This window comes from Calothrix anomala FACHB-343 (genome assembly GCF_014696435.1).
GTDB classification, from domain to species: Bacteria; Cyanobacteriota; Cyanobacteriia; order Cyanobacteriales; family Nostocaceae; genus Aulosira; species Aulosira anomala_A.
Map to the genome: position 1 here is coordinate 1 of NZ_JACJQG010000076.1, position 47,600 is coordinate 47,600.

Sequence of the window (47,600 nt, forward strand, 5' to 3'; positions counted from 1 at the left end):
CAGTCAACAGTCAACAGTCAACAGTCAACAGTCAACAGTCAACAGTCAACAGTCAACAGTCAACAGTCAACAGTCAACAGTCAACAGTCAACAGTCAACAGTCAACATTCAACAGTCAACAGTCAACAGTCAACATTCAACAGTCAACAGTCAACAGTCAACAGTCAAAAATGACTACTCTTCTAACATCGCCAAAAACTGTGCTTCTGTTAATTGGGGAATTCCCAAGGATTCGGCTTTGGCTAATTTGGAACCCGCATCTTCACCTACAAGTAAGTAATCTGTTTTTTTACTGACTGAATCTGTTACCTTACCGCCGGCTTTTTGAATTAAAGTTTTGGCTTCATCACGCTTTAAAGTGGGTAATGTTCCTGTGACAACAAAGGTTTTACCGGCTAATGTTTGCTTACCTTCAGTTATTGTAGTTTCTTGAGTAGTTTCTAACTGTAATCCTGCGGTTTGTAAGCGAGAAATTAATGTTTGATTGGCTGCAATTTGAAACCATTGATGTACAGATTCGGCAATTTCGTCGCCAATTCCGTAAATAAGCGCAATATCTGACTGTTTAGCTTGAGCTAATTTATCTACAGAGTTAAATTTTTCTGTTAATAATTGGGCGTTGACGCTACCAACATGACGGATACCTAAACCATATAATACTCGCGACCAAGGTTGATTTTTTGATTGCGCGATCGCATCAATTAATTTCTGTGCCGATTTTTGTCCCATTCGTTCTAAACTACATAACTGGGCTTCGGTGAGGTTGTATAAATCAGCGACGGAATGCACTAAACCTTTATCTACGAGTTGATGTACTAGTTTTTCCCCCATTCCTTTAATATCTAAAGCATCGCGGCTTACCCAATGTTCGATTGCACCTTTGAGAATCGCCGCACAGGAAGCGTTAACACACCTAGTAACAGCTTCACCCAATTCTCGCACCACCGGTTGTCCGCAAACGGGACAATTACTGGGCATAATAAATGGTTGTGTATTATCAGGGCGCAGTTCTTTCAGTACTCGCACTACCTCTGGAATAATCTCGCCGGCTTTGCGAACAATTACTGTATCGCCAATGCGGATATCTAATTGGGCAATGCGATCGCTATTATGCAATGTAGCTCTAGATACTGTTGTCCCGGCTAATTGTACGGGGCGCATTTCTGCCAAGGGTGTTAACGCGCCGGTTCTCCCCACATTTACAGCAATATTTTCCACGCGGGTGGGTGCTTCTTCGGCGGGATATTTCAACGCCACCGCCCAACGGGGAAATTTTTGGGTAAATCCTAGCTGTTCTTGCAGTTTAAAGGAATTGAGTTTGACGACGACTCCATCGGTCATGTAAGGTAAATTTAGCCTTTCTGTATCCCAATATTTGTAGTAATCACCTACATCCGCTAGGGAAGGACATAATTTATGGTTGGGGTTGACGCGAAAACCCATTTTTTGCAACAATTCCAAAGCCTGCCATTGAGTATTAGCAATACTGGCATCATCTCTACCAGGAATGTGCAAGGTATAAGCGAAGAAATCTAAGCGTCTGCGGGCGACAATCCGCGAATCTAATTGTCTCAGGGTACCAGCCGCAGCATTGCGGGGATTAGCGAATAATTGCTCCGAGGTTTTTTGTCTTTCTTCGTTAATTTGTTTAAATACTTCTAAGGGTAGAAACGCCTCACCTCTGACTTCTACCTTTTCTAAAGGTTCTAACCCGTCGAAATTTAAGCGCAGGGGAATGGAACGAATTGTGCGCACATTCTGGGTGATATCTTCACCTGTTACCCCATCACCCCTAGTGGCACCTCTAGTTAGTATGCCATTTTGATAGGTAAGAGCGATCGCCGAACCATCAATTTTTAGTTCTGCAACATAGTCTACTGCATCAGTTTTCGGTACTTGTCTTTGCCAACGCTGATCCCATGTTTGCAACTCGTCTAAATTAAAGGCATTTTCCAGACTATATAAGGGAATATTATGCCGCACAGATGTAAACTGGGTTGCAGGTCTTTCACCCACACGCTGAGTCGGGCTATCTGGTGTTATTAGTTCTGGATACTGGGTTTCTAGTTGTTGCAATTCTCGATATAACTGGTCATAGACTGCATCCTCCATAATCGGCGCATCTAGGACATAATAAGCATAGCTAGCTTGCTGCAATAACTGGCGTAGTTCTGCTACACGCTTGGTTTCTGGCTGACTCTGTATCATTGCCTGTTTACAAAATACTTAGCAAATAAATTTAACGATGTTTTGCTAGTATAGCGACTGACTTTGAGGTTTTGAGTATTCCTCAAAATAGAGAATTTCGTTACAAGAGTAATTTATATTATCTAAAATCAGGGCAATAAAGACAATGGAGCAATTTACCGCCTCAATTATTATTGCACACAGAGGCGCTAGTGGTTACCGTCCAGAACATACATTAGCGGCTTATGAACTAGCAATTGATTTAGGGGCTGATTATATTGAACCCGATTTAGTGGCAACTAAAGATGGTGTATTAGTTGCGCGTCACGAAAATGAAATTTCGGAAACTACCGATATAACCCAGCATCCAGAATTTGCTGAACGTCGAACTACTAAAATTATTGATGGGGAAAGTAAGACAGGCTGGTTTACAGAAGATTTTACCCTAGCAGAACTGAAAACCCTGCGGGCAAAAGAGCGTATTCCCCAAGTGCGATCGCAGAATACAATTTATGATGGATTGTTGGCAATTCCTACATTCCAAGAAATTATCGATTTAGCTAAAACTAAAAGTATTGCTGTTGGGCGGACTATTGGTATTTATCCAGAAACTAAACACCCGACTTATTTTCAATCTATCGGGTTAGCTTTAGAAGCACCTTTACTAGCAATTTTACAAGCTAACGGTTATCAAGGCGCAAATGCACCGATTTTTATTCAATCTTTTGAAGTTAGCAACCTCAAATATTTAGCGAGTAAAACTGATTTACCTTTAGTGCAATTGTTGAATAATACAGGTAAACCTTATGATTTTGTCGTTAATGCTGATGAGCGTACCTATTCAGATTTAGTCACAAAATCAGGTTTACAAGAAATTGCTGAATATGCACAAGCGATAGGAATTCATAAAAATTTGATCGTTCCTATAGATAGTAATAAAAAATTGCTGTCTTCGACATCATTAGTTAGTGATGCTCATGCAGCATCTTTACTAGTCCATGCTTGGACATTCCGCAATGAAAATTTATTTTTACCTCTCGATTTTCAAGATAATCCGCAAAAAGAGTATGAGTTATTTTTCAGTTTAGGAGTTGATGGAGTATTTAGCGATTTTCCTGATACTGCAAATTTATTGAAGTGAGAGAGTTTTTCAGAAACATTACTGATCTCTATATAAATTAATATAGTTAAAATTTTTACTTGAAGCCAACCTCTGTGATGTCAATTTATAGTAGATAGCATAATTATTAATTAATATGGAACATACAAATAAAGACTTAGTTAATCAAGTGCTAATAAAAATAGGAAGAAATGTATTGGTATTTCAGCAAATTGAAAAAGGACTGAAGCTTCTTCTCCCATATATACAACCAGATGATGCTAGACAGAGTATCAACATCTTTAGTAATTATAGAAAAGCCAACGAAAAGTCAACGCTTGGAAATCTAATCAACAATTTTATAGAGTGTTGCGATTATGATTCTGATTATTTTGTAGAAAATTTAAAAACAGTTGTTGCTAACCGTAATCAACTCATTCATCACTTTGGAGGCTTACAAGGTATGAATATCTTAGCCACTAAAGAAGGGTGTTTAAGTTGTATCAGTGAATTAGAAGTGCAATATAAAGAAGCACTATTTTTTTATAAAGACATAAATCTGTTTGTCATAGCTCTGCTTTACCATCTGCGGGAAATTTATGGCGAATCTCATTCACAACTAGATTTATTATACAAGCAACGTAGGGCGGAAGTTATCTCTGAGGTTGAATATATCAATCTCTTAGATCCATCAGATACAGGATGGGATAATACAAAAATTGTTAAATTACTACGTTTAGCTGAAATAAACACAGAAAAAATAGGTGATATGACTTTACTGTCAAGAGCGGGAGATTTTATTAAAAGTCAAGATCCTGAATGTACGCCAAAAAAGTACGGCATTAAAACCCTAAAAGGTATTTTGAAAGTTTCTGGTTTATTTGAAATTGTAGAAAGCCAAAATGAGCAGCAAAAGAGTGAATGCATTTTATATAAAAGCAAAGTTACACAAAATCCTTAAATCTAGGATATTATGCCTTAATTAATATAAAAAATAGAGCATAAGATTTTTGTGCTGTTCATAAGAATTGATGTTTACCCAATATTATCAATTAACTCCAAGCTCGATAAAATGTACTTTCTTGCCAAATATTATGAGTACGCTGTTCAATTTCTGCTAATTGCTGAATATTCAAAGGTTGATAAGAAATTGCTGCTTGCACATTCTCTTCTAACTGTTGCACGCTATCAGCCGGAATGATACAACAATGAACCCCAGACTGAGATAAAGTATAACCTAAAGCCTGCTGTATATTATTTAAACCACCTGCTTGTAATAACTTTCCATAAGCCGGAACTTTCATGGCAATTACGCCTAAATTTTGCTGCTTGGCTAATGGTAAAACTCCCTGAATAAATGAGTCTGGATGATGATTTTCTACAGCATTAATCGGGATCAGTGTTGTATGAAATGGAAAGCGGCGAATTCCTTCAGCTATGACTTTAGTATCGCGATGTCCGGTAATTCCAGCAAATCGGACAATTTTTTGCTGGATTGCTTCTTCTAAAGCTTTGATTGCACCAGATTGACTAAATATTGTCTCAATTTCTTCATGAAAAGAAACATGATGTAATTGCCATAAATCTAAATAATTTGTATTAAGACGTTTCAATGAACTTTCGAGTTCTCGCCATGCGCTGTCTCTATCTCTTTTGGCTGTTTTACTTGTTAAGAAAATCTGGCTGCGATAGGTTGGGAGTACTTTACCAAAATGAATTTCACTTGCGCCATAACTGCGCGCTGTGTCAAAATAACGAATACCAAGGGCGATCGCTTTTTCAATAATCGCTACAGCTTCACGTTCTTTATCTGATTTATCTAATGGTGTGTTTGTCCCTGCACCTCCTAACCCCAAAATCGGGACTTTTACGCCTGTAAGTCCTAAAATTCGTTCTGGCATTATTGCTGATGGTGTTCCAGAAGTATGATTTGCTAAGGTATCAGCGCCGACAATACCGCTAGCCATAGCAACAGTCGTTAGCAAGAAATTCCGCCTGGTTTTGCTGTTTTTCATATATTCTCTAGAAAAAGTATAATTAATTACATTGAGATAGATATTCTCGACTGAAATATTATGGTGAGTTCTGGCTGGATTGAGCCGCAATATACAGTTATAAGGACGGAAAATCGTTCTCAATTCATCTATCAAAGGGTGTAACCCCTCATCCCAAATCACGTTGAAAATGCTACAAGTACAACCTTGGTAGGCGAATTTATGTCGTCTATAATGAGCCTTTATTCACATCTTGCATTCTAGACAAGAAGAGACATGCTTTATGTAACTTAAGGTGTAACTTCCTATTGTTCTGGCTGACTGTGAAATTGACTATCTATATAAATTTTATGAATGCTGAAGATTTTTTGACTCAGGGTTTAAACAAAAACTTTCAAGGGGATTATCAAGGAGCGATCGCGGATTACAATCAAGCTATAGAACTGAAACCTCAGTTTGCAGAAGCTTACTATAATCGCGGGATGCTCGTTAGCAGCGAACTTCAAGATTATCACAGTGCGATCGCCGATTTTAATCGAGCTGTAGAAATTCATCCTGATTTTGCGGAAGCTTACTGCAATCGGGGAAATGTACGTTTTTTGTTACAAGATTACGAAGGCGCGATCGCCGATCATCAGCAAGCGTTAAAAATCAACGCCAATCTTGCTGAATCTTATCACAGTTTGGGTAAGGCTTATTTTGCCTTGGCAGACTACGATACAGCCTTAGAAAATTTTCATCAAGCTGTAGAAATTAATCCTGTGTTATCTACTTATATTAATGTTGATATTGCCAATGCTTTCCACAATCGCGGTGTTGCACGTTGCGATCGCGGCGATAATCAAGGAGCGATCGCCGATTTTAACCAAGCGTTACAGTTAAATTCTCACTTCGCTGCCGCTTACACCAATCGCGGTAATGTATATCATATCCTGGGTGAGTATTTGCAAGCAATCAACGACCATAACCAAGCATTGCAAATCGATGGCAATTTAGCCGAAGCTTACCACAATCGCGGCAATGCCCGTTATGCCTTAACAGATTGTCAAAGAGCAATTAAAGATTACAATCGCGCTTTAGAAATTAATCCTAATTTTGCTGGTGCTTATTATAATCGCGGATTGGTGTACGCTCACCTGGAAGATTATCAGCAAGCGATCGCGGATTTCAATCGCGCTATCGAACTCAATCCTGATGATGTCCAAGCATATTACGAACGGGGTTTGGTACGCAGTGCTTTAGGCGATTATCAAGGAGCGATTAGCGACTATAACCACGCATTGCAAGAGAATCCCACCTTAGATTTAGTATACGGCTTAAGAGCTAATGTGCGTCGTCAATTAGGAGAATATCAAGAAGCAATTAAAGATAGTACAAAACTGTTGCAACTTAATCCTCTCATGGCTGAGGGATATTGCGATCGCGCTGCGGCGAGACGCAGTTTAGGCGATTATCAAGGGGCAATCAAAGATTATGATTGGGCGTTGATGTTTAATGCCAACTTAGCTACAGCTTACTATGGGCGGGGGATAGTTCGGGAAGCTTTGCAAGATTACCAAGGCGCAATTAACGATAATACCCAAGCCATCGAAATTGCTCCAGACTTTTCCCAAGCTTATTGTAACCGGGGTAACGTCCGCCGCCAAATTGGGGATGAACAAGGAGCGATCGCAGATTATGACCAAGCTATTGCACTAAATCCCCAATTAGTGGAAGCTTATTATAATCGCGGTTCTTTGCTTTATGCGATGGAAGATTATGAAGGCGCGATTGACGATTATACCCAAGCCTTAAAGCTAAATCCTCATTCAGCTGCATTTTATAGCGATCGCGGTAATGCGCGTTATGCTTTAGAAGATTATGAAGGGGCAATTGCAGATTATAATCAAGCGATCGCTATTGAGCCTAGTTTTGCTGAAGATTGGTTTAATCGTGGGCGTAGTCATTCATGGCTAGGCGATTTAGAAACTGCACTTAAAGATTTAAATCAAGCCTTACAATTGCAACCCCATTGGACAGAAGCTTATTTAGTACGTGCTGATGTTTACCGTAATTTAGGGGATTATGAAAAAGCGATAGCCGACTTCCAAGAATCTGCTGATTTATTCCATAAAGATGGTAATTTACAGTACTACCGCGAAATTCTCAATTTAATTGCTGAATTAGAATAAGAAGTTGATGGGTTGCTAGATACCCCTTCCAGAAATCTACGGTGTACACATAAGTATTAACGCCTGAGCCAGTATCGTTTTGATCCCCCCTAACCCCCCTTAAAAAAGGGGGGAACTAGAATTAAAGTCCCCCTTTTTAAGGGGAGCCACTGCATTGGGGGGGTTTCCCGACTTGTAGCAAGTGGCGTGGATTTAGGGGGATCTAACCATCCCTGTGGTACATTCCCTGGCGATATATTCACACTTCATTCTTCAGCAGCGCCGATTTTGCCTTTGCTTTTTTGATTCTAGTAGCTCTAGCTTTACGAATGCGATCGCTTTTCCGCACCCCACCTGCTATTTTATATTCGGAACTGTCGTTACCGTATCTACAAGCCACACCTAACAGTATTCTCTGAGACAGCTGATTTAAAGATTTTTCCATCACATTAAGTTCAGTTGTGCTGGTATCAACTACTTCCAAAGCTTGATTATGAGCATCTAATTTCTGGCTTAATGTCTCAATTAGCTGCATCATCTTTTGTAAATCGCAAGCATCGCCAAAACTTATATTTGGATCGATAGCTTGTAATCCCATAGCTCGCGCTTTCGCTTTTTCGAGAATCCGCGATGTTAATTTTTGACGCGCCATAGATACAATCCTGTATAAAGTTCTACAGCTAGCTTGCCTTAATCAATCTTTATTTTGGTTCAGCATAATTCCCAGAATATTGTATGGTTAGCAACTAAATATGGGGAATATTACGTAAATCAACGTAAGTACAGCACATTTTCCGAAATCCCGCCGTCACCCTCAAGGGTGCGGCTAATTGAACATAGAGGCGGAGCGCCTACCCTGCGGGCGTTATTTCGGGTAAAGGCGAGAATTGTGATAAAATCAGAAATTAACTGTAAACTTGTGGATTCACACAATGAGGAAGACGATCGCCTTTTAACCCAGCAATCAAATTTGCGATCGCCATTTCTGCCATTTTTTTTCTTGTTTGCTGACTAGCGCTGCCAATGTGCGGTGTAATTATTAAGTTATCTAAACTCAACAACAGACTATCCATTGGTAGGGGTTCGATTTCCGTCACATCCAAAGCGGCTGCGGCTATTTGTTTTTGCGACAATGCCCGATACAATGCATTTTCATCGATAATCGTACCTCTAGCGGTATTAATTAAGATAGCTGAAGGTTTCATTAATGCAAATTCGCGATCGCTCAACAAATGATAGGTGTCTTCACTGCCTGGTGTATGAATTGAGATAAAATCAGATTCTTGCAGCAATTTTTCCAAACTAACAAATTCTGCATTCAGTAATTTCTCGACTTCTGGCGCGCATCTTTGTCTATTTGTATACAAAATTTTCATTTCAAAACCTTGGGCACGACGAGCAACAGCTTGTCCAATGCGCCCTAATCCGATAATCCCTAAAGTAGCGCCTGCTACATCCGGGCCTAATAATAAATCTGGTTCCCAAGTCTTCCACAAACCCGCGCGAGTAAACTTATCTGCTTCCACCACTCGCCTAGCTGCGCTCATAATTAGCGCCCAGGTTAAATCTGCGGTAGCATTGGTTAAAATACCAGGCGTATGACCAACAGGAATTTTTTTAGCTGTAGCTGCGGCAATATCGATGTTATCGTAACCCACCGCCATCTGACTAATAACTTTGAGAGAAGAAGCGGCGATTAATTCACAGTCAATTTTGTCAGTCAACAGACACAATAATCCATCAACCGCCTGAGCTTTAGCCAGCAGAATATCATATGGTGGTGGTTGACGTTCCATCCATACTTCCACATTTGCGATTGTTTGTAGTTGTTCTAAACTAGCAGGTAAGCGGCGCGTGATAAAGACATGAGGTAAAGACATATATATTTAATATGCGAACACAACGGAAGGGGGCAAGGGAGACAAGGAGGACAGGTATTTGTGAATAATTGAGGATTGCTATAGTAGTTAATTTATCTGTTGAGGAAAATTCTGCATAAAGCGATCGCAATCCACCTATATGAAATCATAAAAGTAAAGAACATTCTTGAAGTTGACCGTTGACTGTTGACCGTTGACTGTTGACCGTTGACTGTTGACCATTGACTCTTGACCAATGCCCAATGCCCCATGCCCCATGCCCCATAACTTATGTGCCCACGCGGAGTAACAACCAGTAGCTCGACTCAAGCAAAGCAAACAATTGTCCCGAAATTGTGGTTATTACTGGTGGGTGTGAATCAATATCAAGATGCGGAACTTCCTTCTCTACGTTACTCTGCAGTTGATTGTCAGGTACTTGCTGAAGCTTTAGCAGTTGCAACCAAGGAGCAATTTCCCCAAAAAGAGGTAAAGATTTATCACGACTTTGCCCAAAAATTGCCACTATTATCCACAGTGAGAACAAGTTTACAGGAAATTGCGGCTAATGTGCAAGCAATTGACACAGTTTTATTTTATTTTTCTGGTCATGGGATATTACAACCAAATACTCAAGAAGCATTTTTGTGTTTGGCAGATACCCAAAAAGATAATCTAGAACAAACTGGTTTACCTGTTAAAGAACTTTTGGCACAGTTAAGCAAAAGCGGCGCACAAAATCAATTAGTTTGGTTAGATGCTTGTCATAGTGGCGGAATGACACTCCGGGGAGTTGGCGAAACTTTATTAAATCCTACGCCGCAATTAGTAGAGGTTTTGCAACGCAATGCGGGTAAAAGTCAGGGTTTTTATGCTTTACTTTCCTGTGATGTGAATCAACTATCTTGGGAATTTCCTGAATTAGGACATGGCGTATTTACTTATTTTTTAACGCGGGGTTTATATGGAGATGCTGCTGATGCTCAAGGCGTAATTTTTGCGGATGGGCTGTATCGCTATGTTTATCACCAGACTTTACAATATATAGATAAAACCAATCAACAATTACGCTTAATTAACCAGCAAAAACGCGGCAAGGGAGACACAGAACTGAAGCGCGAATATCCCTTGCAAACGCCTAAGCGGATTGTCGAAGGAGTGGGAGAATTAATACTAGGTAAAATTCCCGTGATCGCTGAATCGAATTCTGTCAGACTAGCATTAGTAATTGAGGGATTCATCGGTTCTCAAGGCACGCGTGATTTTAGTAAGATATTAGTTGATACTGGCGATTTTGAATTGGAATATTTGCTGCGTTCAGGAGAAACAACTGGTAAAGATATTCGCCATGCAATTCAACAAGCTTTAGGTGTCTATTATCGCCAAGTAGAAAATGATGGCAAGACAAGGGGAGATGGAGAAAAGCCTGTATTCGCTCATCATCATGATGATGCATTTCCTCAACCTGTCTTGGATTTGCGGGAAACCTCACAGCTAAATTCAGAAGTTTATTTGCATAATTCCCCGCATCCTCTACCAGAAGCTGCAACTATATTATTATATCTAAGGGGAAGATTAGAAGAAACTCCCACCGGAGAAGCTGCATTATTAATAGCAGATGATATTTGGCTGAGTCGTTCTTGGTTAAAACAACAATTACGCCGTTCTCAAATAAACCAACAGATTATAATTTTAGATTTTCCTGTAGTAGCGACTAATGTATCTTCCCTGCAAGAATGGGTAGAGGATTTGCGCCTAGAATCGGAGAAAGGACAATGTATTATTGCGGGTACTTCGCCAAAAGACAATCCTGAATTTTTCGCCCAAACATTAATTGCAACTTTAAAAGCTGCTAATCAACAAGCTGGTTTATCTGTAGCAGGTTGGATTACCCAATTACAAGTGCAATTAGCAGCACAAACACAACGCCATCCATTTTTACCCTTGCATTTTTGGTTATCAGGAACTCAAGGCGTAATTGAAATTATCCCCGCAACAACTGGCGCACGCAGTCAGAAAAAATCGGCTTTAGATTTAAGAATTTGTCCTTACCGAGGATTAAAAGCTTTTGCGGCAGAAGATGCACAATATTTTTTCGGACGAGAATCTTTAACTCAGCATTTAATTAGTCAAATTGCTCATAAATCTTTCTTAGCTGTAGTCGGTGCTTCTGGTAGTGGTAAATCTTCCGTCGTGCAAGCAGGATTAATTGCTCAATTACGTCCGGGAAAACAATTACCTGGAAGTGATTCTTGGTTAATTAAAAGTATGCGTCCCGGTGCGCGTCCTTTGGCAGAGTTGGCGAGGCGGTTGGGAGAAGGGAGACAGGGGGGACAAGGGGGACAAGGAGGACAAGGAGGACAAGGGGGTTTGTCTTCATCGTCGCAGCTGGTGTTGGAGGGAATGCTTTATCAGGGGGTGGAAGGCTTTGTTTATTGGTTGCGGAGTCGTCCTGAGTCTGTGGTAGTGTTGGTGGTGGATCAGTTTGAGGAGTTGTTTACCCTTGCGCCTGGTGAAGATAGACAGCGATTTTTAGAGTTGCTGCTGGGTGCAATGGAATATGCGGCTGATAAGTTTAAATTAGTAATTACTTTACGCGCTGATTTTATCGCTGCTTGTTTAGAAGTTCCAGCGCTGGCGAGTTTATTACAAGAATCTAGTATATTGGTTCCGCCGAATTTGAGCGATCGCGATTATCGTCGTGTCATTATTAATCCAGCAGAACAAGTCAGCTTAAAAGTAGAGTCAGAACTAGTGGAAGTTCTGTTACAGGAATTAAACCACTCCGCTGGCGATTTACCACTGTTAGAATTTGTTCTAGAACAGTTGTGGGAATTCCGCCAAGATGGAAAACTGACTCTCGCAGCTTATCAGCAACAGGTAGGTGGAATTAAAGGTGCGTTAGAAAGAAAGGCGCAAGCTGTTTACGAAAGTTTAGATTCTCCAGCGCAAGATTGTGCTAGATGGATTTTCCTCTCTCTCACCCAATTAGGGGAAGGTACAGAAGATACCCGACGCAGAATATGGAAATCAGAGTTAGTGGTGCAAAAATACCCCGTCGCTTTGGTGGAAAGAACTCTGCAAGTATTAACTGCGGCTAAGTTAGTCGTGGTGAATGTGGATGATGAGGTTGTGAGTCGAGGAAATAAGGGAGATAAAGGCGAAGCTGTAATTGCTTCTCTACCTGCCTCATCTGTCACAATAGAAGTAGCTCATGAAATTTTGATTCGTCATTGGTCAACTTTGCGCTGGTGGTTAGAGGAAAATCGTAGTAGATTGCGATCGCAGCGTCAAATTGAACAAGCTGCAGCTTTATGGAAACATAATCAGGAGCAAACTGATTTTTTGTTGCAAGGTATCCGGTTAGCTGAGGCGGAAGAAATTTATATTAAATATACCGATGAATTATCTGAAGATGTACAAAGTTTTATTGCAGCTTGTTTAGCCGAAAGAAAACGCCAGCAATTTGCGCAAAAAAAGCGTCTGCGTCAAGCGCAAAGAGCAATTATTGTGATTAGTGTGTTGGGTATTGCGGCTAGTGGGTTTGGGGTTTTCGCTTATTTGCAAAAACAAGCAGCACAATTAAGGGAAATTTCTGCTTTAAATGCTTCGTCGGAAGCTTTACTATTATCCAATCAGCAATTAGAAGCTTTAATTGCTGGTGTAAAATCTGGGAGAGAAGTTAAACAAGTATCTACAGCAAATAAAGAAATTCAATTAACAACCATTGCGACGCTTGAGCAAGCTGTCAGCCAATCTCAAGAAATCAACCGTTTACAAGAACACAGCCAACAAGTTAACGCCGTAAGTTTCAGTCATGATGGTAAAATAATCGCCTCTGCTAGCGATGACGGGACAATTAAACTTTGGCGCGCAGATGGTAAAATTCTCAAGACGATTACAGATAATCAAAGAGTTACATCTTTAGTTTTCAGTCACGACAATAAATTAATTGCTGCCAGTACGGGTAAATCTATCAAACTATATAATATAGATGGAAAAATCATCAAAGCTTTCACAGAACATACTGATATTATCAACAGCGTTGATTTTAGTCCCGATGGTAAAACGCTTGTATCTGCTAGCCGAGATAAAACTATAAAACTTTGGCGAACTGACGGAACTTTACTGAATACATGGACTGCTCATAATGGTTGGGTGAATACTATTAGCTTTAGTCCAGACGCTCAAATTATTGTTTCTGGTGGCGAAGATAATTTAGTCAAGCTGTGGCGCTTTAATGATGGGAAACTGCTGCAAACGCTGTCAGGACATAAAGAACGCATTACCTCTGTAAAATTTAGCCCAGATGGAAAAATTATCGCTTCCGCTAGTGGCGATAAAACTATCAATTTATGGAATCGTCAAGGCAAAATTTTACAAACCCTTGAAGGACACACAAACCAAATCAATAGTATCAGCTTTAGCCCAAATAGTAAAATGCTAGCTACTGCCGATGATGACGCAGTAATTAAAATTTGGCAGAATCAAAATCCATCCCAAATTGAATATATCCTCAGCCAAACTTTAAAAGGACATGGTGGTGTAATTAATAGTCTTAGTTTCAGCCAAGATGGAAAAATGATTGCTTCTGCTAGCGCTGATAAAACTGTCAGACTTTGGGAAGTAAATAATGTAGGAAATACTTTAGATAAAGGTAAGTTTTACAGTGCCAATTTTAGCCATGATAACCAAATGTTTGCGTCTGCTGGATGGGATGGAATCATCAAAATCTGGAATAAAGATGGAAAATTAATTAAATCTATATCTGGAAATAAACAGCCAATTTATGCTGTAGACTTTAGCCCAGATAATAAAATTATCGCTGCTGCCAGTGACGATAAAACAATTAAATTATGGAATATAGCCAATAATTCTCTACTTCATACCCTCACAGGAAATCTTGAGCGAGTAACCAGCATCAGTTTTAGCCCAAATGGTAAAATGTTTGCTGCTGGTAGCGCCGATAAAACTATTAAGATATGGCAACTTGCAGATAAAAAATTACTTCACACATTAACAGGACATACAGACGCAATTAGCAGTATCACTTTTAGTAATGATGGTAAACTGCTAGCTTCTGGTAGTTACGATCATACGGTAAAACTTTGGCGCATTGATGGTAGCTTTGTCACAACTTTACAGGGAAATGGACTAGCGATCGCATCTGTGAAATTCAGTCCCGATAACACCATCCTCGCTGCTGCTAGTTTAGACAATAGCATCAAACTGTGGAACGTCGCCAACGGAACTTTAATCCACACCCTCACCGGACATTCCAGTGGTGTCACCAGCTTGAGTTTTCTCCCCCATAGTCAAATAATCGCCTCTGGTAGCGTTGATGGTACGATTAAGCTGTGGAATATCCGCGATGCCTACGGCGGTAAACTACGCACTTTACTCAAAACTCTAGTCGGTCACCCTGGTAAAATTAATAGCATCAGCTTTAGTCCCGATGGTAATACCCTAATTAGCGCAGGTGAGGATAGCGGGTTAAAACTGTGGAATTTGAATTTAGCTGACTTACGCCAATACAGTTGCTTGCGTATCAAAAATTACCTAAAAAATAATCCCAATGTCAACGAGAGCGATCGCCATCTCTGCGATAATTAAAATAACTCGTAATGACTAATGACTAATGACCAATGACTAATGACTAATGACTAATTCTTAAAGCATCTAACTGTTTCAATTGCTGTGACTGTTCTTCCAAACGAATCGAAAGACGCGCACACACTAATTCGCATATCTCAAAAATTAACGAATCGGTAATTTCATAAAACACACTCACCCCTTGCGGTTGACGCTTAATCATCCCCGCTTTGGTGAGAATTTGCAGATGCTTGGAAACATTAGCTTGTCCCAATCCCGTAATTTTCATGATTTCTGTGACATTTTTGCTACCTGACCGCAAAGAACATAAAACTTGCAATCTGCTAATTTCCGATAACACTTTAAAATAATCAGCAATTTGCCCTAGAGCAGCAGGTGAATTTTCTAACATAAACATTCGCTAATTTATATATATATTTATTATATTACTATATGGTAGTATAATCTATTTTCTGCAACAGAGGCGTTGCATAATTGGGGAATGTAATTCATTTACCTGAAAATCGCGCTCAAATTGTTCCACTATTAGTCTTTGGTTCTGGGAAAACAGAAGAAATTACAGCAAACAGGACGCGGAGATAAAAAAGTGCAAATTACTAAGCGCAATATCGAATTAAGAGTAAATGACAGTTTAATGCGTGTTTATGTAGCAGCACCTAAACCAGCAGGACATTATCCAGGTATTGTATTTTACAGTGATATTTATCAACTAGGTAGTCCCATCGTTCGCTTGGCGAACTACTTAGCAGGATTTGGCTATGTAGTAGCAGCACCGGAAATTTTTCATCGCCTAGAGTTAATTGGTACGGTGATAGAACCCGATGATTTAGGAAGAATGCGGGGAAATGATGATGCACGCCGAACTGCGATCGCGGATTATGATGCTGATTGTCGAGCAGTAATTGAATGGCTCAAAACCGATAGTGCTGTTGCTCCTGGTAAAATAGGTACCCTTGGCTTTTGTATTGGCGGACATTTAGCTTTTCGTGCTGCATTTCAACCGGAAATTACAGCTGCTGTCTGCTGCTATCCTACAGGCATTCCCAGTGGTAAATTAGGTCAGGGCGTAGCCGATACAATCCAGCGTTTTAGTGAAATTAACGGCGAAATGCTTTTGGTATTTGGGACTCTCGATCCGCATATCCCAGAACCAGATAGACATAGGATAATTACAACCCTAGAAAATGCCAAAATCCCCCACAAAGTTCTAAATTATGAAGCAGAACATACATTTATGCGCGATGATGGTTATCGCTACGATGCGGTAGCTGCTACCTCAGCTTGGGCGGAAATTATCGCGTTTTTAGGCAATATGTTTGCCAAGTGAGGAAAATTCACCGAATTTAAGATTTTCTCAAGGTAATAGCAACTCACAGAAAACAACCAAAATAACCGAGAATAATTGATACCAATTTCAAAAGACAATGCGATAAATACACAAGCCTAAACCCTTGTCTTGTCCGCATTCTTAATTTTGAATTTTGAATTTTGAATTGGTATGAGTGCTATTCCACCCTTGAGGAGTAAATTTATCATGTCCGGTCTACTAAGAGCGTTTGTTCCCAAACTTTTGTTCAGTATAACTTTGGCAATATTTTTAACTCTGACTACTAATCCAGCTTTTGCTGCTAGCTTGGGATTAAATAATGGTTATCTTAGCTCCTGTCCGGCTTCAGATAACTGTGTTGTCAGTCAAGATGCTGATGCTAAACACGCCATTAAACCGATTCCTTACCATGTAGATCGCAATGTAGCTAAAGAGACTTTACTTAAAGTACTCACCGTAGTTCCCCGTACAGAAGTTATAGAACAAACAGAGAATTACATTCATGCTCTATCTAAAAGCCGCATCTTCAAATTTGTTGATGATGTGGAGTTTTATTTTCCTGCTGATGAATCTGTAATTCACGTGCGCTCGGCTTCACGGGTGGGAGAGTCGGATCTTGGCGTTAATCGCAGACGGATAGAGCAAATTCGCCTCGCTTTGCAAGATTTAAAAATTTAGATTATTCTCCAAGGAACTTCCGTGTAAAACCATCGCGCACAATGGATTGTGCAACTTAAAAGCAGAATAGCTTAGTGCTTCGTTTCATTAGTTGTGAGACGTTGGTGCTAGCTCAGATCCCCGACTTCTTATAGAAGTCGGGGATCTAGCAAACCAGGATAATTAATGACATAAACCACTAGTACAACACGGCGTAAATCAAGCTACCATTTCATACAGTCATAAGCCTTGATGTATTAACCTTTTGACTTTTGACTTCCGCGTAGCGGTACTAGTTTCTGCTTTATACATTCTGGTAAAGAAAAATGTCTGAATATCTAGCCAATCGTCAGCCAACCACAGAACAACTTCATGAATGGATTGATTATTTTCATACTAATGGCTTTCTGGTAATTAACAATGTGTTAACACCAGAACAATGTCAGCTATTAAGAAACGATTTAGACGAAGCTCTCAAGCAAACTGAAGGTGAAAATTATCAGAAATCCAAAAGAATTATGAAAAGAATGTTTGAGCATTCTCAGCATAATTTAAATCTTTTTGCTTTAGAGCCAATCGTCACCTTTGCCGAACATTTAATTGGAGGAGCGAATGGGGAAGGCTATTCAATAAATGATGGTATTCCTAATGCTAATGCAATTCATGTTATTCATAATAACTCATTTAAAATTCCTCCAGAAACTGACGGATTGGCTAAAAACACATGGCATCAAGACGATACACCACATGTTATCTCACTTGATGGTAAACCTTTAACTAACATTCGCTTAAATGTTTTAGCATTTACAGTGAATTACTATTTAACGGATGTATTGTTTGTCGAAAATGGCCCTACTCAGGTAATTCCCGGTTCTCATTTATTTGGTAAGTTATGCAATGGCGATATTTCCGGAAATGAAGACAAAATTTATAGCTGCTTGGGTGCAATGGGTACTGCGGTTTGCTTTAATAATCAGGTATGGCATAGAGGCTCTAGAAACTCTTCTTCTATCACTCGTTACATTACCCAAATTACCTATGCTAAGAGACTAGTTGGTCATAAATACGCACCATTTATGAATTATCAAATGCCTAGTCACTGTTATGAAGGAGCAGACCAGAGATTGAAGCAACTTTTAGGATTTTTACCCAACGGTGCTTATGGTTAAAAATAGGGGTTAGGATATAGGGGCTAGGGACTAGAGAAAAGGGATTTTTAGCAAAATTATTTAACAGCAAAAAGGCTCACAAGCTCACCGGATAGGCTCTGGATATGAATTGTGTGTGAGGCTTCTGTTAAGCTTTAGTGAAAGCATTGGCGAGATTTATGACTAGTCCCTCAAGATGGATATATTGAATCAGAGAATGGGAAGCATAACGAGAGTCAATCAGTTTTGGATTTTGGATTTACGATTTTGGATTAACCTCTCCTTATAAAGAATAGGCTTAAATATTGAAAAATTTTTGTTTTTCTTCTGGGTTAACCCAGAGGCTTGAGACCAAATATTTTAGATTTCAAATTTTCATTTAATCCAAAATCTAAAATCTAAAATCTAAAATTGCTTCGGTCAGGTAAAGAAAGCGATCGCTGATGAAAGTAGTACCGTTGCTATTGATATTAATAAGTGTGTTATTCAATCCAGAGAATATCCGAGTGGCGATCGCGCAGGTGACATCAGACGGTACTACTAACACTTTAGTTCAGCAAAGTGGTAACAATTTCACAATCATCAATGGTAGTGAAAAAGGTAATAATTTATTTCACAGCTTCAGTAATTTTTCGATTCTTCAGAATGGTTCAGCAACTTTTGACTTAATTAATACACCAAATATTAAAACTATATTTAGTCGAGTTACAGGTGGCAAAATCTCCGATATTAATGGGTTTGGGTTCAATGCAGCTAGTTGCTTGACAAATTAAATGACTATAAATTATTTTCCCAACCTAAAGTTTCCGCTACTTGATTAGAGATCGTCATCGGATTGAAAGGTTTAGCAATCACGCCAGCGACACCCATTTGGGCAAAACGACGGCGATCGCTTGGTTGTACTTTGGCAGTTAACAGCACTACAGGAATAGATTGTGTATGGGGATCGGATTGCAGCCTTTTAAACACCTCAAATCCATCCATATCCGGCATAGAAACATCTAAAATAATTGCATCCCACTTGCCAGATTGGACTACGATCAATGCTTCACTACCAGACTCAGCTGTACTGACTTCCCAGCCGGCAATTTCTTCTAAAGATACCTGAATAATCCGCCGAATATCCGGTTCATCATCAATTATTAACAGGCGTTTACTCATAATTTCCCCTGGTTCACTGGCAACGTAAAATAAAAAGTGCTTCCTGTGCCAACAACGCTTTCTACCCAAATTTGTCCGCCATGCTGCTGGACGATACTTTTACAAATTGCGAGTCCTAGTCCTGTTCCGCCTTTTTGGCGTGCATCAGAGACATCAACCTGTTGAAACCGATTAAAGATAGTTTCTAATTTATCGCTGGGAATCCCCCTACCTTGGTCTTGCACACAAAAGAGAATATAAGAATTATTATGAGCATTTTCTAACTCTGCGGTTAAGCAAACAGTGCTATTCACAGGAGAAAATTTAATGGCGTTGCTTAATAGATTAATCAGCGTTTGCACGATCGCATCTGGTGCAGCTGTCATCGTGACATTGAGGGGTTGGAATTCCAGAGTAATTACCGCTTGAGTAGCGATCGCTTCTACTGCTTCTATCGCCTGTTGCATTAAATCTGCTACTTCACAGCTTTCCATCACTAGCTGAGTTTTCCCAGATTCTAGGCGTTCTAAGTCGAGAATATCATTAACCAAACGTACTAGGCGATCGCAGTTATTCGCCGCAATTGTCAGCATTTCTTTGGCGCGTTCGGGACGCTTGTCAAAAATTCCAGTAGTTAGCATTCCCAACGCGCCATTAATCGCTGTTAACGGCGTGCGTAGTTCGTGGCTGACGACAGAGATAAACTCGTCTTTCATTTGCTCAATTTGATGGCGATCGCTAATATCTTGCACTATTCCATGCCAAGCAATCTCGCCATTTTCCCACCTTTCTGGTCGAGAATTCGCCTCAATCCATTTAATCTTACCTGAAGGGGTAATAATCCGCCATTCATGCTTGAACTGCTGCATATTTTCTATACTGTATGCCACTGCCTGCTGATAAGCCAAACGATCCTCAGGATGAATCTGGTTATAGATAATGGAAGCATCTTCCAGCGCTGATGCTACTGAGATTTCATGAATTTCCTCAAAAGCCGGACTGAGGTATTCATAACGTACCGGGCCGCTGGGATATTCGACAACTGTATAAATTATTCCTGGGGAAGCGGCTGCTAAGTGCTGGAATCTTTCTTCGCTTTGCTGTAGAGCCGTAGCAATACGCTTACTGTTTGTGATATCTGTTATCCGTACAAGATACATTGATTGTCCTGCCACTTCAATCATCTTGACTGCTAAATTGCCCCAAAAAGAATTTCCCTTTTTTGTGAGATATTCAATTTCTAGGCTCCAAAATCCCTGCTGTTCGATTTCCCTAGCAATTTCCGCTAATTCTTCCTCTGTAAATTGCCGTTTTTGCAGGATATTTCCTTGAAGTCCAATTAATTCTGCCTTACTATCTAGCTCAAACAAAGTCACAGCTCGTTGATTGCAATCGAGAATGCGTCTAGTTGGGGGTAGTTCTACCAAAAAGATAGCATCAGTGGATTCATTAAAAATGGCTTCTCGCAAGTCGCGGGCTGTTTTCAGTTCCAGTTCTACTTGTTTGCGTTCCGTGTAGTCTTTAAATACAGAGAGAATGTAACGCTTACCTTCCAAATCAATCCATTCCGAAGAAATTAAGCCTATTTTCCGTTCCCCTGATTTAGTGTGCAATTCCAACTCAAAATCCTGCACCCGTTGCTGAGTTTGTAATATATGACACATTTGTGAGATTGTCTCAGGTTTGGCAATTATTCCCAGTTCTAAAGGGGTATGGCCAATTACCTCTGCACGAGAATAGCCAGTCATTTCTAAAAAGCGATCGTTCACCTCTACATAGCAGCCTGTCTCGAAACTAATAATATGGGCAAAATCAGGCCCGTTACGGAAGATTTTGGCAAATTTATCTTCCGATTCATTCAGAGCAAGTTTAGCGCGGTCAAAAGCTTGTTTTAGGTCTTTGGCTGTCTGGTTGAATGATTGAGTAAGTAGCTTGAGTTCTGCGATCGCCATTTCTTCTGATAAAGGTTTTTGCCATTCCCCTTGGGCTAAAGCCTGACTAGCTTGACTCAAACGCACAATCGGCTTAGTAATTCTGCTCGCCGTAAATATACCAATAAATACAGTAGTAAATAATGTCAGCAAGCATAAGATATATGTATGAGCCTTACTAGCCTCCAATTCTCGCATAAAGTCAGATGCGGGAATGGCTGTCACCACTAGCCAATCCAATCCATAGCGATCGCGATAAGGAGCGATTTGTACAAACTGCTTGTGCCCATTGAGTTCTACACTCAGTTGAGTAGTGTTTTCTAGCTGACGCAAGTTACCGTATTTTTGCAGTATTTGTTGAGCGAGCGATCGCGTTTGTGCATCTTGGCTTTGGATAGCTGGTAATCTTTGCGGTTCCCCTTGATTTTTTGGTATATAAGGCAATTCTAAAGTAGAACTAGCTACCAAATTTCCAGCGCGATCGATAATTAAAGCCTTTCCCGCAGGTGCAAAATTTAACTGATTTAAAAAAGTACCAATCTCCGATAAACCAATATTGGAAACAAATAATCCTTGAAATTCGCCAACATTGTTATATACAGGAGCCATTGCTTGAATTACTAAGGTTGGTGCAATATCAGACACATAAATTGGCGACCAAACTTGTTTTTTTGCAGCTTTGCCATAACGATACCAAGCCAGCTGACGGTTATCAGAGTCTAGAGTATAAATTAACTTTTTAGGCTGTCCTTGAAAATCGACCAGATAATGTTTTCGTTTACCTAAATCAGTAGTTTTAATTTCCGCCAAAAAGACAGTACCAATTGCTAATTTCTCCCCGGTTAGACGATTGGCTATATCCACTACCTCTTGACTTTGAAGTCGTCCGTAACCAATTTCTTCTCCCCGCTCATTGACATAAGTACTGCTACCTAACAAAGGAGATAGAGTTATTTGTTGCCACAAGTAACTTTGCAATTGCGTAAAATTTCGGATATTTAATGCACCCTGCTTAACTGCTTGGGCGTTAATCGCCATTGCTCGCTGCTGAGTTTGTAAATAATTATCGAGGCGATCGCTAATTCGGTGGCTAACTTCATCCATCAACTGATTAGCCAAATTCTCCACCGCTTGCTCGCCACTACGATAAGACAGATAGCCTACTAGCCCAACTGCCCCAATAGTTTGTAATACAAAAGGAATCACCAATACCCAACGTAGGGTAATTTTCGTCAACGGCAGACGGAGAAACAGCATAGGGGCAGGGAGCAGGGAGCAGGGGGCAGGGTGCAGGGGGGATAAGGAGGACTAATGACCAATGACCAATGACTATTGACTATTGACTATTGACCAATGACTAAGTATCCAAGAAAGTTGAGGCAAATGTCAAAATTGGGACTAAAGCCTCGTACAATTGATATCACTTATATTTAGCTCAGGAGAATCTAGCCATGCCAATGGCGGTTGGCGTAATAGAAACCTTAGGTTTTCCTTCGGTGTTGGCAGCAGCAGATGCAATGGTAAAATCTGCAGCAGTTACACTGGTGTATTATGGCCAAGCAGAAAGCGCTCGTTTGCTAGTTGCAGTTCGGGGACAGGTTGCTGAAGTCAGAACAGCTGTGGAAGCAGGAATTGCCGCAGGTGAACAAGTAAAGGAGGGTACAGTAATTACCCATTACATTGTCCCCAATCCCCCAGAAAATGTGGAAACTATACTTCCTATCCACTTCACGGAAGACTCTGAACCCTTCCGTATGTTCTAAACAAGTTTGCCATTAAAATTGGTAGCGAAGCTTCGTACAATTAACTTGTAACACCACCTAAGTTTATTCCTACAGGAGATTTTTAATGTCATTACAGGCAGTTGGAGCGCTAGAAACTAAAGGTTTTCCTGCTGTGTTAGCCGCAGCAGATGCGATGGTCAAAGCGGGTCGTGTTACCCTGGTTGGTTATATCCGGGTTGGTAGCGCTCGTTTTACAGTCAATATTCGTGGCGATGTCTCAGAAGTTAAAACCGCTATGGCAGCTGGTGTAGAAGCTGCAGAAAATGTTTATGGTGGTACCCTGGAATCTTGGGTGATTATTCCCAGACCCCATGAAAACGTTGAAGCTGTTCTACCTATTGGCTACACCGATGCCGTACAACAGTACAGAGAATCTGTGGAAAATCCAATTATCAGATCGTCCAACGGTCGCTAGATTGAGATTTATCGTCTTTAGCTCCAACTAGAAACAAAATATTACCAGCTGCGCCTTGACAATTCACTCTTGCCAAGACGCAATTAAGCATGTCTTGACATATTTATTACCAATGTTTTTCATCTAAGCATAACTACTAATAAGACCTGTCAACAGTCAACAGTCAACAGTCAACAGTCAACAACTTGAACGGAATAATTTATTTTTTGGAGTTCCCTTAGTATAAGTTTTGTCATCGTATGTGAGATACACATAGTAACTCAATGTAATATTGATGGGGTACAAAATTAGGAAAACCTCAAGAAAAACTTTATTTATGAGAAAATTCTCGTCATAGATCCAGATATTACCCTCATGGGTACTATTAAATAGTCAGTAATCCTATTAGATAATGGTTGTATATCTTGCCGAAAAATAAAATTAGGTTGCCAAAATGATAGAAGAAAGTTAAAAAATGCTGAGATTCTCACACAGATGTGCTGGAAATCTGAAACTTATATGTATCAAACTACGTCTGGATTTGAGGTGAATTTTATTTGCTCTGGCGATCGCGTCCACCATGTCAGCTTTTCTTAACCCCGCTGAAAAAGGTGTATCTTAATTTACATACACTGCGCAGGTTGCTTTTCTCGAATGTGAATTTATTAAATTTACAAAAATTTATAATTTGCAAATCAGAGAAAAATTCCTTGAATAGTTGGGTTTTCAGTAGTTGGCAATCAAAAGTGAAAACTAGCAAAGGATATTTTCTGCATAAGTTTAGTCCTTTGAGACGTAATAAAAATGGAATCACTAAAAAATCTTCAACCAGAAGATTCAATTAGGGGCAGCTGCCAGTTAATAAGTTAAGTGCGAAAAATGGGGGTTGTAATGCAAACTTTAAAACAGGGTTTTGAGGAGTACAATCTCACTATGGCAACAGAAGCCAACAAACTGGCACAATATTGGCGACAACGTCTTGTGAGTGATTGTCCACAACAAAGTCAAACAGCCAGAGAAAGCATTGTCTTGTGGTTGTTGGGGCGCGATAACCAGCGCTTTGATATGCTTAATCCCAAGGAGCTTGAGATTGCCAAGCAAGCAATGGAATATCGTTACCGGATTTTGTTGCAACGTTACTTGGGTACAGGTAGGGAACGTGCCTATCGTAACCTCATCTCCAGATTAGCCAGCTTAATGACCTTAAGGAACAAAATTCAAACTTGGGTATCGTTAAGCCGCGATCGCCAACGTAGTGTCATTGATGTACTACAAGAAATCATTCAAGAATTATTACAAAGCGATTCCTACATTCAAGACCAAATGTCCTGTATCGCGGAAATTACCACCGATCGCAGGTTAAGAGATACTTTATTATTTGCCAGCATCGAGGAATATTGCTTGCGTCCAGTGCGCAATCAACCCTTGCTAGTTTATCGCTTTGTCAATTACCTGCGCCGGACTCAACGGGGAGGCTTAACTCAAGTACCCAGCAGTGACTTGATTCGCCTAGTTTCCGAAGAAATCCTCACAGATGACAGCGATAATCGGATTAACTTGGTTGACAGTCAAGCGATCGCGGAATATGAAGAAGCACAAGAACTAGAACAGCAACAAATCCTGCGTCAGTCCGTACAACAAGAATTTGAAGTATATTTACAAGAAAATCTCGGCACCGAAGCAGTAGAATGGCTGCGGCTGTATCTCCAAGGTAAGTCTCAAGACGAAATCGCCAAAGTCCTCAACAAGCAAATTAAAGAAGTCTACAGATTGCGGGAAAAAATCAGCTACCATGCTGTGCGCGTGTTTGCCCTCAAAGGTAAACCAGAACTGGTAGATAATTGGTTAGCAATTTCCTTGGAAGAACACAACCTGGGGTTAACACCTAATCAATGGCAGCAACTTTATGAGAAATTGTCTCATCAGGGACAGCAGATTTTAGATTTGCGTAAAGCTGGTAACTCCATTGAAGCCACCGCTCAACAATTAAAACTTAAAACCCATCAGGTGATGGGAGAATGGGCCAAAGTCTATCTCGCTGCTCAAGCCTTAAGAACTCAGGAGTCATCATGATATCTCAGATGAAATACTGAAATAATACTGATATTAAAAGTTATCTATTTAACATATGGAGACACTTAATATTCAGTATTACCAAACCTAACAGTGTTGAGTGGTAGATTTTGGATTTGGGATTTATCCCCAATCCACAATCCCAGATTTAACTAAGACGACATCCCTATCTACTTTACAAAAAATTAATTTGTATATTCTCATTTTCACTAAAAATTTGTCGTTAATTTAACTAGTGCTAACATTTATAAAGCATCTTTATTTACTAAAACCTAACTAAGACGCACAATAGAAGGATAAGCAAATAAAAAAGTATTAAATACATCTTATGTTGTCTTCAGAAGGCAATTTTACTGATAACAAAGCGAACACGCCAATTACAGGCGAAATAAAATTCACTAATATTGACCAGTTACTGAGCGATCGCGATCGGATATTTTCGTTAATAGATAATTTATTGTCCTTAGAAGTTTGCCTATATCACCAAATTTTACCCTTAGAGTTAAAAGGCAATCAACTCATACTGGGTATGGTGAATGTAGAAGACACAGAAGCATTAGATTACGTTAACCGAATTTTTTCTTATATGAAGTTGACAATGGTGAGTCTGACAATTCCTAAGGAGATTCACCAATCTACCCTTTCAAACTACCTCAGCTACAAAAATACATCTTCCCTAAATCCTCAACCACAGCAGCCACAAGCTAACTCCAATGCTAATAACAACGCTGTTCCCCCAATAGAGCCAACAGAGCAAATTAATACCTATGCCACTACCTACATTGAGACAGAAGTAGAAATTCCCCCTGCTTCTTTGCACAAAGTAGATTTACCTGTAAAAGAAAATCGCCCTCCTGTGTCTCAACCTAGCACAACTAAGCCACAAGAGAGTGAATATAAAAAGACTACAGAGATGATCGCGCCAAATCACCTCAGTATCTCACCATTACAAACCTCAGAGATATCCAGACCCCTAGAACTACTCACTCACCTACCACCAAGAAAATTACTAGAACAATTATTAGCCAGAGTCTTGCGCGGGGGAATTGGTCGCTTGTATTTGGAAAGACAGTACGATCAAGGGAGAATACTCTGGAGCGATAACGGAATTTTACAATCAGTAGTCGAAAATCTGTCTCTTGATGTTTTCCAGAGCATTATTAATGAGTTCAAGAAATTTGCTGGTGTACCCTTGATCGCGCTTTCAGAAGCAAAACAGGTAGAGAAGGAATGTAAATATAGAAATGACAATTTATTGTTACGCTTACGACTGATGCCGGGAATTTATGGTGAAGAAGCAACATTACAAGTATTGCGGGGAGCAGCGTTAAAATTTTATCAACAGCAACAGTTAAGTCGCCTCAGCCGCGATACCTTGGTCATGGCGCAAAAACTCAGCTTTAAGTTACACGAACTAGAAAAACGCTTGCTAATTAACAATACCAGTCAATCTGAGCAATTAAAAGCTATAGCTGCCATTACTAAAATAGTAGAAAATTTAGATAAACAACTCAATATTCTAGCAGCAGATACTCATCTGCCTAGAAAATAGTTAAAAAGAGTAATTAACATTTTAATTTGTCAGTAAAAACGCTGATTTCGATTGCCTGCATAATTGTTATGTTGTACTAGAATATTAGACCTAAATACTAATTTTTCATGCCTCAATTTTTCATCAAGAATCCTCAGATTAAAACTGAGATTTTAAGTTTCCATGTCTTGTTGGATTAAAAAAATAGGATAAACACCTAATTATTTTCAATAAATTTCTCATCGTATTTTTACCGTATTCAGTAGCTGATTGCTGTGTGAAAAATTATCATATCCGCTCTAATGTTCTCCTCCTAAATCTATTTTTTACAGATATTTCATGCATACTGAGGTTTTTAGTGAACTTTTCCCCTTACTAAGTACAGCCAATCCCCAAACTTTAGAATGGCTGTTAAACGTTGCAATTGAACACGAATACCCAGCAGAAAGAGCCGTTTTAATGGAAGATGCTTGGGGAAACGCGGTTTACTTCGTGGTTTCTGGTTGGGTAAAAGTCCGGCGCACATCCGGAGATAATTCCGTCGCTCTAGCTATTTTAGGTCGCGGTGATTTTTTTGGAGAAATGGCAGTTTTAGATGAATCTCCGCGTTCAACTGATGTAATTGCTCTTTCGCCTGTAAAATTGCTGAGTGTTTCTCGCGAACGTTTTATTCAAATCTTATTTAAAGACCCGCATTTGCATCATCGCATGTTACAACTCATGGTGCGACGAGTGCGACAAATCAACCTCCGCTTGCAAATGCGCTCTTCACCACCAGCAGTTAAACTAGCCCAAACTTTAGTAAGTTTAGGTGAAAACTATGGACAAAAATCTGAAAAAGGACGAGAAATTTTTAATATTCCCGTTAAAGATTTAGCAGAAGTCACAGAAATTAGTGTTGAGGAAACCAGCAAAATTATGGACAAGCTGGATGAAAAAGGCTGGATAGAAATTGACGATATTAATAATATTATTTATTTAGTCAATTTTAAACAGTTGATTAATTTGGCGGGGAAAGTTTGATAGTGGGGCATTGGGCATTGGGCGTTGGGCATTGGGCATTGGGCATTGGGCATTGGGCAGAGACGCGATTAATCGCGTCTCTACAATTTTCATCTCATCTCCCTTGTCCCCCAATACCCTGTTGCTCCTGCTTGCAAATTCCACCTGTGAGAGTATAGTTATCTACCTGAACCCAGCTATCTTGACTTAAAGCCCAGAATCCGGTGACGATGTTGTAATCAGATTCACTACCGGTGACGAATCGGAGGGTTAAGGGTAGATATTGAGGTAATCTGCCAAATTTGATTTCTACAAATTGTTTCTGATGGGCATCTCGCAGGCCAAAGGAACCATCTGTGATATTTTCGGATGTGCGCACGTAGGCTTTTAATTCATATTCAGTATTCGGCTGTAATTTAATGCGCTGACTAATACTATTCCAGCCAGTAAAATTGCGCATGGAAATATTATTTTTGCCGGAATTGCTATTTCCTGCTGCTAAATCAACAGTTATGTTACCTTCAGCAACCCAAGGACTGCTGACTGTGGGGCTAATTTGTTCTTCAAAGTCGCCATCTAATAGGGGACTGGGACAGGCGGCTGTTACTTTAGCAGAGCCAAGATAATGGATAATGCCAATAGTAATAAATAATGCAACTGTGCCGATCGCGAACTGTTTGCTAGTCATTATATATTGACCTCTTGACTCAGGGGTATTACCCAAGCCAATGAGTATATAATATGTCTCGCAAATCTGGCTGAGGGAAATTACGGAAGGCTATAATTTGATTTATGAAAGCGATCGCACTAGCTTCACAATCAAAGATAGTTGAAAGTGCGATCGCTAATTAGCAAAATTCTCTAGAATTATCCTCAATTATCGACCATTAGCAATTTTTCTTTCAATCACCGAAATCCGTTCTTGGGTTGCTGGATGGCTACTCAAAAATGATGGTGCAGAAGATTGACGAACTAATTTGCGCAAAAATGCAGGCATAGCCTTGGGATTATACCCAGCCCGGCGCATATACTGCAATCCCTTATCATCTGCATTAAATTCTGCTTCGCGGCTATTAGGTAAGTCTACAGCTAGCTGATAAGCTATAGCGGTGACAGCACTTTGATCTAAACCTGCTAGGGAAGCAGCACCTTGCGCCAGTTGTGTTTGTTTTAACTTATTAATTAAGTCATTGTTGCAAATATGGGCTATTTCGTGACCGATAACAGATGCTAGTTGGTCTTCATTATCCACCGCATTTAATAGCCCAGTGTGAACGTAGACATAGCCACCTGTAGTTGCAAAAGCATTAATACTAGAGTCGCGAACTACATAAAAGCGAAAAGGAATTTGAGAGCAATTACTAGCTTTAGCTAAACGTTGACCAACGCGATTAACATAAGCGTTGGTTTTAGAATTAGAATCCAGTCGGTAATTTTGTTTTACCTGTTGATGAATATTTTGTCCCAGGGCGACTGTTTGCTGTGGAGAAATGTTGGACAGTTGTAACAACTGCACGCCATTAAATATTAGCTGTTGCCAAGGAAGTGCACTGGCTGGTTCAAGAGAACTCAAGCCAATAGTACAAGCAGTACCTAAACCAAGGATTAAAGAAACACCTTTATGCATTCTCGATTTCATAATCAAAAATCAAACGTATACGAGTAATAAACAGCAAAATTGATTTTTACCTTTGCGGCTAAATTAAGTTTTTTGATAATGAGAAAAAATCAAAATGATCCAGTTTTATAAAGGTGTATTAATTGCTCAATTCGATGAGTTATGTACGTTTAATATATATAAGACTTAAGCAAAATCATGAAAAAACGAACCGCGTAGACGCGGAGCGGCTTCCCGCAGGGTAGTACGCAAAGAACACGAAGTAAAGAGGGTTTGGAAGAGTTATTGCGTAAGTCCTATATATATTTATTTTAACGAAAAGTGTTGTAAATAAAGCCAGCATAAAGGAATAATTTTACTGCTGAACTAACCCTGTCAGTATCAGTCTCTAGCATTACTAGTACTGAGTCTCATTGGTTGTGAGACGTTGATGGTGGTCAGATTCCCTAGCAACCCATGATAGTTAATCCCAGTGTGAGATTATTTTTTTACCAGTTTGAAATCCAAATAGGGAAAGACAACGTATTCCTATTTAGATGATTTAAATATTAATCAATTATGTCAGTGCAAGTTACTCTTTCTCCAGAAACTATCCAAGCTGTGATTCAGCAATACTTTGCGGCTAGTCGTTCTGATGATAAAGCTGAGGGTATGGTTGTCTGTTTTGCCGAAGATACTGTCAGCTACGATCCTGTAGGTGCGCCAGCATTACAAGGCCATAGTCAACTACGGGAATTTTTTCAAGGGGTAGCAGCTTTGTTTACCAAGGTGGAACTCTATGAAGATTTTATTTCTATCAATGGTAATGAAGCGGCTGTTAAATGGATTGGTCGAGGTATCGGTCAAAATGGTCAGGCTGTGACTTTTGAGGGAATTGATTTATTTGAGTTCAACAGTGAGGGTAAAATTCAATCAATGCGGGCTTATTGGAATCCGGCGGCGATGCTGGCACAATTGCAGAGTTAAGGCTGATACTTGATTTGACCAAGAAAGCAGGCGAGAATATGCGATCGCGTTTAGGGCTAATTCTCAGTTTACTCGGACTATTTTTAAGTAGCTGGATTATCGTTCCAGCTCCTAACTTTACCTTGCTACCTCTAGCTGTGGGTAGTCCAGAAATCAGCCCTATATTGTTAATTGGCAACTTAATTGCTTTATTGCTCTCATTTACTGCTAAAAAACAGCTTTTACTCGCTCGGATTGCAATTGGCTTTAGTTTAAGCGGAATTTTACTCAGTAGTCTGCCTTTATTACAGCTACCTAGCACAATTCAACAAGCAGAGGCGCAAATGCAACCTTTATTGAGTAATCTGCAAATTCCGGCTGATTTACAAGCCAAAATGCGCCGCCATCCCTTTGTGCTAGCTGATTTATTTACAGGATTAGCAAAACCCAAAGTTCGCCATCATCAACAAAATTTTGCTGCTGCTGATGGAACTCCCCTAAATATAGAAATTTATCAGCCTCTAACTACTGGTAAGCATCCAGCGATTGTCACTATTTATGGTGGCGCATGGCGTAGCGGTGAACCAGCGCAAAAAGCCACATTCAACCAATATATGGCAGCACAAGGGTATACAGTGGTGGCTATTGACTATCGCCACGCACCCCAATATCGCTACCCCGCACAAATTCAAGATGTACAAGCTGCATTGAATTTTATATTGCAACAGGCAGCTAATTACGAAATAGATTCTAGCCGCATTGCAGTTATTGGCTGGTCTGCAGGAGCGCATTTAGCATTATTAGCCGCATATCAGCCAAATACTACCCCAATTCGCGCAGTAATTAATTACTATGGCCCGACAAATTTGTTACAAGGCTATAAAGAACCACCATCACCTGACCCTATTAATACCAAAGCTGTTTTAACAGCCTTTTTAGGTGGTTCTCCTGAGGAGGTAGAAACCCAGTATAAATTAGCATCCCCTATAAACTATGTAAAATCTAACTTACCGCCAACATTATTAATATATGGCGATCGCGATCATCTCGTAAAGCCAATTTTCGGTCAGCAACTATACCAGCGTCTGCAAAGTCACCAACGACTTTCTCAACGCATTTAATAGTATTCCTCCCTCAGCAGATTTAAGTTCTGCCGCTAAACCCGTAGGTGCAGAAGCTAAAAAGACACTCAAAGCCCTCGGTAATAATGACCAACGCGCTAATGCTCTCATTGGTGCCTTCCTTCCCGATGTCATGCGTATAGATACCACCGTCCCTAGCGGTTACGGTAACGCCCTCAATGCTAAAGGTAGCCCCATCACCGGGTAAAATCACCGACGATGTCATTGATATTACCCTCAGCGTTCTCACCAACGGAGCCGTAACTACAGATAACGTCTCCTACGAAGGTACTCCAGGTAACCCATCTCAAGGACACAAACCATTAGAACAGCAATTTCCCTATCTAGCTTTACCTAATTAAGACAGTACTCCAAAACTCCCCAAATTTAACCATTACCTCCCTCAATCAACAGCACAGAGGACGCAAATAAAAACCCTTTGCGCCCCTCTGCGTTTCCCTTCCCGTACCTCTGCGTTAAACCCATGAACCAAATACAACTTTTTCACTAGATATCAAATTTATCTCATCTCCTTTATCGGAGCATTATTACTAACAATTGGTTTTTCTACTCCAAGTCAAGCACATTGGGCAGATTTAGCGGTGGCTGAGATAACAGTAGAACCGACAAAAACCGGAATTATTTTGACATTTCCTACAGGCTTAGTAGCAGACTCTGACGATAACCAGGATGGAAAACTCTCCACTAATGAAGTTACCAACCATCAAACAAAACTAGAGAAATTTTTAGGCGATCGCATTCGGCTGATCGATAATCAAGGCGGATCTGGTAAAATCGCTGTTACACCCACCAATAACTTACCAGCGAATATCCAGAGTAATACTAATACTCACACTACCCTAGAACTAACTTACACTTGGTCACAACCAGTTAGCGCACTCACTATCAACTACGATTTATTTTTACCCAATGTCCCCACCGCCCGGTGTTTAGCTACTGTAATTCAAAGTGGAAAAACTCGCAATTTGGTATTTACTCCCGAACAGCAGGAATTTGCGTTAATTGACGCTTCTATATGGCAACAAATCGGCAGTTTTATCTTGCTAGGTATAGAACATATTATCACAGGATATGACCATGTTTTATTTTTGATAAGTTTATTAATGTTAGGCGGTGGTTGGCGTTACCTGCTAAAAGTAGTCACAGCTTTTACTATTTCTCATTCCGTTACTTTGTCGTTAGCAGTATTGAATATTGTCAGTTTACCAGTGCGCTTTGTTGAAAGTGCGATCGCACTCACAATAGTCTATGTAGCCGCAGAAAATTTTTGGCGTAAAGATATACGTGGACGTTGGTTGCTGACATTTATCTTTAGACTCATTCACGGGCTGGGTTTTGCTGGAGTTCTCAAAGAAATTCATCTGAGTCAGTCTAATTTGGCTGTATCCCTGGCTAGTTTTAATATTGGCGTAGAATTGGGACAAATTGCGATCGTTTCTCTCGCATTTTTGGTGTTGCGTACTATCCAAAAATATCCTTGGGAATTAAATCTGCGACGCTTGTTATCTGGTTGTGTTGTCGCTATGGGCTTATTTTGGTTTATCCAACGAGCTTTTTATTAACCCTGCGTATATTTCAAAAATTATGCGATCGCATTTGTAAGGGTGGGGTTACCTTGCCCTTACAAGTTACTTACTATAACATTTTTATAAGTTATATGATGCCTTAATTCAGGAAATATTGATATTGAATTAAATAAATTTACGGTGAAATAAGAGATTTTTATTTATTTACAAAATAAGTATTTTTATACGGCTAATAACTGCATAGTATTCTACATAACAGCTTAATACTTAAATTTAAATTAGCGAATCCTGATAATTCTAATCCTTTAACCTTACGCTAGCGATTTCTTAACGTTACCACGATAACTTGAACTACTGAAATAGATATTAATTATATAGATATGACTGAGGATGAGGATAAAATCAAGCCTCTAATTCTCTGCGCCTCTGCGTGAGACTAATTCATATATTTACTCAGCCAATAACAAACTTAAAAATTGATAATTTATCGCTTTAAATAACCTCTCCTATTCTCTCAATCTATAATTCACCTCAGTACTAACATATGGTAACCACAAAAACAATTCGCTTTTCGCAATTCAATGCTTCCCTAAACCGGAATGCTGATGGTCAGTTAATTACTGATTTATCTACACCTAATAATAATCAGGCGAAAGCTGTTGCCGAAATTATCCAGCGTAGCAATCCTGATATATTATTAATCAATGAGTTCGATTACTTTTCAGCAAATCCTCAACAGGCGGTTAAATTATTCCAGCAAAATTACCTGGCTGTGAGTCAAAACGGTGCAAATACTGTTAATTATCCCTACTTTTATATCGCACCTTCAAATACAGGAATTGCTTCGGGATTTGATTTAAATAATGACGGTAAAATTGTCACTACCCCAGGCGCATCTGGATACGGCGATGATGCTTTTGGATTTGGTAATTTTCCTGGTCAGTTTGGGATGTTGTTACTTTCCAAACATCCTATTGATACTGCTAATATTCGCACCTTCCAAAATTTTCTGTGGAAGGATATGCCAGATTCTTTACTTTCTACAATTTCAATTCCTAATTCTAATACTCCTTGGTATTCTTCAGAAGAACAAAACGCTTTACGCCTTTCTTCTAAAAGTCATTGGGATGTACCAATTAAAATTAACGGTGAGACAATTCATGTTCTTTTGAGTCATCCCACACCACCAACCTTTGATGGAAGCGAAGACCGCAACGGTAAACGCAATCATGATGAGATTCGCTTTTGGGCAGATTATATCACACCTGGTAAAGGTGATTACATCTATGATGATGCAGGTAAAAAAGGCGGGATTGCTGCTGGTTCTAGCTTTGTGATTATGGGTGACCAAAATGCCGACCCTGTAGACGGTGATAGTTACGACAATGCTATTCGCCAATTATTACAAAATCCTGGCATAAATACTAATGTCATTCCTAGCAGTCTGGGCGCATCGCAACAAGCGACTTTACAAGGTGGTGCAAACCTAAATCAACGGGGTAATGCTAATTTTGATACCGCAGACTTTGCGGATACTGCACCCGGTAATCTACGGACTGACTATGTATTACCTTCGGCTGATTTGACTGTAAGCAATTCCGCAGTATTCTGGCCTGTAAATACTGACCCAAATTTTCCTTTGGTAGGTACTTTTCCCTTCCCCAGTTCCGACCATCGTTTAGTATATGCAGATGTGGAAGTGGGCGCAACCACAGCAGGGAAAACGATTCCCGATGTCGGATTTTTGGGACAAACTATATTACCTACAGGCTTTATTCCTCCTGGTGTAGCGGGGATAGTAAATGGTGTACAAGCGCCTTTGGGTGGGTTGTCTGGTGTCGCCTATGATGCAGCTAAAAACCAGTTTTATGCGATCGCTGACGATCGCTCTCAATTTGCACCCGCCCGGTTTTATACTTTTACTACCGACCCTGAGAAAATCGCCACAGATGGGGTAATTTTTACCGATGTTACACCCCTCAAAGATGCTAACGGCAATTTCTTCTCTATTAATAGTCTTGACCCTGAAGGGATTGCGTTAACTAACAATGGTACAGTTTTCATCTCTTCCGAGGGTGAGGTAAATCCTGGTGCGGGTAGGGTGACTAATCCCTTTATTAAAGAATTTTCTCTCACTACGGGGCAAGAAGTCCGCAGTTTACCTGTCCCCACTAAATTTTTACCAGTAGTTGAGGACACTAACGGTAACAGTGTAGTAGATGCTGGCGATACCCAAAAAGCAGGTGTATATAATAATTTGGCGTTTGAAAGTCTGACAATTACACCTGATCAAAAAACCCTATTTACCGCCACAGAAAACGCTTTATTTCAAGATGGATCAAGGGTTACCACTACAACCGGTAGCCGATCGCGGATTTTGCAATACAATTTGGTAACGGGACAGCCTGAAAAAGAATATCTTTATATTACAGATGCATCTGTCACCCCCAACCCAGCAACAGGATTTAGTGATAACGGCTTGGTGGATTTATTAGCGATTGATAATCGCGGGACATTACTAGCTGTAGAACGTTCTTTTGCGCAGGGTGTCGGGAATACGATTAAAATTTACGAAATTACTCTGCAAGGTGCAACTGATATTAGCAGTATCGACTCACTCAAAGATTTCAGCGAAACTCAATTAGCGGCTATTCAACCAGCGCAAAAACGGCTAGTCTTGAATTTAAATGACCTAGATTTGCCGAATGGTACAGATAATATCGAGGGTATAGCTTTCGGTGCGAAATTAGCGGATGGGCGGCAATCTATCGTCTTGGTGAGTGATAATAACTTTAATCCAGCCCAATTTACGCAAATTTTGACTTTAGATGCAGATTTAGTACCTACCGCAGCGCCAAAAGTCGAAACTCGTCCGGATTTATTTGACGATGAGACATTACCAACAGACCAGCGTGCGGATGCTGATGACCCTGCTATCTATATTAATGCTAATAACGCGGCTGATAGCTTAGTTCTTACCTCGGTGAAAAATGCCGGACTGCGGGTGTATGACTTGTCTGGTAAACTATTGCAAGAAGTGAATCCGGGGGGAATTCGCTACAACAACATTGATTTGCAATATGGTTTTAAATTAGGTAATGAAAAAATAGATATTGCTGTGGCGAGCGATCGCGGTAACGATAAACTAGCAATATTCAAGATAAATCCCAATCCCACGACTCCCGGTAAGTACCTGGAAAATATCACTGATAGCAGCATTGGAACAATTTTCCAAGCACCACCTTTTCTTGCGCCTTATTCCTCATCTTCTCGCAGTTCCTACGGATTAGCTTTATATCGCAGTCCGATTACCAATGATTACTACGTCTTTACCAGTCGTCGGGAAACTGGAGATATCGCCCAGTTTAAACTAATTGACAAAGGTAATGGTAAAATTGGCGCGGAACGAGTACGAGAGTTTACCATTCCTTCACCCTCCGACTCTGAACGTTCAGCACAGACAGAGGGAATGGTTGTAGACCAAGAAACTGGTTTTCTCTACATCGGTCAAGAAGATGTCGGTATTTGGAAATTCTCAGCTGAACCTAACGGCGGTACAACCGGTAAGTTAATTGATAAAGTTAAAGGCTTGGGTGGTAGTCACCTCACCGATGATGTGGAAGGATTGACTATTTACTACGGTAAAAATGGTACAGGCTATTTATTAGCATCTAGCCAAGGTGATAATACTTTTGTTGCTTACACCCGTGAAGGCAATAATGATTATTTGGGTAACTTTGCAATTGGTAGCAATGGCGCAATTGATAGCGTTCAAGAATCAGATGGTGCGGATGTTGTTAACGTACCCCTTGGCCCTAATTTTCCTTATGGTTTATTTGTAACTCAAGATGGTTCTAATGAACCAGCTAAATTAGTCGAAGATGATGGGGAGTTTGAAAATATCAATTCTAACTTTAAGTTAGTACCTTGGGAAAATATCGCTAACGCTTTACCCACACCTTTAAAAATTGACACCACTAGTTACAATCCCCGTAATCCTGTTGCACAACCTAAACTCACTATATATGACTTTAAAAACCTACCCAAATTAGGCACAACTTCCAAAGGTGAAGATATTTTCTTGGGTGGTTTTTCGGGGTTGTATTTCCAAGGAATTGCACCTAATGGTAATCTGCGATTTGTTACCCATACAGATAGAGGCCCTAATGGCGATTCTGTTGGTGCAAATCGACCATTTTATTTACCCAGCTTCCAACCAGAAATCGTTAATTTTGAACTCAACCGCACCACAGGCGAAATTACAATTACCAAACGCACCGGGTTATTCCGTCAAGATGGTAAAACTCCATTAACCGGATTACCAAATCTACAAGCTGGGGCGAATGGTACAGCTTATACCGATGAAATTGGCGTTGATTTAGATAATAAACCTCTACCTAACGATCCATTAGGTGCAGATTTAGAAGGAATTGTCGTGGCGGAAAATGGTGATTATTGGATGGTGGATGAATACCGCCCAGCAATTTATCATTTTGATAGTAAAGGTAAATTACTTGATAGATTTATCCCCAAAGGTACTGCAATTGCACCTAATCCCGATCAAAGTGCAGGTACTTTTGGAACTGAAATATTACCAGCAGTTTACGCCCAACGTCGCAACAATCGCGGATTTGAAGCCGTGGCTTTAGAAGGTTCTAAACTCTACGCCTTTATTCAAAGTCCAATTGATAACCCTGATGTCGCCAATGACGGAACTTCTAAAGCCTCTCGCAACCTGAGAATTTTAGAATTTGATATCATCAGCAAACAGGTGACAGGCGAATATTTATATCTTCTCGAAGGTTTACCCGCGACTGATAAAATTGGCGATGCAGTTTCTCTAGGTAAAGGTAAATTCGCAGTTGTCGAACGTGATGATAATGGAACGTCGGCGGGGAATAAATTAATCTTCCAAATTGATTTAAAAGGCGCGACCAATATCAATAATCCTGCTAAATTTAGCTTACCATCTGGTAAAACTATTGAACAACTAACTCCGGCGGAATTAGCTACAGCAAAAATTACCCCTGTCAGCAAAAACTTAATAGCTAATGCTGCACAGTTGGGTTACACCGGGGTGGAAAAATTAGAGGGTTTAGCATTAGTCGCACCCAACACTCTGGCATTAATTAATGATAACGATTTCAACGTTACCGGGAAAACTCCTGCGGAAAGATTGGGAATTTTAGAATTACCAAATAACATCGCAGTTACTAAACCCAAAACATCCCTAAACATCCTCTTAGTAAATGATGATGGTTATCAGGCGAAGGGTATCAATGTTCTCTACAATAAATTAGTTGCAGCTGGTCATAAAGTCACATTAGTTGCACCAAAGCAACAACAAAGCGGTCAAGGTACAGCCCTGGATACTGATAAATTTGGTAGACCTTTGGAGGTTGTCAATTATGAACCAAATAAATGGTATGTGGATGGTAAACCTGTTGTTACTACCTGGGCAGGAATCGATTATATCTTAAGAGATAATCCCCCAGATTTAGTGATTTCTGGAATTAATGAAGGAGAAAATCTCGGTTTAGAAGGGATTATTTCCGGGACACTGAGTGCTGCTGTATCTGCATTAAATCGCGGTGTACCTGCGATCGCAGTCAGTGCGGGTGTTAAACTAGCAGAACGTAGCAAAGGTTACCCCAGTACTGATAAAGCCTACGATGTTGGCGCTAATTATGTTGTCGATTTAATTGCCCAATTACAAGCAAAACAAGGCAATAATTCAGCTATCTTACCAAAAGGCATCGGTTTAAATGTCAATATCCCCGCAACTGACAAAATTAAAGGTATAGCCTTTACAGAGTTTGATAGTGCAGGTAGTTTTGATTTCAAATTTGGGGAATTACCATCTAACTTTGGGACAGGTCAAGGTATACTTTATACCCAAAATTCTTTACCCAAGGGAACTAAGCCAAAGCCATTCTCAGAAGGCGAACAATTCTTAGCAGGTAAGGTGACAGTCACTCCTTTTGATGGCGATTGGGGTACAACTCCAGATAAACGCCAAGCACTGAGTTCTCTTGTTAACTTAGAAGTCCCTGGTTTAACGGATGAAATCAAACCTGCTAGCAAGGCGTTAAATATTTTGCTGGTGAATGATGATGGTTATCAAGCAAAAGGTATTGATGTCATCTACAAAGCTTTAACTGCTGCTGGTCACAATGTTATCTTAGTCGCACCCAAAGACCAACAAAGCGGGAAAGGTACTTCCATCAACACCAACAAAATCTTTCAGAATACCGAAGTTGCAGAATTTGATACCAGCAAAAACAAATGGTATGTCGATGGTACTCCGGTTGTTACCACTTGGGCGGGATTAGATTACATTCTACCCAACAAAGAGAAAATTGCTAAACCAGATTTGGTCATTTCCGGGATTAACGAAGGTGAAAACATCGGTTTAGATGCCATTTCTTCTGGTACAATCAGTGCGGCGGTGACTGCATTACAAAATGGTATTCCCGCGATCGCAGTTAGCGCCGGAATTGACCTTGCTGGATTACAAACAGGCGACAAATCCAGCACCGAAAAAGCCTATGAAATCGGTGCGAGGCTGGTTGTTGAAGCAATTAACCAACTCCAAGCCACTCAAGGTAGTAACGCAGATTTACTTCCCAAAGGTGTGGGTTTAAATATCAATATCCCCGCTTATAACCCGGATATACCCAAATTCAGCACAATTACGGGGGTAGCAGTTACCAAATTTGACCAAGCTAGCAGCCTCGGTTTAAAGGTTGGTGAAATTCAGCCGGGAGTTCCTGGCTTAACTTTAGGCGCTTCCAGCAATACAGGCACAGGGGATTTATCATCGGAAGGGGGTAGATTCTTAGAGCGAAATATTACAATTACCCCCATCGATGGTAATTGGAGTGCAACCCCAACCAGCCGTGAACAAGTCGCCAACGCTGCTACACCCATCTCGGTAAATGGAATCGCTAGCGGTGACACCACCCACAACTCTACAGTTCTGTGGGCGCGGAGTATCTTCCCCGGAAAAGTAAAATTTGAATATTCCACTGATGCCAACTTTAGCGCGATCACCGGCACAAAAACCATCAATGTTACCAATATCAACCAGCCAGTGAAAGTTAATGTTGGTGGTTTGCAAGCGGGAACCCAGTATTATTACAGAGTCACCGATGCAGCAGGCGCAACCGCCACAGGTAAATTTAGTACGGCTGCAAATCTTGGTACAAAAGCAGGGTTAAAATTCGGTGTCTCTGGCGACTGGCGCGGCGAATTAGCACCCTATCCAGCTATTAGCAATGCAGATGAGGCGAATCTGAAATTCTTCTTTGAATTTGGCGATACCATCTATGCAGACTATCCTTCACCGGGACTGAGAAACCCAGACGGGACAGAAAAAGCCCAAGCTACAACTTTAGAAGATTACCGCGCCAAACAAGCAGAAGTCTACAGCGATCGCTATGGTAAAAATACTTGGCAAGATTTACGGGCTTCCACCTCTATTTTGGCAACCATTGACGACCATGAAGTAGTCAACGACTTCCCCGGCGGTAAGAATTTAGCAACCGCCTCCGCCGCCGAACAAGCCTTATTCGGTGCGACTTCCGGCTTAGTCAACGACTCGCCCCTCTACGAAAACGGTCTGCAAGCCTTCCAAGAATACAACCCCATCCGCGATCGCTTCTACGGTCAAACAGGTGATGCCCGCACTGATGGAGAACGCAAACTTTACCGTTATAATACATACGGCAGTGATGCTGCCACCTTCGTTCTCGATGCCCGTTCTTTCCGAGATCCAGAATTACCAGATGTTACTAATCCCAACGATCCGGCGCAAGTTGCTGATTTTCTGAGTAAGTCTTTTCAAGGCGATCGCACTTTATTAGGAAAGCAACAACTAAAAGACCTCAAACACGACCTCAAACAAGCTCAGAAAAATGGCATCACCTGGAAGTTTATCATGGTGCCAGAGCCAATTCAGAATTTAGGGGTGCTGGCAGCAAGCGATCGCTTTGAAGGTTACGCCGCCGAACGCACGGAAATTCTTAAATTCATCAACGATAACAACATCAGTAATGTTGTTTTTGTCACGGCTGATATTCACGGTACAGTAGTCAACAACCTCACTTACCAATTAGCGCCAGGTCAACCACAAATTGCTACCAGTGCCTTTGAAATCAGCACCGGTTCCGTAGCTTTCGATGCACCGTTAGGCCCCACATTAGCAGACTTTCTCACCCCTGCCCAAAAAGCCTTATACAATTCTCTGCCTGTCGCCAATGATGCCGATAGTCTAGTCAATGACAAAGACGATTTCATCAAACAGGCGATCAACGCTGGTTTAACTCCTCTGGGTTACGATCCTGTAGGCTTAAATAACAATCTCCTCCAAGCCAACGGCTTAATTAACGCCAAACTATTACAAGGAGATTACATCGCCACTCAAACTTACGGCTGGACTGAGTTTAATATTGACCCCCAAACTCAAAAGCTAACTGTTACCACCTATGGTATAGAACCATACACCCGTGAGGAATTAGCCGCTAACCCCAGCGCAGTTACCAACCGTCAACCGCAAATTGTCAGCCAGTTTGAAGTAGATCCCGCCAAAACATCAGAGATTCCAGGTTCTACCTACAATCTCCAGCCTGGTCAAACTATATCCACAAGTAACGGTGCGGATACTATCGAGGGTAGCCAAGACAATAATATTAAAACCGGTAACGGTGATGACACAGTATTTGCTGGTAGCGACTCTTTAGTCTCCACAGGTAATGGAAGCGATCGCGTTTTTGTGGGTGTGAATAGCCCTGCTAAAAATACTACTGTTAATGGTGATGCAGGTAACGATGAACTCACCGTAGTTGAAGCTAGTGGTAGCAATCGTCTATCTGGGGGTGCTGGTTCTGATACCCTGAAAGTAATTGAAGGTTCTCATCAATTCCTCTTCGGTGGTTCTGGTAACGACATCCTCACCAGTAACGGTAACAATAACCGACTTAATGGTGGTTCCGATGATGACACACTTTTCGCTAACACCAATGACACCTTACTAGGTGGTAATGGCGATGATATCTTATTTGCTGGACAAGGCGGTGGTAATCGCCTAACTGGTGGTGCTGGTAGCGATCAATTTTGGATTGCTAATGCTAGTATTCCAATTAGTAAAAACATTGTTACTGATTTTACTCCAGGAATTGACATCATTGGCCTTGGTGGTCTTGGATTAACTCAATTCAATGACCTAAATTTAATACAACAGTGTAGTGATACTTTAGTGAAAATTGGAAATTCGGAGTTAGCTTCCTTACGCGGAATTACCGCAAATACCCTCACTGCTAGTAACTTTACTTTCATGGCGTGAAAATACAGCCAATTGCAGATAATTAGTAGGGACACAACAATATTGTGTCCTGATATCTTTTTTGTCAGCTGGTAAGATCTATCCCCAATGGAGAGAGAATAACCCCCGAAGGGCGATCGGTTTTGTTACACAACTTAGCAAAACATCACCTACAAGCTGAATGAAGGGTGTTATATTCGGTTTGGTACGAAATGGGTACGGTTCGCGTTAAGGTTCAAATGGGAAAGCCTGCCGAATCCTGAAAAGGAAGGCAGGCTAGGGATTTTAATAATCGGAGCGGCGGGATTCGAACCCACGACCTCCACTACCCCAAAGTGGCTCTATGCAAGCCTTTTAGCCCCATCCAGCAGCGATCCTAGCCAAGAATTTAAAAGCTTATTTCAATTCCGTACCAATTTCATACCACTCTAGCACTTAAATCGGCTGAAGGTCTAGGTATTTAAAGAAATAGCTACAATCACTAGGCAATCAATCGAAGTTATCTGTGCGCCTGATTTAAGCAGCATTAGTCCTTTTAATTTATTTAGCAGCTACAAGTTCTTTACTCTCTTCATTGGAATGTTGATTATTCTCCTGTTCTAACCTTTCAATGATTCGCTTAGATATTTCAGATACTTTTCGATATATCATGGTCTCAGCCTTAGTCTCCTCTAAGAATATCTTCCATGCTCTATCCAATGTTTTATCTAATTCTTCAATTCCTTTTACTTTAGGTTGGAGATTTTTCTTTAATGTTTCACCTGGTTTAACTCCAAAGATAATCCATTTACCTATGTACTCTCCATATCTCTGGCGTGTTTCCCTTGTGGTATAATGTTCTCTCCTAGCAAAATTCTGAGCAACAATTCTAATAGTTTTATTATAATCCTCAGCATTCAGTGATGCTTTAGATATAGAAGTTATACCTTCCGAATTAGCACCAAATTTCTGTGCTTCTAGGTGGGCTATCTCTGCTCCTCTCATACGCCTAGAATCATTATATTGAATCAACAATGGTAGTAGATAATCATCCCTTTTTATATCTATATAAATGGTTCTTACTGACTGCTCCAAATAATTATCAAATAATTTTTGTATTTGCGCTTCATCCTTGGATTTACTTTTAGCTAAGAGGGCGAATACATGAGCAATAGCAAATATTCTATGTCTACCGCCAATCAAATAAATTTCTTTTTCTAAAACTCCCACTACAATATCAATGATTAACCATTGGTGTTCTATAAAAATTGAACGGGCAAGTTCTTTAACCCGTTCTGTTTTAATCTCATATTGCTTAAACTTTCCCTCACTATTAGGTAAGGCTTTTGTCAGAATTTCTCTCAATGTATAAGACTTTGATCCCGGTATTGAAGTATAAAGCTCTTGATAATTTTTAGTAAAACTCTCTTTATCGTCTCCTTCAATATTTAAATCTACATCTGGCAATTCTTTAGATTTAATGAAACAAGAAGACTTTTTGTCTGAGGAGAGTTGTATAAACTTTCTGTAATTTAAATCACTTGAACTTTGAGGCGTTTGATTAGTATTCATGATCAAATATCTAAATAATACAAATTTCAGTAAGTAATCAGAGGATTCTCTAACTAATTGCACTCGATTATCTACTGATAGATCTTCTATGAGCAATCTGGAACTGAGTATGTGCATTGAGGCTAATCAGTTAGCAGATTTCTCATAATATATACTCTACCCATCAGTAATTCAGGTACGGTATTCACCCATTTGTATTAGTGTTTACCGAAGGGTTATACCCCTCATGCTGCTGCTTATGTAGCCATGCTGATATATAAAGGTTCGTAATCTAGAATTTAGGGATAATTTATTAAGTTTCATTTATATCAGCCTACTGAGATACCTAAGCTTAAATTACCCAGATTCGAGCTTAGTCTAACAAAATAATTTATAAGATTCGCCTAAGAGAAAGCATAGTAATACTCATTTAATTAAATGGCTAAGTAGGTAAATACGCGGTTAACATAATTTCTTAGTCTAGGTTAGGACAGATATAGCCTATTATTCCCTACTTATACTGTTATATGTCTAACTCTAAAAATCCCCAAGATTGGTTCTATTGGCCTATTCTTATCTTTGTATGGGTAGGTGGGTATCTTTTAATTAGACAAATCCCACTAGATAATTATGGACTTAAACATTTAATACTATTTTGTATGATTTGCTTTACTATGGTCTTTTGTAAATAATTATTTATTTAGGTAATTTGAGTAGCTATTTAACCTCAATAAACTCAGAACATTTAATATAAGTCAATCTTATTATTTATTTTTTAAAGGATGTAGCTCTTGCAGATTTGCCTCATAACTAGACAGAGCTATCTATAGCCTAATCAGATTATTCTGATATCAATAATCCAATAATAACCGTAATTTTTAGGATGACATCGACAAAATTGATTATTTAGGATTAATATAAACGTTAAATAACTACTTTTAAGCGCTTATGGAGACTTTATTGGCTGGTTTAATAGGAAGGGTAGTTATAATTTTATTTGTAGTTGGTTTGTGTCTTTTAGCTTGGTTAGGAGAGAAAATTTTATTAATAATACCCAAGCCAGTTAGATTGTCAATCTACTTATTTCTGGTTACTTTTTGGGGGTCAGTTTGTTGGGAGTTGATAAGTAAAGGACAATGGGGAGGAGCTATCTTTGCCTGTTCAATTGAATTACTGTTCTTCTGGGGTTACCACATGATTGTAGAAGATCCTACAGCCTAAAGTTATAAATTAAATAAACCTTTAGAACCAAGCGCCCACTATTTGCTATTTATATTTCTCTATATTTGAGTAAATAGACTTATTCAAGTCTTATAAACTGTAAATCTCATATAGAGAAATATAATGTTAAACATTAAAGAATCAATCTTATCTAGAGAACCAGAAGCAAATCTATCAACTCTTTCTGAGTTAATGCACCTGGTTGATAAATATAATCTGAAGTGGGTTCCATCTAACCAAGGTAATGGGGCTTATTTTATTATGAGCCAACTTAGTGAAGCTAAGGGATTGGATAAAGAAGATTATTTAAAGAATTGGGCTAATTTGACGGGTAGTGTAGAAAACAACTCGTCAGAATCCACGACCTCTCTTTTACAGAGGTCGTCAGAATCCTTAGCTGGTAAGGCTTTCAAACTGGAAGGTGAAGAGCTAAGAAATTTCAAGGATAATTACTTCCAGGTTACTGGTGAATCATTAGGGAGAATTAATTCCCTTTGGGTAGGTGATTGGCTTCACGGTTATGCATATCTAGTACAAGGTAATAGTGAGGCCGCTAAAGATTTCCAATCTCTAGGAGCTGAAGCTATTAAGAAAGGAGTAGATAGAGAGTTACCACCTATTGATAATGTAGATAGAAAATTACTATATAATTCTGGATGGAAGAAAGAAGCTGACCTACAAATAGCATTAAGTTATTTAGCCTCATACACTCCATTTAAACTAACCTCTGAATTCCCCGTTGAAGATTATTCTGATAGCAAAACAGAAGTTAGACGCTTTGATTTATTTAGAGTGCAGCCACATAAAACTAAAAGAAGTATTATATACTGCTTTGAATTAAAGAAAGATATTATTGATTACTATGATTTAATAGACGCTATAGAAGCCAAGAGATATGTTCAATTATTAAAAGATAGATTCACAACTAAAGAGATTAAGATGTACCTTGTAGCCCCATTTGGAGGCACTGGAGCAGCTTTAGAGAAAGCTCAAGAGTACCCTGAAGTAGAAATATGGACTGTACAAAAGATGGCTTTATTCTTGAAAGAGAAAGTTAAAGCATACCATCCTAAAGATAAATATTTCGTGGACAATATTCTCTGTGAGATGGATATAATTAAGAAATTATTAACCCTACCGTCTCTACCATCTAAGAATATAATTCCTCTAAACGGTAAAAAGGTCGCTTAATCAATTAAATAGACAAAATAAAAGTCCCCCACTCTAACAAGAGATGGGGGATATTTCATTATATAGAATTTCTTATAAAGTTTAATAATCTATTCTTCTCTCGCTTACTAATCTTAGTAGTAGACTCAACTACTAGCTCAACCTGAGGATACGTTAGATAATCTTCTGTTAATATAATTGACTGATTGCCGTCAATAATTTCTCCTGTCAAGGTACATTCGATTACCCCTAATCGCTTTCCTAAGATAGTTTTAATTACTTCCCATTGCCTATCAGGGTAAACATAACCTAAGCAGGTAATAACGTCTAGAGCATTAATATATTTATATTCAATATAATATTCTCCGTAAAGATAGAATGAAATTGGAATCAGGTAGTTCTTTTTATCTAAATAGAACTCTGTATATTGAGAAGCTGTAAATAAACTAAGCATATAAAGATGCTACCTCACTTGGTTCTTGCAAACTAAGGTGAGTGAGAACTAACGTGCCCACTAATTAAGTTAATTTATTAATTAAGCTGTAGGGTGTAAATATCAAATATTGATTAGATATGGTAATTAGTCTGCCCTACCACTTAAAGAAAATTTTCTATAAAATAGACGCTTATACTTCAGATGATTTAGCACCTAAAGATAAGATAGAACTGAAAGCTATGCATGATGCTCTAAGGGATATTTATCTATCAGTAAATTCCTGAGATTCATCTAGCTTATTCCTAATAGGTCTGGTATGAATATTCTCTAGGTGTCTCGAACTATTGCTAGGGGGAGTACTTCTATCCCTGAAGTCTCTAGCTAAGAATCTAATATCTTCTCTCAGCCCATCAACTTTATTATCAACAGATCCAAGAGTGCTAATAATTTTAGCGTTCTCTTCAGTACATCTATTATTATGTAACTGATTATCTTTTAATAATTCAGCCAAGGTATCTGAGATAGTCTTTAATGTTTCTGATTCTATCTTTTGTTTATTAACCCATTCTTGAATGGCGGGCTTTACACCCATCCAATTAGCTAATAAAAGTGCCCCTACTATGGAGATTATAACGCCTAAACCAACACCACCAGCCTGAAGTAAAACTTGGTCAACTATCTTATCTTGAAGATTAGAGGGTGTTTGAAAAGTTTTTAGGGGTCAAATTTTATGCTAGCCGCCTCACCATAATACGGATCATAGCAAGGTAGATAAAGGTTTCTGAAGTTTCGGGTAATAAC

General features: G+C 39.7%; 31 protein-coding genes, 1 tRNA gene and 1 pseudogene. 20 read left to right on the forward strand and 13 right to left on the reverse strand.

Annotated elements, in window-relative coordinates:
• Positions 1 to 174: 174 nt before the first annotated feature.
• A complete protein-coding gene (ligA, locus tag H6G08_RS30775) occupies positions 175 to 2,208 on the reverse strand; it encodes an NAD-dependent DNA ligase LigA (RefSeq protein WP_190550101.1) in 2,034 nt (677 codons plus the stop codon).
• A gap of 145 nt (positions 2,209 to 2,353) precedes the next feature.
• On the opposite strand from ligA, the gene H6G08_RS30780 reads away from it, so the two are divergent.
• Together H6G08_RS30780 and H6G08_RS30785 are read left to right on the forward strand one after the other, a co-directional pair.
• Positions 2,354 to 3,328, forward strand: a complete 975-nt coding sequence (locus H6G08_RS30780) for a glycerophosphodiester phosphodiesterase (RefSeq protein WP_190550103.1) — start codon at positions 2,354 to 2,356, stop codon at positions 3,326 to 3,328.
• A 115-nt stretch (positions 3,329 to 3,443) separates the two neighbouring features.
• Positions 3,444 to 4,247, forward strand: coding sequence for an OST-HTH/LOTUS domain-containing protein (locus tag H6G08_RS30785; RefSeq protein ID WP_190550105.1), 804 nt, complete (start codon positions 3,444 to 3,446; stop codon positions 4,245 to 4,247).
• 91 nt (positions 4,248 to 4,338) lie between these two features.
• Here the strand turns inward: H6G08_RS30785 and H6G08_RS30790 are convergent, their stop codons facing one another.
• Positions 4,339 to 5,301 carry an aldo/keto reductase gene (locus H6G08_RS30790; protein WP_190550107.1) on the reverse strand — a complete coding sequence of 321 codons (963 nt, stop codon included), beginning with the start codon at positions 5,299 to 5,301 and terminating at the stop codon, positions 4,339 to 4,341.
• A gap of 329 nt (positions 5,302 to 5,630) precedes the next feature.
• Between H6G08_RS30790 and H6G08_RS30795 the strand changes: the two genes are divergently transcribed.
• Positions 5,631 to 7,451 (forward strand): tetratricopeptide repeat protein, encoded by a 1,821-nt coding sequence (locus tag H6G08_RS30795; RefSeq protein WP_190550109.1) that lies wholly within the window; start codon positions 5,631 to 5,633, stop codon positions 7,449 to 7,451.
• A gap of 238 nt (positions 7,452 to 7,689) precedes the next feature.
• Here the strand turns inward: H6G08_RS30795 and H6G08_RS30800 are convergent, their stop codons facing one another.
• Both H6G08_RS30800 and H6G08_RS30805 read right to left on the reverse strand, forming a co-directional pair.
• Entirely contained in the window at positions 7,690 to 8,082 is a 393-nt protein-coding gene (locus H6G08_RS30800) for a hypothetical protein (RefSeq protein ID WP_190550111.1), read from the reverse strand.
• A 253-nt stretch (positions 8,083 to 8,335) separates the two neighbouring features.
• Entirely contained in the window at positions 8,336 to 9,310 is a 975-nt protein-coding gene (locus H6G08_RS30805; protein ID WP_190550113.1) for a 2-hydroxyacid dehydrogenase, read from the reverse strand.
• 270 nt (positions 9,311 to 9,580) lie between these two features.
• Here H6G08_RS30805 and H6G08_RS30810 point away from each other — a divergent pair, with 270 nt between their 5' ends.
• On the forward strand, positions 9,581 to 14,902 hold the full coding sequence (locus H6G08_RS30810; protein ID WP_242046343.1) for an nSTAND1 domain-containing NTPase: 5,322 nt from the start codon (positions 9,581 to 9,583) through the stop codon (positions 14,900 to 14,902).
• Between the two features lie 43 nt (positions 14,903 to 14,945).
• Here the strand turns inward: H6G08_RS30810 and H6G08_RS30815 are convergent, their stop codons facing one another.
• The gene (locus H6G08_RS30815; protein ID WP_190550115.1) at positions 14,946 to 15,293 is read right to left on the reverse strand and encodes an ArsR/SmtB family transcription factor; all 348 of its coding nucleotides are present in this window, start codon (positions 15,291 to 15,293) and stop codon (positions 14,946 to 14,948) included.
• A gap of 195 nt (positions 15,294 to 15,488) precedes the next feature.
• On the opposite strand from H6G08_RS30815, the gene H6G08_RS30820 reads away from it, so the two are divergent.
• The 4 genes and pseudogenes from H6G08_RS30820 to H6G08_RS30835 form a co-directional block, all read left to right on the forward strand.
• The gene (locus H6G08_RS30820) at positions 15,489 to 16,229 is read left to right on the forward strand and encodes a dienelactone hydrolase family protein (protein ID WP_190550117.1); all 741 of its coding nucleotides are present in this window, start codon (positions 15,489 to 15,491) and stop codon (positions 16,227 to 16,229) included.
• 207 nt (positions 16,230 to 16,436) lie between these two features.
• Positions 16,437 to 16,907 carry a DUF1499 domain-containing protein gene (locus H6G08_RS30825; protein ID WP_190550119.1) on the forward strand — a complete coding sequence of 157 codons (471 nt, stop codon included), beginning with the start codon at positions 16,437 to 16,439 and terminating at the stop codon, positions 16,905 to 16,907.
• A gap of 305 nt (positions 16,908 to 17,212) precedes the next feature.
• Positions 17,213 to 18,055, forward strand: a complete 843-nt coding sequence (locus tag H6G08_RS30830) for a phytanoyl-CoA dioxygenase family protein (RefSeq protein WP_190550121.1) — start codon at positions 17,213 to 17,215, stop codon at positions 18,053 to 18,055.
• Positions 18,056 to 18,477: 422 nt separating this feature from the next.
• Positions 18,478 to 18,771 (forward strand): annotated as a pseudogene (locus H6G08_RS30835) (two-partner secretion domain-containing protein); the annotation flags it as partial.
• Between the two features lie 40 nt (positions 18,772 to 18,811).
• On the opposite strand, the gene H6G08_RS30840 reads toward H6G08_RS30835, so the two are convergent.
• Both H6G08_RS30840 and H6G08_RS30845 read right to left on the reverse strand, forming a co-directional pair.
• Entirely contained in the window at positions 18,812 to 19,195 is a 384-nt protein-coding gene (locus H6G08_RS30840; RefSeq protein WP_190550123.1) for a response regulator, read from the reverse strand.
• Positions 19,192 to 22,362 carry a PAS domain S-box protein gene (locus H6G08_RS30845; RefSeq protein ID WP_190550125.1) on the reverse strand — a complete coding sequence of 1,057 codons (3,171 nt, stop codon included), beginning with the start codon at positions 22,360 to 22,362 and terminating at the stop codon, positions 19,192 to 19,194. The genes H6G08_RS30840 and H6G08_RS30845 overlap by 4 nt, the downstream gene beginning before the upstream one ends.
• 194 nt (positions 22,363 to 22,556) lie before the next feature.
• Between H6G08_RS30845 and H6G08_RS30850 the strand changes: the two genes are divergently transcribed.
• The 5 genes from H6G08_RS30850 to H6G08_RS30870 all read left to right on the forward strand — a co-directional run bounded on the left by H6G08_RS30850 (position 22,557) and on the right by H6G08_RS30870 (position 27,910).
• Positions 22,557 to 22,868 carry a carbon dioxide-concentrating mechanism protein CcmK gene (locus H6G08_RS30850; protein WP_190550127.1) on the forward strand — a complete coding sequence of 104 codons (312 nt, stop codon included), beginning with the start codon at positions 22,557 to 22,559 and terminating at the stop codon, positions 22,866 to 22,868.
• A gap of 85 nt (positions 22,869 to 22,953) precedes the next feature.
• A complete protein-coding gene (locus H6G08_RS30855) occupies positions 22,954 to 23,304 on the forward strand; it encodes a carbon dioxide-concentrating mechanism protein CcmK (protein ID WP_190550128.1) in 351 nt (116 codons plus the stop codon).
• A gap of 858 nt (positions 23,305 to 24,162) precedes the next feature.
• Positions 24,163 to 25,356: a HetZ-related protein 2 gene (locus H6G08_RS30860; RefSeq protein WP_190550130.1), complete on the forward strand. Its 1,194-nt coding sequence runs from the start codon at positions 24,163 to 24,165 to the stop codon at positions 25,354 to 25,356.
• A 328-nt stretch (positions 25,357 to 25,684) separates the two neighbouring features.
• Positions 25,685 to 26,908: a GspE/PulE/PilB domain-containing protein gene (locus H6G08_RS30865; RefSeq protein ID WP_190550132.1), complete on the forward strand. Its 1,224-nt coding sequence runs from the start codon at positions 25,685 to 25,687 to the stop codon at positions 26,906 to 26,908.
• 318 nt (positions 26,909 to 27,226) lie between these two features.
• Complete coding sequence (locus H6G08_RS30870; RefSeq protein WP_190550135.1) at positions 27,227 to 27,910, forward strand: Crp/Fnr family transcriptional regulator; 684 nt, start codon at positions 27,227 to 27,229, stop codon at positions 27,908 to 27,910.
• Between the two features lie 94 nt (positions 27,911 to 28,004).
• Here H6G08_RS30870 and H6G08_RS30875 read toward each other — a convergent pair whose 3' ends face one another.
• Positions 28,005 to 28,577: a carbohydrate binding domain-containing protein gene (locus H6G08_RS30875; RefSeq protein WP_190550137.1), complete on the reverse strand. Its 573-nt coding sequence runs from the start codon at positions 28,575 to 28,577 to the stop codon at positions 28,005 to 28,007.
• Positions 28,578 to 28,766: 189 nt separating this feature from the next.
• Positions 28,767 to 29,528, reverse strand: coding sequence for a M48 family metallopeptidase (locus H6G08_RS30880; RefSeq protein WP_190550139.1), 762 nt, complete (start codon positions 29,526 to 29,528; stop codon positions 28,767 to 28,769).
• A 537-nt stretch (positions 29,529 to 30,065) separates the two neighbouring features.
• On the opposite strand from H6G08_RS30880, the gene H6G08_RS30885 reads away from it, so the two are divergent.
• From H6G08_RS30885 to surE, 5 genes are all read left to right on the forward strand, one after another.
• Positions 30,066 to 30,473, forward strand: coding sequence for a nuclear transport factor 2 family protein (locus H6G08_RS30885; RefSeq protein WP_190550141.1), 408 nt, complete (start codon positions 30,066 to 30,068; stop codon positions 30,471 to 30,473).
• Positions 30,474 to 30,487: 14 nt separating this feature from the next.
• Entirely contained in the window at positions 30,488 to 31,573 is a 1,086-nt protein-coding gene (locus H6G08_RS30890; RefSeq protein WP_190550143.1) for an alpha/beta hydrolase, read from the forward strand.
• Between the two features lie 179 nt (positions 31,574 to 31,752).
• Positions 31,753 to 31,935 carry a DUF4331 family protein gene (locus H6G08_RS37090; protein ID WP_199322807.1) on the forward strand — a complete coding sequence of 61 codons (183 nt, stop codon included), beginning with the start codon at positions 31,753 to 31,755 and terminating at the stop codon, positions 31,933 to 31,935.
• Between the two features lie 240 nt (positions 31,936 to 32,175).
• A complete protein-coding gene (locus H6G08_RS38585; RefSeq protein ID WP_190550145.1) occupies positions 32,176 to 33,156 on the forward strand; it encodes a HupE/UreJ family protein in 981 nt (326 codons plus the stop codon).
• Positions 33,157 to 33,664: 508 nt separating this feature from the next.
• Positions 33,665 to 42,463 (forward strand): 5'/3'-nucleotidase SurE, encoded by an 8,799-nt coding sequence (surE, locus tag H6G08_RS37810; RefSeq protein WP_190550152.1) that lies wholly within the window; start codon positions 33,665 to 33,667, stop codon positions 42,461 to 42,463.
• Between the two features lie 272 nt (positions 42,464 to 42,735).
• On the opposite strand, the gene H6G08_RS30910 is transcribed toward surE, so the two are convergent.
• Both H6G08_RS30910 and H6G08_RS30915 read right to left on the reverse strand, forming a co-directional pair.
• Positions 42,736 to 42,804, reverse strand: a tRNA-Ser gene (locus H6G08_RS30910).
• A gap of 178 nt (positions 42,805 to 42,982) precedes the next feature.
• Positions 42,983 to 43,993, reverse strand: coding sequence for a hypothetical protein (locus H6G08_RS30915; RefSeq protein ID WP_190550154.1), 1,011 nt, complete (start codon positions 43,991 to 43,993; stop codon positions 42,983 to 42,985).
• Positions 43,994 to 44,920: 927 nt separating this feature from the next.
• Between H6G08_RS30915 and H6G08_RS30920 the strand changes: the two genes are divergently transcribed.
• Positions 44,921 to 45,193, forward strand: a complete 273-nt coding sequence (locus H6G08_RS30920; protein WP_190550156.1) for a hypothetical protein — start codon at positions 44,921 to 44,923, stop codon at positions 45,191 to 45,193.
• Between the two features lie 123 nt (positions 45,194 to 45,316).
• Positions 45,317 to 46,384, forward strand: coding sequence for a hypothetical protein (locus tag H6G08_RS30925; protein WP_190550158.1), 1,068 nt, complete (start codon positions 45,317 to 45,319; stop codon positions 46,382 to 46,384).
• Positions 46,385 to 46,442: 58 nt separating this feature from the next.
• Here H6G08_RS30925 and H6G08_RS30930 read toward each other — a convergent pair whose 3' ends face one another.
• Positions 46,443 to 46,817, reverse strand: a complete 375-nt coding sequence (locus H6G08_RS30930) for a hypothetical protein (RefSeq protein WP_190550161.1) — start codon at positions 46,815 to 46,817, stop codon at positions 46,443 to 46,445.
• 244 nt (positions 46,818 to 47,061) lie between these two features.
• The gene (locus H6G08_RS30935; RefSeq protein WP_190550163.1) at positions 47,062 to 47,391 is read right to left on the reverse strand and encodes a hypothetical protein; all 330 of its coding nucleotides are present in this window, start codon (positions 47,389 to 47,391) and stop codon (positions 47,062 to 47,064) included.
• Positions 47,392 to 47,600 lie beyond the last annotated feature (209 nt).

Excerpts from the sequence above, each read along its gene's own strand:
- H6G08_RS30860 (WP_190550130.1), top strand. The coding sequence starts at position 24,163 with ATGGGGGTTGTAATGCAAACTTTAAAACAGGGTTTTGAGGAGTACAAT.
- H6G08_RS30800 (WP_190550111.1), bottom strand. The coding sequence starts at position 8,082 with ATGGCGCGTCAAAAATTAACATCGCGGATTCTCGAAAAAGCGAAAGCG.
- H6G08_RS30845 (WP_190550125.1), bottom strand. The coding sequence starts at position 22,362 with ATGCTGTTTCTCCGTCTGCCGTTGACGAAAATTACCCTACGTTGGGTA.
- H6G08_RS30855 (WP_190550128.1), top strand. The coding sequence starts at position 22,954 with ATGTCATTACAGGCAGTTGGAGCGCTAGAAACTAAAGGTTTTCCTGCT.
- H6G08_RS37090 (WP_199322807.1), top strand. The coding sequence starts at position 31,753 with ATGCTAAAGGTAGCCCCATCACCGGGTAAAATCACCGACGATGTCATT.
- H6G08_RS30810 (WP_242046343.1), top strand. The coding sequence starts at position 9,581 with ATGTGCCCACGCGGAGTAACAACCAGTAGCTCGACTCAAGCAAAGCAA.
- surE (WP_190550152.1), top strand. The coding sequence starts at position 33,665 with ATGGTAACCACAAAAACAATTCGCTTTTCGCAATTCAATGCTTCCCTA.
- H6G08_RS30865 (WP_190550132.1), top strand. The coding sequence starts at position 25,685 with ATGTTGTCTTCAGAAGGCAATTTTACTGATAACAAAGCGAACACGCCA.
- H6G08_RS30825 (WP_190550119.1), top strand. The coding sequence starts at position 16,437 with ATGTCCGGTCTACTAAGAGCGTTTGTTCCCAAACTTTTGTTCAGTATA.
- H6G08_RS30805 (WP_190550113.1), bottom strand. The coding sequence starts at position 9,310 with ATGTCTTTACCTCATGTCTTTATCACGCGCCGCTTACCTGCTAGTTTA.
- H6G08_RS30935 (WP_190550163.1), bottom strand. The coding sequence starts at position 47,391 with ATGGGTGTAAAGCCCGCCATTCAAGAATGGGTTAATAAACAAAAGATA.
- H6G08_RS30785 (WP_190550105.1), top strand. The coding sequence starts at position 3,444 with ATGGAACATACAAATAAAGACTTAGTTAATCAAGTGCTAATAAAAATA.
- H6G08_RS30925 (WP_190550158.1), top strand. The coding sequence starts at position 45,317 with ATGTTAAACATTAAAGAATCAATCTTATCTAGAGAACCAGAAGCAAAT.
- H6G08_RS30840 (WP_190550123.1), bottom strand. The coding sequence starts at position 19,195 with ATGAGTAAACGCCTGTTAATAATTGATGATGAACCGGATATTCGGCGG.
- H6G08_RS30880 (WP_190550139.1), bottom strand. The coding sequence starts at position 29,528 with ATGAAATCGAGAATGCATAAAGGTGTTTCTTTAATCCTTGGTTTAGGT.
- H6G08_RS30875 (WP_190550137.1), bottom strand. The coding sequence starts at position 28,577 with ATGACTAGCAAACAGTTCGCGATCGGCACAGTTGCATTATTTATTACT.
- ligA (WP_190550101.1), bottom strand. The coding sequence starts at position 2,208 with ATGATACAGAGTCAGCCAGAAACCAAGCGTGTAGCAGAACTACGCCAG.
- H6G08_RS30930 (WP_190550161.1), bottom strand. The coding sequence starts at position 46,817 with ATGCTTAGTTTATTTACAGCTTCTCAATATACAGAGTTCTATTTAGAT.
- H6G08_RS30815 (WP_190550115.1), bottom strand. The coding sequence starts at position 15,293 with ATGTTAGAAAATTCACCTGCTGCTCTAGGGCAAATTGCTGATTATTTT.
- H6G08_RS30915 (WP_190550154.1), bottom strand. The coding sequence starts at position 43,993 with ATGAATACTAATCAAACGCCTCAAAGTTCAAGTGATTTAAATTACAGA.
- H6G08_RS30850 (WP_190550127.1), top strand. The coding sequence starts at position 22,557 with ATGCCAATGGCGGTTGGCGTAATAGAAACCTTAGGTTTTCCTTCGGTG.
- H6G08_RS30830 (WP_190550121.1), top strand. The coding sequence starts at position 17,213 with ATGTCTGAATATCTAGCCAATCGTCAGCCAACCACAGAACAACTTCAT.
- H6G08_RS30920 (WP_190550156.1), top strand. The coding sequence starts at position 44,921 with ATGGAGACTTTATTGGCTGGTTTAATAGGAAGGGTAGTTATAATTTTA.
- H6G08_RS30870 (WP_190550135.1), top strand. The coding sequence starts at position 27,227 with ATGCATACTGAGGTTTTTAGTGAACTTTTCCCCTTACTAAGTACAGCC.
- H6G08_RS30885 (WP_190550141.1), top strand. The coding sequence starts at position 30,066 with ATGTCAGTGCAAGTTACTCTTTCTCCAGAAACTATCCAAGCTGTGATT.
- H6G08_RS30795 (WP_190550109.1), top strand. The coding sequence starts at position 5,631 with ATGAATGCTGAAGATTTTTTGACTCAGGGTTTAAACAAAAACTTTCAA.
- H6G08_RS30790 (WP_190550107.1), bottom strand. The coding sequence starts at position 5,301 with ATGAAAAACAGCAAAACCAGGCGGAATTTCTTGCTAACGACTGTTGCT.
- H6G08_RS30780 (WP_190550103.1), top strand. The coding sequence starts at position 2,354 with ATGGAGCAATTTACCGCCTCAATTATTATTGCACACAGAGGCGCTAGT.